We start from the raw sequence: 56,284 nt of genomic DNA on the forward strand, positions 1-56,284 counted from the left end.
GTCGACGACGAACTCTTCTACCAGGCCACGATCGCCAGCGCCCGGGCCAACGACCAGCTCGTCGCGACCGCACGCCAGGGCGTCGCCGTCCTCGGACCCCAGACCCCGGCCGCCGCCCGCCTGGAGAACATCGCCCGCTTCCTCGACTTCATCAGCGAAAGCATCACCCGCGCCGCCGAACAGGCCCGCGAAGTCCTCCACACCACACCCGAAACAACCTCCAACCACACCGCCCAACCAAGTCCGGACCACGGATAGACAGCCGTCTCGATCGTCACCGCCAGTGGTGCCCGCGCCGGAACCTTCCACCTGAGCCGACCCCATCGCGTGCCCACCAGGCGGCCTCGTTCATGCAGGGGTCAGTGAGGTCAGCAAGTCCTTCATCGCAGCTCCGTGGCTGATCGGGTGGCGGGCCGCCGGGGTACAGGGGCGGGGCACGGCCATGGCCGGCCCCAGGTCGAGCCGGGCGTCCATGTCCAGACGAAAGGTGGAAGCGCGGCCCGGGCCGGCTGCCGGCCCCGACCGCAAAGGCCTGCTCGAACTGAACGCAGTCGAGCCCGCGGAGGTCCTGACCGCCGTCGACCAATACCTTGACCGGCTGTTCATCGGGGACCGCCGCTAGGCTCGCCCGTACGAGTGAGAGGACGGGAGCCGGACCATGCCAGACGAGATCACGCTCCGCCCCGTGACCGCCGACGACCTCGACCTGTTCGAGCGCGAGTTCAGCGGGCAGCACGGGGCCGGCCCGCGGCGACCACGAGTTTGGTGTCGGCGTCGATGACGACTTGCACGTTTGCCGAAAACCGATAGTTGCGCCAGGAGACTCCGACCCTGCGGTCACGGACGGGGACCAGGGTGCCGTCCACGATCCACAGCCGTTCTATGGCGTCAGCGGGCGGTTGGGCAGGTTCGATGGCCAGGAGCGGCCGCAGCCGCTGGTCGCGGGTGGCGCCGAAGTGCTCCAGCACCCGGTCGAGGTTGTCGAGAGTCGTCCTCACCTGGAGTTCGAAGTCGCCCGCCCCGATGAAGGCCCCGGTGCTGTCGTGCGACAACTGCCCGGAAACGTAGAGCGTGTCGCCGGCCTGCACGGCCTGGCTGTACCCGTGAGGGATTCCCACGGCATACCGAAGGGGAATTCCCCGGACTAAACAGTCATGGTTCTCTCTCCGTAGTCGACTCAACCATCCCCCGCGCGGGCGGGGACGACAACTGAGACCAGCACAGCCGGGACGGTGTGACAGGACCGTCACGCGGGCAGGAACGACAGCCGCCGGCACCCCTGTCCCATGCGGCATCCACGACGGCCCGGAGCCGGCGGTGCACGATGTCCCTCACACGCCGTCCCCGACCGGCCGTCAGTAGGCGGAGCAGCGGTTCTCCTGCCGCCTCGGGGCGGACTTCATTACTGAGATTCCTGGCGTGATGTCGCCTGGAACAGCGCCGTGAACTGCGGCGACGGTTACCTTATGTGCGACATCCCGCCGAGATCATCAGTAGACGCCGTGTGCCGGGACGACCCCACACGGTTCATCCTCGAAGGCGGCCCCAACGCTCTGTAGGACCTCCTCGACCTGTGGCCGACCTCCGGCGTCGTAGGGTGTGTGTCGTGCTGCTGTACCACTACACGCGCCCTGCCGCCTGGCAGGACGTACTCGCCGAGGGGGAGATCCGGGCGTGCTGGCCCATCGATCCCAACGATATGCCCATACTGCCCCGTGTCGTCCACTTCACCAATGACCCGGACCTGGCCTCGCTCCCGGAATCGGTCCAGGACCGACCCATACGGATCACCGTTGACGTTCCCGACGAAGACGCACACGAGTGGAGCCTGTGGGCTCGGAACAACCTCCCGCCGGGCGCCTTCTCCGTCCTTGCGCCGACCCGCTTCGGCGGCAACCCAGGTGCTTGGTACATCACGGAGCGCCCCGTGTCGATGGTGGAGTGGCGAGAGGTGATTGACCTCGACACCGCGGCGCCGCTCTGGGCGCGCCCCTAGCGTTTCACCACACGTCGGGGCCGTCGCCGCGCCACTCGAACAGCCACGGGTTGCTGAGGTCGCGGGGGGTGGAGGACAGCCCGCCGCAGGAGCTCCAGGAGGTCGCGCAGGCTGTGCGCGACTTCGACGTCTCCCCCGTCGATGTGCACGTGTCGGCCGTCGCTCGCCAATGGCGGCATCACGATCACTCGGCACTCCAGGGGGCCCGGATGACCTGGGCCAGGTGGTGGCGTATCCGGGGAGGGCGGCCCCGTCCCCTGGAGACATTGCCCTCGGGGCGGGGGGCTCGGTCCCCCACGCCTCCGGCCCCCCGCCGTGCCACTCCACCTGTTGGGGTCAATAAGGGCACCCTGATCGCACTGGCCGGGTGTTTTCGCGTTCCTGGAGCTCCACGGGCGGATCGGGGCCGGATGTATCCCCACCGTCCCCACTGGCCTCATGTGTCACAGGTTGGGGGGTTCCCTGGTCGGTTGGTGCAGAGGCCGCATTCCGCGCATGTGCGGATGCGGCATTGCCCAAGAGGAGAAGCACCCCGTGCCGTACACGCCGAACGCCGGCCCCTATGACACCCTGACCCCGGAAAACGCGGTCGTTCTGCTCATCGACCACCAGATCGGGTTGATGCAGCTGATCGACGACATGCCCCCGGAGACAGCGAAGAACAACGTCATCGGCCTCGCCCGGGCCGCCAAGACCCTGGGCCTGCCCGTCATCCTCACCACCAGCCGCGACTGGGGTCCGAACGGGGCGCTGCTGCCCGAGTTGGCCTCGCTCTTCCCCGACGACGAGGTCATCCGCCGGCCCGGCGTCATCAATGCCTACCGCTGGCCTGCCTTCCGTGAGGCACTGGAGGCCACCGGCCGCAGGAAGGTCATCATCGCGGCCGTCACCGACGCGACCTGCCTGTCGTTCCCGTCCCTGGACATGGTCCTGGACGGCTACGAGGTGCACGCCGTCATCGACGCCTCCGGCGCCGAGGCCCCCGGTGAGATCGTCCGCGATGCAGTCGTGGCGAACCTTTCGCGGGCCGGTGTGAACATCAAGTCGTGGTTCGGCGTGGTGGCCGAGCTCATCGCCGACTGGCGCCGCGACGAGGCCCAGGGCTGGCCGCTCGCCGTCGGGGCGGTCCACGACCACCTGCCCAGCTGGGGCTACCTCCTGGACACCGACATGGCCTACGGGACCGGGCGGATGACCGCGCCCGAATGGTTTAAGGAGGGCCAGTCCGAGCCGACCCGCCGCACCCAGGCCATGGGTGCCTGAGGGCACAGTGGGTGACCCGTCCGGCGCCGACACGGAACCAGGCCACTGACGCAGGCCGTTACCGCGGTTCCCGCTGAATCGTGAGCCAATGCCCCCGTCGCCGAGCGAGTTCCGTTGCGAGGAGCAGGGCGAGACGCTCGGCCGGGGTTTGCCGGCAGAGCGTCTCGCCCTTGTGCGTCCGCTGAGTTCGGTGCGTCGTCGACTGCGGCCTCGGCACTGGGTTCCTCCCCTGCCCCGGCAGTCGTGCGGTTGCCCGGCACCTCCTTGCGCGGTTTGACGGTCGAGGGCCCCTGCCTCATGTCGCCGAAGCAGCACGGTCCGCAGCCACACGTCTTTGGACTCGGCGGGGTGGTGTCGCAGGCGTTACGGACCCCTGGCTCTACCGCGAGGCTTCGACGCAGGGACACGGGTCCCCTTACACGACCCCGTGGGTGACCAGCGACCTCGACGAGGGCCGGCCGTTGAAAGCTCGATGTGTGGTTCGACGTGTCTGGCAGACGCGACCGGACCTGGTCGGCCAGAGCACGAGCGAGCGCACGGCACCGACTGTGGTCGGCCGACGGAACATGGGAACGTCTGCTGCAGCAGGTCCAAGCCGCAGCCGACGCCGCGGGTGACATCGACTGGTCCATCGTGAGCGTGGACTTCACCGTGTGTAGAGCCCACCCACGTCGCCGGACTGCTTCGTCGACGTCGCCCACACCATCGAGATCTTCGGCACCTGCGGTGGCTGCGCCGCGCAGCCGCCGAGGAGTGGGCTCCGGGCCCGCTCAGAAGTGGTAGCAGGCGTAGTCGCCGTCGGGGCCCCGGGCGATCCGGTCCGAGCCCCAGCAGTGCAGCATCGGCCCGATGCGGTAGACGGCGGCGCCGCCGACCAGCAGCACGGCTGCGGCGAGCACCGCGGTCACGATCCGCATCACCTTCATCCGGCGTACGACCCACCACGCGCGGGCGACGGCCGGCACCCCCAGGATCAGGGCGATGGCCGAGACCGGCGCGTTGTTGTGCTGGAGCCCGGGGAAGGCATCTGGATCCACGGCCTTCTGGACGGCGGCGTAGGCGAAGAAGAGCAGCACCAGCCCGAGGAGCAGCAGCCCGACGGAGCCCGCTCCGCGCCTGACGTCCCGGCCCCGGCTCGGCGTCCTGTCGGCTTCCGGCGCCGCGGCGGCATCCGCGCGTACGAGGTGCCGACCGAAGATCGCCCGCAGCCGGTCCGCATCCTCCGGGTTGCTCAGACCCCGCTTGGGCAGGACGCCGACGCCGACGGCGGACTTGTCGGCGCTGAGCAGCACGAACAGCTCCGGGGTCTCGGCATAGCGCGGGTAGAGGTGCCACTCGAGGGTGGCCGAGCTGTGGGCGCTGGTGAGGCAGATCCCCGTGTCGTCGACGACGGCGCGGAAGTCGCCCTGCCGCTCGCTGAGCCGGTGGAACTGGCGGGCCTGCAGCCGCGGCCCGGCGGTCACGAAGGCGACGACGGCCACCAGCGCCAGGTACAGCTGCCACGGTGTGTCACGCCGGCCGTCGCCGAGCGTCGACAGAAGGACTCCGACGGCCGTGACCACCAGCGTGTAGATCAGCAGCCTACGCCGGAAACGGCCCGCTCTGGTGACCTTCGCCCGGGTGCGGATCGCTGCCCCAAGGTCGTCGACGGTGAGCCGGTAGGCCAGCTCCACCGGTCTCTCCGCGACGGCGTTCGTCGCTTCCCGGCCCTCGGCCATGTCCCCTCCCCGGTTCGGTGATCAACCGGATCGTAGCGCCGGGGAGGGAGGCGAGATGCTCGGGGTCGGGAGGCAGTTCTGAGAGCGTCGCCGCCCTGGCCGTGACCTGCTGGAACCGTGCTTACCGCTACAGTAGTCGCTGTTCCGTTGTTCCCCGAGGCCGAAGACATTCGGGACGCCAGTGGGCAGAAGCGCCGCTACCGAGTCGGCGACCGCCTCGCGGAGGGGTGGGTGGAATCCTCACCCCCGCGGAGCCCTCAACGAGCACCTACTATCTCTCCGGGTAACTCGTGTTGCGACGACCGGTTGAGTCCAAGCAGTACACCAGCCGCACGTTCGCCGACGCCTGCCGCGCGTCCGGCATCCGGCATCCGGCATCCGGCATCCGGCAGCCCATGAGCGCGATCGGCAGCTCGGCGGACAACGCGCTCGCTGAATCCTTCAACGCGACGTTCAAACGCGAGACGCTCCAGGGCCGCAAGCACTGGCCCCAGCGACCGTCGAGTCGGAAAGTGCTGGTAGAGCGTCGCGTTGGCGACACCGGTCCGTCGCCGCTTCCAACTTCCCCCGGCGGCTACCTCTGCTGGGCGAGAACGTCACGCAGAACACCCGCGATGGTGGTCTGAGACAACTCTTGCTGCATCTGCGATTCCAGGCCGCTGTAGACGCGCTGCAAGGCAGGCTGGATCCCGAAGCCCACGGAGCACTCCGAGTTCGGCGGCGTGCTGTGCATACCGAACAGCCCTCCACCTTCGACAGCCAGGTACACCTCGAGCAAGGTGATCTCCGCGGGTTCCCGCGCCAAGACCCAGCCAGCCCCCGCCCCCCTTCTGGACTCCACCAACCCAGCTCTACGAAGATCGCCCAAGCATCTACGGATCACCACGGGGTTTGTGTTGACGCTCCCTGCGATGCGCTCCGAGGTGGCCACCTCGTTGTTCTGCCGGTCTAGAGACATCCAGGTCAGCACGTGTACCGCGATGGTCATTCTGCTGTTCGCGCTCACCTTGTGGACCTCCTCGTCCGACGAGCCTCCCGCCCCGCTTCCACCTAGGCAATCGTAACGGATAAAGTTACATTCCCCGCTATCCAGTCGGCGACCCAGGCGGCACTGCCAGTACGGCCATATCAGGGCTTCGGGCTCTTGCCGCATCAACACGGCCACCGATCGGACGACACCACGCACCTTCCAAGGTCGAACAGGTCGTGTTGCATGGTGGCCCGCTTCAGGTCTGTATCAGGTGCACCCCGGCGCACACCAACGTGATCGACTGCACCGCCGATAAGGGATGCCGTCTGGTACGTCTACGAGATACCGCGGCCCATTTATGGACTATGCATCGCAAAACTATCCAAAAGACCCAAGGGGCACAGTGCGATAAACGCCGCCATAATAAAAATGTTAGGCGGGTGGTGACACTTGATCTTGGATTGGCGGTTCAACGCGCTGCGAGGCCCCGACGGACGCCGTCGAAATCGCTGCGATGCCGACCCGTGGTCGACAGAGTAGTGCAGTCACTGGGGGTCCGAGGCGGCCGCTGCGAACAGCGCACACCTGTGCCATTGGAGCCGCTCATCTGCATCCGCAGGCTGCCGGAGCAGGAAGCCTATGTGGGGCTGTCCATCTTCCGATGCGGTGCCTGTCCGCTCGCGCGGGATGTCGAGCGTTCACGGCTTCGCTCATACGTGCCAGGAGTCATGGTGATCGCTTATAGCTCCGTCAGTGACCACGGGGGGCCCAAGCACTGCCGTGATTGCCAGAGCGCGCAGGCCGCTGTTATAGAGGAACTCGCATACCTGGTGGACGGGGTGTCCCGCTACACGAATACCACACCAGAAGCGGTACTGGCAGGCATATCCGATGAATTGCTGTTTGGCTTCTTCCTAACGCGTGTGCGCCGCATGCTCAGAGGTGCAGGCCGGGCGGGCTGACGAGCTCTGGACACTGCACGTAGGATATTGACGGTCCATCTCCTCGACCGCGTGACAATTGTCATCGGGGCCACACGCGGCCTGGGCCTTGCACTCTCGGCCTCTGAAGTCCTACTCGAGGCCCTCAAGCAAGGTAACTACTCGGGGAACGGCCCGTACGGTCATCACTGTCGACGTGCTGGTGGATCTCGGTCGTGCGGATGGCACGGTCAGATGCCGGCGCCGGCAGCGCGGGCTGCTGCCCTGCCTATGCGGCGCAGCGTCCAGCTGCGCATCTCGTGCAGGTGGGCCGCATGGCGGAGTGTTGCGGCGCCGATCGCTATGCCGGCTGCTGCGGGCGCACCGCCGGCCCACCAGCCGCCCAGGGCGGTTGCTGCGTTCACGAGTTGGTGCGAATCGCCGGGACGCGGTGGGCGATCGAGGAGTGCTTCCAGGCCGCGAGGAACGAGTGCGGCCTGGATCAGTACGAAGTCCGTCGCTACGTGGGCTGGTACCGGCACATCACTTTGGCCATGCTCACGCAGCCTTCCTGGCCGACACGGCGCACCAGGTCGAGGGAAAGGGGGCGGCACCGGTGGGACACCGGGGCAATCGAGTTCACAGTGACGGAGGTTCGGCGACTCCTCGCATCGCTTGTCGAAGCTTGCGAGGAGCTACGGAGAGTCGGCTTCATGGAAAACAAGGGCCGGCCGAGCGGCTGTGCACGGCCCGCTTACGGCCAACTGATCTTGGCGCCCCACACAGCGCCTCCTGCGACAAGGAGCACGCAGGCAGCAAGCAGCCACATGCGGTAGCGCGGCCGACGGCGCGGGACCGCAGTCGGGGCAGCACAAGACGTTCGACCTGAGTCGTCATCCAGATGGTCCGTGATGTTCTGCCAGATCCGCTCTGGGGGCAGGGTGAGCGGTCCGGCAGACGTAGGTCGCCCGGCCCGCACGACGCGCCGCAGGGATTCAAGCTCTCTTAGGCACCTGCCGCACTGCCGCACATGAGCCCCGACCAGGCGTGTTTGCTCGGGCGTCGATTCGCCGAGCGCAAGGTCAGCAAGAGTGCCGGTATCAAGGTGCGTCATTGGTGCCTGCCCTCCGAGGCCAGCCAACCAGCGTGGAGCGGGCTGGGCATGGGCACCAGGCCTGAAAAGTCGGCAGTCCTGTCATGGATTACTACACAACCATCTTCTTCCTGTAGGCCCACTGCGGATGCACGGCAGGTACTCGTTACGACGAAAGGGAGTCATGCAGACTGCGGCCCGGGGCGGCTCCGGGCCCGCCGCGTCGCTGCTGAGGCAGCCCCTCGAGCCGCGTCCATCGTCCCCGCCGCCACAGGTGTGGCGTCACGACATCACTGATCAAGCGGGACGGCGTCGAGCTTGTGCCGCAAGCGGATCAGGCCGCGGCGGGCATGGCTCTTGACGGTGCCCAAGGCCAGACCGGTCCGCTCGGCGATCTGAATGTGGGTGAGGTCCTCATAGAAGGCCAGGCGGAGCACCTCGCGCTGCGAAGCGGGGAGCCTGGCCAGTTCGTGTTCGACGAGAACCTGGTCGATGATCTGATCGGCCAGGGCAGGGGGAGTGGGTACGGCCACGGCAGTGATCATGGCATCGGCCAGATAGCGCCTTCTCGTGCGGGCACTCAGCGCATCCGCGATCTTCTTCTTGGCGATGCCCACAAGCCAGGCGGGCAGTGCCGCGCGCTCGGCGCGGTAGGTGTGGCGTCCGCGCCATGCTCCGAGGAAGACCTGCTGAGTCACGTCCTCGGCTTCTGCCGGGTCTCCCAGAGCGCGGGTGGCGAGAGAGTAGATCAAGCTCCCCCAGCGGTGATAAGCAGCGGCAAGGCATTGCTCGTCGCCACGTACGATGCCGGCGGCCAATTCGTCGTCCGGCAACTGTTCGCCGGACAGGCCCGCAGTGGCCGGAACCCCGGCCGTGGGTGCCGCACTGGCACGGACGCTGATGCAGGTATCCGACAGAGCAGTCATGTGATCCCTCCGCAGGTGGGCCGGCTAAATCGCGCAGGTCTCTCATCACGATCCGGCAGTGACCATGGCAGTCCGAAAGCGCTCGGGACACAACTCGCATCGTTTGTGCGTCGTATTCTGGAGGGGTGGCTACAGACACGGGCGAAGGTCGGGAGACTACGGAAATCACGGAACACGGCGGGCTCAGCACGGGTGCCGTCGCGCGGCAGCTGGGCGTGGCCCCGACCACCATCCGATCTTGGGACCGTCGCTACGGCCTGGGGCCGGCATCACGCGAGGGCGGAAGGCATCGCCGCTGGTCAGCGGGCGACATCGCCGTTCTGGAGCGCATGTGCAGTCTTACGGCAACAGGAGTACCCCCGGGTGAAGCAGCCCGTCAGGCACTGGCCGAGGACCGCCATCGTCGTCCCCATGAGGCGGCGCCTGCGGAATCGTCTTCTCCAGTGATCAGACGGGGGGCACCAGGCGGCCACAGTTTGCCCTTGGGTACGGTGCGGGCAGAGTGCCGTGGCCTTGCCCGTGCAGCTGTGCGTCTGGACAGTCCTGAGGTGGAGCGACTCCTGACCGCAGCACTCACTGACCTTGATCTGGTCGAGGCATGGGATGAGATCATCATTCCTGCCTTGCGTGCCGTGGGCCGTAAGTGGGCCTCTTCCGGCGAACGCTACGTGGAGGTGGAACACCTGCTGTCTTGGCATGTCTCCAGCGCGCTGCGGCGAGTCACCGCCCAGGACAGGCCAAAACCGGGCGGCCGGCCGGTGCTGCTGGCCTGCGCACCCGGCGAGCAGCACACCCTGCCACTGGAAGCGGTGGCTGCCGGACTTTCGCAGCGCGGTATCCCGGTGCGCATGTTCGGAGCCGCCGTTCCTGCCGGAGCGTTGTTTGAGGCTGTCCGTCGGCTGGGACCGGTAGCCGTGGTGGTGTGGTCACAGGGCAGATCGACCGCCCAGCGTGAATTGGCAGCCGTGTTGTGCGCCAGTGAGTGGGGCGTCAGCGGAGCACGGACGGCTCCGGCGGTAGTACTCGCGGGACCGGGCTGGGCGACACATGCCAGACACCTCGGCGGCAGTCTCCGCCCCCACAGCCTGAAAGACGCACTCGATCTGCTGACGGGACTGGGTACGTCCTGATCCCCGCCGCAGAAGAGGCGGGCGCATCCATGCGGCGACTCCGCGGTGAACAGCCAAGGCACCCAGGAAACGCGCAGAACGGGTAAGAGAGCCGGAAGGCCGGCCTGCAAAGCCAGGATTCCCGGATTCCGGTGGCGGGAGCCATCGGCGTGATCGGCACTGTCCTTGCAGACGCCCTCTACAGTGCGGGAGCGCACCTGGCCATCGCAGGGCGCAGTGCTCCGCGGCTGGCGGACCGGGCATGCCGCTGGGGTGAATGTCCCGCCCTGAGCTTTGACGCCTACGACCTCGCAGCGTGCGCCGAGCTTCCGGCAAAGGCATCGCAGCGGCTGCAGGGCCTGGACGCTGTGGTCACGGTCTTCGGGCAGTGGCCTTCGGGCCGGTCCAAAGCGTCAGTGATGAGATCGTTGAGCATCTGACGATGGTGAACGCCCTGGCCCCAATGGCTGTCCTGCGTGGCGCTCTCCAGTATCTGGGGTCCGGTGGCGTGATGGAAGCGATCACCGCGACAGCCGTCGACCGCCCGCAGCCAGGGCTGGCCGGCCCGGAGACGGTTGTGTCGAGATCTTTGCATCCGGCATGCCTGAAGCGACGGAAGGACCAATGATCGCGGTCATCCCGCGTACCGCTCCGGAGGGACTGCCGTGCATCGATCCGACACCGCCGATGTCGTTATCGTGGGAGCAGGCGCCGCTGGTTTGTCCCTCGCACGTCGCCTGACACGACCGCCGGAGTCATCCGCCGCCACCCCCTCGTTGATCCTCGTGGAGCCACCAGCTGGATCGTCCGTGCGGTCTGCATCGCGTACTTGGTGCTTTTGGGACGACGACCCTGGTGAGTACGACGAACTGGTCACCGCCAGTTGGCGGCACATACGAATCACCGATCGCAATGGCGCGAGCACAACGGCATCGCTCCCCCGCGCCTACAAGATGATCCGCTCGGTGGACTTTGTCCACAACATCGGCTCAGCGCTGCGTGATCGGCCCGAGGTGCGGTGGGTGGAAGCGACGGTCACTGCGGTCCGCGACATCCAGGGGGGCGCCGAGGTCAGCGCGGTGGACGCTGCAGGACGGAGCGTGCGGCTAACCGGCCGCTGGGTCTTCGACTCCAGGCCGCCGCAGGAACTGCCGGCCGCCCGCACCGCGTTGCTGCAGCACTTCCGGGGCTGGTTCGTAACCACACAAGCGGAGCGATTCGATCCGGCTGTCGCCGATCTGATGGACTTCCGCACTGGGCAGCCCGACCAGGGCCTGTCCTTCGTCTACACGCTGCCGATCAGCACCCGTCAGGCGCTCGTGGAGTACACCGAGTTTTCCGGCGCGCCGCTTTCTGAGGCGGCTTACGATGCGGCACTCGACCACTACGCACGCCGCGTGCGCTCCCTCGGCCCTTTCACCGTCACAGCGGTGGAGCAAGGCGTCATCCCTATGACCGACGGCTCCTTTCCGCGCCAGGTGGGCAGCAGGGTGTTCCGTGTCGGCGTCGCTGGAGGAGCAACTCGTCCATCGACAGGCTATGCCTTCGCTGCGATCCAGCGGCAGTCGGCGGCTGCCGCGGATGCACTGCACGCCGGCCGTACTCCCCTGCCCCCGATGCCTCATACGGCCCGGCACCGGCTGATGGACGCCGTCATGCTGCGTGCCTTGGCAACCGGTCGGGTCGGAGGGGCAGCCTTCTTCGAGGAACTGTTCCGCCGTAATCCGGCCGAGCGGGTCGTGAGGTTCCTGGACGGTGCTTCGTCTTTGCGTGACGAGTGGGCCATCGGCTTGAGTACCCCGGTCCTACCCATGCTGCGCTCCCTTGCGGAACTACCCTTGCTTCCCCGTCGAAAGGCCACGACGTGTTCCTGACCCACCCGTACCGTCTGGCCCATCGTGGCCGGGACCGCCGAGCGGTGCTGTGGCCGGCCACCGACGGCATCGCCTGCGCGCCCGCACCGGGTCCCCGTGTAGCTGTCGTGGGCGGCGGCATCGCCGGCCTGGCCGCCGCCACCGCCCTGGCCGAACGAGGCGTTAGGGTCGACCTGCTGGAACAAGACAGCGCGCTCGGTGGCCGGGTTTCCGGGTGGCCGACGACACTGGCAGACGGTTCAACGGCCACTATGAGCCGAGGCTTCCACGCCTTCTTCCGTCAGTACTACAACCTGCGGCAACTGTTGCGCCGCATCGACCCGGACTTGAGCATGCTGCGTCCGCTGGCCGACTACCCCCTACAGCGCGGTAAAGCCCGTGACAGCTTCCGGCATGTGCCCAGGACACCCCCTTGGAGCGTTATGGGCTTCGTCGCGCTCAGCCCGAGCTTCACCTGGTCGGGACTGGCCGGGATGAATCCCCGCCAGGCGCTGGCCCTGCTGGACGTGCGCGTTCCCGACGTGTACGAACGGCTCGACCACGTCAGCGCGGCCGAATATCTGGACCGGGTCCGCTTCCCCGAGGACGCCCGGCACCTGGCATTCGAGGTTTTTTCGCGCAGCTTCTTCGCCGATCCCCACCAGTTGTCGGCGGCCGAACTGGTCTTGATGTTCCACGTCTATTTTCTCGGCTCCTCCGAAGGCCTGCTCTTCGATGTACCTCGCGAGCCCTATCCGCAGGCTCTGTGGGATCCGCTGGCCGCGTATCTGTGCCGGCTCGGCACCACCGTCGAAACCGGCACGCGGGTCGTGGCAGTACAGCCCGACGGGAGCGGCTTCCGCGTGACCCGTACCTGTGCGAACTCACCGGACTCACAACCTCGGGAGGAGCCGTACGACGGGGTCGTGCTCGCTCTCGACAGCCGGGGACTGCGGAGCGTGGTTGCTGCCTCACCGGATCTGGTGGATGCCCACTGGCGCGCTCGCGTCCAAAGGCTGCGCCAGGCACCGCCTTTCCTGGTCTCCCGATACTGGCTGGACCGCCCGGTCCGTGCCGACCGGCCAGGCTTCCTCGGCACCAGCGGGTACGGGCCCGTCGACAACATCAGCGTCCTCAACCGGTGGGAGGGCGAAGCAGCCCGTTGGGCCGAGGCCACCGGCGGCTCCGTGGTGGAACTTCATGCGTACGCCGTCGACCCCACGGCCGAGCGGGGCGCCGTGGAGGCCGCGATGATCCGAGAACTCGCCCGGGTCTACCCCGAGTGCGCTGACGCACGCGTAATCGACACGCGCCATGAGTGGCGGGATGACTGTCCGCTCTTCCCCGTCGGAGGCTACGCTGACCGGCCCGGCGTCCGCACCGGCCACCCGCGGCTGGTGCTCGCGGGTGACATGGTGCGTTCGAGGCTGCCAGTCGCGCTGATGGAACGAGCCGCTACCACCGGCTTCCAGGCAGCCAACGCGCTCTTGGAGAGCTGGGGCATCCTCGGGCACCCCTTGTGGTCGGTACCGATACAGGGACGGTACGCCGGCATGCGGGCGCTGGCCCGACTCGGCTGAGACCCGGGAACAGGCCCCAGGTTTTCCCCTACGAGCCGGGGCAATCCAGCTCACACGCGGAGAGTGACCAGGTACGTTGCCGCCACACTGCGGCGCAGGCCGGCTTGACGTGACCCATCCAGCGGGCCGGTGGGTGCCGAGGCTCCACGGAGGGCCATACGGTGCTGCACGTGCGGCTCGTCGTGGTTTACCCAGCCGACCATGACGGCATCCCCAGCGCGGCACGGTCCGGCATGCGCCAGACGGTCGGAGTCGCCATCGTGCCAATGGTCCACCCGTTATCGCGAAGGCTTCGGTCAGGAAGGCGACTGCCGCACCTCGCGGTAGCCGCGGTTGCGAACAACCGGAGGTCTGTGTTTTCCCATCATTCTGTCCATCACCAGGCGGTCTCGAAGTGGCCAGGGCGAGAGCCAGGCATGGAAGGCAGGACCGTGCAGGCAACACGTTGCATGAAAAAGTCGCTGCATCCGGCCTACGAGTCTACTCCGAAGACAGAAATGTCGGGTTCCCCATAACCAGCAGGTCTCTGTGTTGCCTGAGGTGGCAACGCGCGCAGATCTCACGCATCCGCGGCGCCGCTGGGCGGGGAAAGGCGGGCACAGGATGAATCTCGGGAGCTGCCCCATGACCGTCGCGATTGTGCTGTTCACGTCGGACCTTCGTTTGCACGACCACCCCCCGCTGAGCGCTGCTGTCATGTCGAACTCGTTCGTGGTGCCACTGTTTGTGCGCGACGAGGGCATCGCGGCAATCGGCTTCGATGCCCCCAACCGCCAGGCTTTCCTGGCCGACTGCCTGCGGGATCTCGATCAGGGGCTGCGGAAACGCGGTGGGCGGCTGATCCTGCGCTCGGGCGAGGTCGTGGAGCAGGTCTGCAAGGTCGTCGCCGATGCCGAAGCCGACGAAGTACACATGGCCGCAGGGACAAGCGCCTACGCCCGGGCGCGCGAGGAGCGGCTTCGCCGCGCTCTGGAGCGGGAGGGTACCCGCCTGTACGTACATGAGGCCGTGACGACTGCTCTTGCACCTGGCGCAGTGGTGCCTTCCGGTTCGGATCACTTTGCAGTGTTCACCGCATACTTCCGTCGCTGGTCGCAGCGTGACATCCGAACGACGCTGGGCGCGCCGCGCAGGGTGCAGGTTCCCAGGGAGATTCACTCCGAGAACCTTCCTGAGCGCAAAGGTGTCACTGGTGTGTCGCCGGGCCTTGCGTCGGGCGGCGAGGAGGAGGGGCGCCGGGGACTGGCGTTGTGGTTGAAGAACGGAATCGCGCAGTACGAGGAACGACACGATGATTTGGCGGCCGACGCGACCTCCCGGTTGTCCGCGCATCTGCACTTCGGAACGCTTTCTGCCGCAGAGCTCGTTCATCGTGCACGCTCGGCGGGCGGGGATGGTGCGGAGGCGTTCGTACGGCAGTTGTGCTGGCGGGACTTCCATCATCAGGTCCTGGCAGCACGGCCCCACGTGGCAGCGGCGGACTATCGGCCAAGGGGAGATCGCTGGCGTTCGGAGGGCGCGGCCGAGGAGGACCTTCAGGCGTGGAAGGAAGGGCGAACCGGTTATCCGCTGGTCGACGCCGCGATGCGGCAGTTGCGTCATGAGGGCTGGGTGCACAACCGTGGCCGGCTGATCACGGCGAGTTTCCTGACCAAGACGCTTTACATCGATTGGCGTGCAGGCGCCCGGTACTTCCTCGAGTGGCTCGTGGACGGTGACGTGGCGAACAATCAGCTCAATTGGCAGTGGATTGCGGGCACGGGTACGGACACCCGCCCCAACCGGGTGCTCAACCCGGTACGTCAGGGCATGCGGTACGACGCCGAGGGCACCTATGTCCGCAGGTGGGTGCCTGAGTTGGAGGGACTTGAGGGGTCTGAGGTGCACCAGCCGTGGAAGCTGCCCGAGGCACGGCGTGCTCTGTACGACTACCCGGATCCCGTCGTCGGCCTCGCTGAGGGGCTGGAGCGGTTCCGGCTTGGACGTGGGCTGGAGTGAGCGATCCTGGTCCGATGCGGTGGACTGTGGTGGATCTTCAGGGGTGCAGAGCCTGCTCCACTGCCTGCGGCATGGTGCGGGCGACCTCGTCTCCAAGCCTCTCGAACTCTCTCTTCAGCAAGGGGTCGGCAAGACGAGCCAGACCGTGGAAGGTGATCGTGGCGTCGTAGGTGACATGAGTTGCGTCCCCATCGGAGCGGAAGGCGAGATCGTCGACTGATTGGGCGGTCTTGTTGTTCCCGATGAACCGCAAACGGTCATCGGCTCGGTGCACGAGGCGATACGTGAGCTCAGTCCGGCGACCGCGAAACGCGCTGACGTTGCACCACTGGGCTCCCTCAGTGACGGGGCCGGCATCGATTCTGGTGCATCGGAGAGTTCCGGGATCCCACTGGACCGCGTTGCCAAAGTCGGCAAGGTAACTGATGACGTCAGGCATGGGTCGACGGATGACGAACGAACGTTGCACGTGAACCATGGCGCTCCCCCTTTCCCGAGGTACAACACCCCTACCCGGGAAAGCTGCTCACACACGATGGAAGCCCCCGCCCTGTCGTGGGTGGGGGCGTCGTTCCTTGGCGGTGGGGAGCACTCCTGTACGGCGCATCCGCGGGGATGGGTGGTGCGGAAGAAGGCGAAAGAGCCTGTCACACTTCCGGAGGATCGTGATGCGCCCAACCGGGGCAATCGAACGCGTGTCGGCCAGCGGGCGGACCGTCGTACCCGGCACCCCGTGCGAGGCAGTCGACGCCGACGTCGCCGGTAGCGTGGGCCATGAGCTCGCGGTGCTGCTCGACGAGCGGCTGACGTACTCCGCCTGCCTGGACGGTGTCTTCGCTCGGGATGTAGCACGCCCGATGGCGCAGTTCACCCTCGAAGGCGGTCGTCGCACGCGAGCGCGACTGCTCTGGTGGGCAATGCGGGCCTGCGGGGGCGGAAGCACGGAGACGGCTTCGGCGCTGCGCATGACCGCGGCAATCGAACTGATCCAGACGTGCGCGCTGATACAGGACGATGTCATGGATGGCTCACCGCAGCGGCGTGGGCGGGCGTCGTTTCATGCGCGGGTGGAGGAGGATTACCGGGATGTGATCGGAGGCGCTGGCCGCGCAGCGTCTTTCGCCGCCTCGGCAGCGATCCTGGCCGGTGATCTGGCACTGTCCTGGGCCGACGACATCGTGGCGGCTACCGACTTCCCCCGCGGGTCAGGGCGGGAAGTGCTCGAGATGTGGCGCCGCCTGCGCACCGAGATGGTTGCCGGCCAGTACCTGGACCTTCACGGCCAGGTGACGGGTTCGCGGTCCGTGATCCGTTCGCTGCAGGCTGCGCGGCTGAAGACCGCGTTGTACTCGGTTGAGCGTCCCTTGGCGTTCGGCGCAGTGATTGCGGGCGCGGACGCCGCGACGCTGCACGGGCTGCGGTGTGCTGGTCGTTACGCAGGCATAGCTTTCCAGCTCAAAGATGATCTCGACAGTGTCTTCGGTGACTCACTGCTGACCGGGAAAGAACCTGGGGAGGACATCAAAGCCGGCAAGCTCACCTACTTGATCGCGGTTGCCCGTGCCCGTGCGGAGTCGCAGCGGGACAACTACGTCATGTCCCTCTTGGACAGCGCCGTCGGCAACGCCTCACTTTCCCCATCGGATTTGCGGCAGGTTCAAGACGCCCTTGTCGCCTGTGGTGCCCGGCAGGCAGTGGAACAGCGCGTAGCGCGGCTCGGCCGGCTCGCTTCCCGGCACTTGAGGGCTCTTGACCTCGACCAGACCGCGGCGGAACGGCTGGCGGAGCTACTGGACGCCGTAATGGCTTTCGAGCCGACCGCACGAGGACTGCAGGAGGACCATGGCGCAGGTTCCGTGCTTATCGCGTCTGTGGCCCACGGAGGTGGCCGATGAGGACCGTCGGCGGCCGCACGGATCATGTCGTTGTCGTCGGTGCCGGTCTGGCCGGTCTGTCGGCGACTCTGCATCTGCTGGGTGCAGGCCGGCGTGTGACGGTCGTCGAGCGCGACCGACTGCCCGGGGGGCGGGCGGGCCGTATCGTGCAGGGCGGTTACCACTTCGACACGGGTCCGACCGTGCTGACCATGCCGGACCTCGTAGCTGATGCATTCGCCGCCGTGGGCGACACGCTCAGTGAGCGGCTGAAGCTGATCGCACTGCACCCGGCTTACCATGCCCGATTCTCCGATGGCAGTGCCCTTCAGGTGCACACCGACGCCAGGGCCATGGAAGCGGAGGTGGAACGGTTCGCCGGCGGTCGGGAGGCACTGGGGTACCGTCGGCTGCGGCGCTGGCTGCAAGAGCTGTACGGGGCCCAGATGAGACGTTTCATCGATACGAACTTCGACTCGCCGCTCGCCCTGCTGAACTCGGACCTTGCAAGGCTCGCAGCCCTCGGTGGCTTCGGCCGCCTGGACGCGAAAGTCGGGCGTTTCATCACCGACGAACGCCTGCAGCGAGTGTTTTCCTTCCAGTCCCTGTATGCCGGAGTGGCACCTTCACGTGCGTTGGCGGCATACGCGGTGATCGCATACATGGATACGGTGGCCGGGGTGTACTTTCCCGCCGGGGGGATGCATGCCCTTCCCCGTGCCATGGCCGAAGCCGCCGCGGATGCAGGTGCCGACTTCCGCTACGGACACCACGTCACCCGCCTGGAACGCGCCGGTGACAGGATTACCGCCGTCGTCACCGACCAGGCGCGCATTCCCTGTGACGCGGTCGTTCTCACCCCTGACTTGCATGCGACATACGGGCTGCTGGGCCGTAGCCCCAGGCGCCCTCTGGCCCTGCGCCACGCACCGTCTGCGGTCGTCCTGCACACCGGTGGTGGCAGCAGTTGGCCGGAGTTGGGACATCACACTCTCTCCTTCGGGACCTCGTGGAAACGCACCTTCCAGGAGTTGACCCGGACCGGCGACCTGATGAGCGACCCGTCCCTGCTGATCACCCGGCCTACGGCCAGCGACCCCAGCCTGGCTCCCGCCGGCAAGCATGTGCACTACGTGTTGGCGCCCTGCCCCAACACCGAGATCGGCCCCGGCCCCAGCCAGTGGGAAGAACTTGCACCGCGCTATCGCCAAAGCATCCTGACGGAACTTGAGCGCCGAGGGCTTTCCGGATTCTCCGCGGCAATCGAGGAAGAGTGCCTCGTCACGCCGGCGGATTGGTCGCGGCAAGGACACGGCGCAGGCACACCGTTCTCCGTCGCGCACACCTTTGCGCAGACTGGTCCGTTCCGGCCTCGCAATCTCGTGAATGGCACGGCCAACGCCGTCTTGGCCGGATGCGGGACCACTCCGGGTGTCGGCGTCCCCACGGTCCTGATCTCCGGCAAGCTCGCGGCCGCCCGCATCACCGGCGCCCACCTGCGGTCTCGGACCGCCGTCCGTCAGGTCCAGGAAGGCAGCACCACATGACACGCCGCGAACTGGATGCTGCAGCGATCACCGATCCCAGCCTGCGCGCCGCCTACGATCAGTGTCGTCGCCTCAACGCACGTCACGGCAAGACGTATTTCCTGGCAACGCGGCTCCTACCGGTTCAGCATCGGCCCGCTGTGCACGCCCTGTACGGATTCGCCCGCTGGGCCGACGACATCGTCGACGACCTGGCCGGCGATGTCGGCCCTGCCGGGCGAGCACGCCAGCTGCAGCTGCTGACGGACCGTCTGCACGACGGCCTGCGCACCGGCCGCAGCAGCGAACCCGTGGTGATGGCCTTGGCTGATACTGCCGCTCGTTACGCCATCGACCATCTTCATTTCACGGACTTCCTCGAGTCCATGCACAGTGACTTGAGCGTGACGGACTACGCCACACTCGATGATCTGAAGCGCTACATGCACGGCTCCGCGGCGGTCATCGGACTGCAAATGCTTCCAGTCCTGGGTACCGTGGTCCCCCGCGAGGAGGCAGCACCGTACGCGGCTTCCCTGGGCGTGGCATTCCAGCTGACCAATTTCCTCCGGGATGTGGGCGAGGACCTCGACCGGGGACGGGTCTACCTGCCCGCCGATCTCCTGGCCGCTCACGGCGCGAGCAGGGAACTACTGCAATGGAGCCGCAGCACCGGCAAGGACGACCCTCGGATCACTGCGGCACTGCGAGCAGCGGCGGACCTCACCCATGACGTGTATCGCCAGGCCGCGCCCGGTGTGGACATGCTGGATCCGGTCGCGCGGCCCTGTATCCGCGCGGCCTTCATCCTCTACCGCGACATCCTTGCGGCGATTGCCGACGATGGTTACGCGTCGGTCCACCGGCGTGCGATCGTCCCTGGGCGTCGTCGGGCCCGTGTGGCAATGGATGGTCTGGTCCGGGTGACTGCGGCTCGGCTCACCGCCCAGCGGCGCGGCAAGCAGTCCTGTCGTCTCGATGCTCACAGCCCCCGATGGGAGGGCGAAGCCGGATGATCTCTACCCCTCCCCCGCGCCGGCCACGGTCGCCGCTGCGCCTGCGGAAGAACGCCACCCCATGGGAGCGTCAGCAACCCACGTGGCGCGACGCCAAGCCCGCACTCATCGACGCCGCCCTGAAACGGGCGCTGGCCCGCCCGTCAGGCAACTGGTTCGTACTCGGCGACAGTCGTGACATCAGGCCTGACACCAGCTTCGGCCAGACCATCGCAGGGAACGAGCTGGTCGCCTGGCGCAACGAAAGGGGTGACTTGGTCGTGGGCCCGGGAGCTTGCCCTCACCTGGGTGCTCCCCTCCGAGACAGCCCGGTACGCTGCGGCACCCTCATCTGTCACTGGCACGGCCTGTCACTGGACGGACGGGCTTTCGGCGGCTGGGAGCCTTACCCCAGCTTCGACGACGGCCTGCTCGCCTGGGTGCGACTCGACGACATCGGCGGGGAACAACCCCTGGATCGTCCGGTGCTGCCGACCCGTCCTCCCCTGGCCGACGCCGTCGCCAGCGTCTATGCCGGCCACGGCGTCTGTGAGCCCGATGACATCGTGGCCAACCGGCTCGATCCCTGGCACGGCGCATGGTTCCACCCCTACTCCTTCGTGGACCTGACGGTTCGAGAACAGTCCCCCTCGGGGGGCGAACCCGGCTCCGCCATGAACGACGCGCTGATCGTCGATGTGTCCTTCAAGATCGCCGGGCGGCTGGTGGCTCCGGTCACGGCGGTGTTCACCGCACCCGAACCGCGCACCGTCGTCATGCACATCACGGAAGGGGAAGGCGCCGGCTCCGTGGTCGAAACCCACGCCACCCCTATCGGACCGGACCTGCACGGGCGCCCGCGCACCGCAGTCATCGAGGCCGTTGTCGCTACCTCCGGCCGCCGCGGCTTTGCTGCAGCGCGCGCCATCACCCCGGTGTTGCGGCCGCTGGTACGAGCGGCCGCCGGTCGCTTGTGGCGGGACGACCTTGCTTACGCCGAACGCCGCTGGCAGCTGCGGACCCGAGGCCGCTTGCCCGGCTGACCATTATCCCGTCACAGACTAAAGGAGTACGAGCATGACGCTCTTGCGTAATGCTGAACTCGCCTCGGCGTTCGACCACGCATCCTCCTCCTACGACTGGATGGTTTCGGCGAATCCTGGCTACCACGGTCACCTGCGGCGATCGGCACGACGGCTCGGGCTGCCCGGACGCGGTGAGGGTCTACGGATTCTCGATCTGGGTTGCGGAACGGGGGCCTCCACTGCTGCTCTGCTGTCCGTCGCGCCGCACGCGAAGATCACAGCGTTGGACGCTTCAGCCGGGATGCTCGCAGTGGCTCGGGCAAAGCGCTGGCCGTCGGGAGTTTCGTTCGTCCAGGCGCCGGCGGAAGAACTTGCCCAGGTTCAAGAGGCGGGACCGTTCCACGCTGTCTTCGCGGCCTATCTCTTCCGGAACGTGGCGCATCCGGACGAGATCCTGGCACAGGTGCGAGATGCCCTCATCCCAGGAGGTCATATCGCCGTCCATGAGTACACCCTCAGTGGCAGGCTTCTGGATCGTGCAGTGTGGCAGGCCGTGTCCCGCGGCCTGGTGCTGCCCATCGCCCGCAGGCTAGGCGACGGCGCTTTGTACGAACACCTGTGGCGCAGTGTCGTCGATTTCGACACCGCACCAGTATTCGCGGGCCGCATGGAGGACGCCGGATTCACCGACGTGCGCATCCTGCCGCTGCCTGGCTGGCAGGCCGGCATCACTCACACCCTGGTGGCGCGCACACCGCGTACTGGCTAGGTGAGGCAAGCGTGCCGAAGGGGCGAGAGCGGCGGTGCATGCTGCGGGCTGGCGGCTGAACCTTTGGTCGACGCATTCGTCTCGGCAACCGCAAGGTGGCTCCGACCCGGAAGGTGTCGGAGCCACCCGGCGACAGCAGCGATCGGCTGTCGCAATCCTCTGGTTCGGCGTGAAGCGCGCGGCGTTAGTCCCGCCCAGACCGTTGCCTCGTGTGACCGTTGCCAGGGCTCTTCCCATCCGGGGCGGAGGGACTGACTCCGTGAGAACCCCAGTTACCGAAGCCCTTCAAGGAGTGCGGCAGGAGTCGGACTCCGTCGCTTGGCCATTCATCCGGTTCTCGCCATTCGGTCACCCAGTGCCGCTCCCCGTCCTGGTGCCCGGGTCCATGGTCTGGTGGGCACGGTTGGCCATATTCCTGACGGGTGTGCCAAGCTCCGCAGCGCGGCTGGGGTTTTTGCTCAGGCGGAGGTTCCTTGCTGCGGGCCCACACCCCCAGTGACACGGCCCCGACCAGGATTCCGACGAGGAAGATGCCTACGACCAGCGGTGCGATGCCGACGATGTAGCCGTGAGGCACAGCCAGTTGCACCAGTTCGGTTGCTGCCATAGCAGACACACTCCTATGATGCCGACACTCAGAACAAAGACTAGATCATTCGCAAATGTCACAAATGATCTACAAGTGCCGATTGCGGACACCCATCATTCCGCCTGGGTGGGGCCAGCGGATGCGGCGCACCAGAATCACCCCGCCGCCCCACAAAGCCAGACCCCTGCACCCATACCCAGGGCCTTTCGTTCAGCGGGCGGACCACAGGAAGCCCGCGACGCGGCGGGCGCATCGGCCGGCCCGGCCAACGGTGAGAACGAACGCGAGGAGCCGGCAGCGACCATCGGCCGCAAGACGGATCTTCGTCGTCAGTCAGCTGCGGGACCGGCCGATGGCGTAGCCGGTGGCTCGCCGGCCGGGACCCCTTTTTGCGGGCCCCGGCCGTGTGCTGGTCAGCCACGCACGACGGCGGAGTCCACCGACATGGCACAGGCAGGCCCTCGTCGGCGTCGACTCGGGCCACCGGCGCGTTGAAGGCACCCCGCCGGTTGCCATACCTCTCCGGCAGGTGAACCCACTGCGTACTGGAATACAACTTGACGGCGATCGCTTCGATCACCTGACGGTGATCCCGCCAGCGACTACCGCGCTTCGCCATCCGATCCGGGAGCAGCGGCTCACTTCGCGCCCACTGCGCGTCTGCAATGGCACGCCTCAAATGCGGAGGAGGACCACAGGTCGGGTGGTTGGCGCAGTGGACCCGCCTGGGGGTTCGGTCGTTACACCGACTGCCTCGGCACCCTCGGGGGCCTGCGGCAGCAAGATCGATCCGGCTGAGCCGTCGGGATGGAGAAGGCCAGCGGAGGTCATGGTGCCGCCTACTGAATACCACAGCTGGTAGACCTGGTCACCGGACAGGTCCGGCAGGCGGTCGTAGAGAAGGGCAGCCTGATGTTGCCCGGGAGAGGTCACTATCGTTGCCGTGCCGCCGCCGGTGACCTTCGCGGAATGGAAGGCAGCCTGAGGGTCTGCCAACACAGCAGCAAGTGTCGCTGCTCGCTGCTCGGCCCGAGCAGCACGAGTTCGTTGTACGTCGATGCTTCGCTCGAGTGAGAGGACCCAGCCGCCCAGGACAACGGCGATGGCAAGGCAAGCAGCGGCTGCCAGATACGACATACTCCGCCGCCGATGCAGCGGGAATACGGAAGAGTTCCCTTCCCCGACAGGAGGGACCTGCCTGATCTGCGGCAGGGCGACCATAATGCGCCCACGCAAGGAAGCCGGTGGGACGACGGCAGCCGCCAGCGCCAAACGCGCCGCAGTCTCACGGAACTCCCGTACCTCTGTGGTGCACGTCTGACACTGTCGAAGGTGAGCGCGAAAGGCGCTTGCCTGCGGTTCGGGCAAAGCATCCAGTGCGTAAGCACCGCTGAGGGTGTGTACGTCGGGAGTGTTCATGCTGTCACCCCCAGGCAGTCGCGAAGGCGGATCAGGCCGTCTCTCAAACGGGTCTTGACCGTCCCAAGAGGGGCGCCCAGCAGGTCGGCGGTTTCCTGGTGGGTGTAGCCGCGGTAGTAGGCCAGGGTCAGCGACTCGCGCTGCAGATCGGTCAGTTGCTCAAGGCAACGTCGTACCTGCTGCCGTTCAAGGCGCCGCTCGACCTGATCACTGACCACGTCATAGGGCGTCTGATGGTCTTTGACTGCGGCCTTGTGCTCGCGCTCGGCAGCTCTTTGGACCGAGCGAATCCGGTCTACGGCGCGGCGGTGGGCCAGCATCATGATCCAGGCCATGGCGCTGCTCTTTCCAGGATCGAAGCGGGCCGCTGAGCGCCACACCTCGATGAGGACCTCCTGGGAAACTTCCTCGGACTGGGCCGTATCTCGCAGCAACTTGCGCGTCAGGCCGAAGACGGCGCCGGCCACAGCGGTGTAGAGCGTTTCGAAGGCTTCTTGATCACCGCGGCCGATACGACCTACTAGGGTCTCCAGGTACCCCTGGCGGGTCCCTGTGGAGGGGCCACCAGGTGCCGCGATGCTCATGAGGACCTCCAAAAGTGGTGAACCATCACGACTTCTTCGGGCGCGCCGGCGTATCCGGATGCATCTGATGCAGTCGATGGCCCCGGCTCGTTGGGTTCCTGCTCGGGTGGGGCGCAGCTCGGTGCGTCAGCAGTGGGATCGTGTTCGAGAGGCAGGAGCGGTGCTGGAATTCAGAAGGGAAAGCTGGAAGGGGCGCGCCCGGAGGAGGTGTGTGCGGGTAAGTGGACGCACACAGCCGTTGTCCTCCTCCGGGCTGCCCGGCTTCTCGCGGCGCGCTCCTGACTGGTCAGGTCAGGCCGCTGGCCCTGGTCGGATGGCGGCTACTGGGGCATCAGGACGGTGTCGACGATGTAGACGGTGGCATTGGCGGTGGAGACGTTGCCGCACACGACATGGGAGGTGTTGTTGATCGTGTAGTCCTCGCCGGCGCCGGAGGTGGTGATCTTGCTCTTCTCCAGTGTGTCGAAGGAGCCGCTCTCCAGTTGGGTGGGCGTGATCTTCTGCCCGACGACGTGGTAGGTGAGGATCTTGGTGAGGGTGGCCTTGTCGTTGAGGACCTTGTCGAGCTGGGCCTTGGGAATCTTCGCGAAGGCGTCGTTGGTGGGGGCGAATACAGTGATGCCCTGAGCGTTGTTCAGGGTGTCCACCAGGCCCGCCTTCTTCACCGCGGCCACGAGCGTGGAGAGAACCGGGTTGTTGGACGCGGCGGTCGCCACCGGGTCCTTGGCCATGCCGTCGAAGCTGCCGGCGCCGTCCTTGGGCACAGCGGAGCACGCGGCGCCGAAGGGCTTGTCCATGGCCATGGCGGCGCCGGGGTCCTGGCTCGGTGAGCTGTCTCCGGCGGGGTTGGACGGTGCCATGGTGGACGAGGTGTCGGTGGCGTTGTCCTTGCCGTCGTCGCCGCAGGCGGTGAGGGCGAACGGCAGGATGGCGGCAGTCGCCGCTGCGACGGCAGTGCGGCGGACGCGCAGGGTGTTCATTCGGGTTTCTCCTTGGTTGTTTTCTTGATTGGGTGCCGGCTCATGAGACGGCGGGTTCATGCGGGAGCTGTTGGTCGAGGGCTGCTGGTCAATCCACGGTGACCACCACCGAATGCCATCCGCTGGCCCCGTCGGGGATCGTGCAGGCGCGCTGGGCTGTCTGGCCAGCGCCGGTGCCATCGGTAGCTCTGACGGTCAAGGTGTGAGACCCAGTCATGGCAGGCCAGGACAAGGACCAAAGGCGCCAGGTGTCGGTCGTTGCCTGGGCCGCGAGGGCGGCCTCCTGCCAGGGACCGTCGTCGACCCTCACCTCGACGCGGTTGATGCCCCGGTGCTGGGCCCAGGCGACGCCGGCGACCATGACCGTTCCGGCTTTTGGACGGGCGAACGGCTTGGGCGTGTCGATGCGGGCTTGGGTCTTGATCGGGGCCTCGCGAGCCCAGTTTCGCTTCACCCAGTACGCGTCGTAAGCGTCGAACGTGGTCAGTTCGATGTCCTGGATCCACTTGCACGCCGAGACGTACCCGTACAGGCCGGGGACGACCATGCGGACGGGGAAGCCGTGCTCCAGCGGCAACGGTTCGCCGTTCATCCCGAGTGCGAGCATGGCGTCGCGACCGTCCATGACGTCCTCAACGGGCGTGCCCAGCGTCATCCCGTCCACCGACCGGGACAGCAACTGGTCCGCCGGACCACCCTGGGACGGGGGCCGCACACCAGCCTCACGCAGCAGGTCTGCGAGCCGGACCCCGATCCAGCGGGCATTGCCGACGTACGGTCCTCCCACTTCGTTGGAGACGCAGGTCAAGGTAATGTCCCGCTCGATCAGCTCACGCTCGAGCAGGTTTTGGAAGGTCAGTTCCAATGGCGTCGTTACGCCGAGCCCTTGGAGGCGCAGCCGCCACCGCGAGGCGTCGACCTTGGGCACCACCAGCGCCGTATCGACGCGGTAGAAGTCCTGGTTCGGCGTGACGAACGAGCTGATTCCGGGGATGCGCAGTGCGGCGCCGCGGGGCACAGGGTTTGCGGGTGAGGCAGGCGCGGGCATTGCGACAGCCGCGCGGGACGCCACCGCCTGCTTGCCGCTGGACGAGCTCAGTCTGCGCCCGAGCGCACCCGCGGCCGTCGAGGCTGCAGCCGCGCCGGCAGCAGCCGCCAGAAAACGCCGACGGTCGAAGTCCCGGCCGTGAGACGCATTCGTGCCGGAGCCGTGTCGAGTGTTCAACCCGATGAGGAAGTACAGCAGGAGACCCCCGGCAACTGTCCCAACGACAGAGGGCAGCGCGTCCAGTGCACCAGCCGCGTCCGGCCGGCTCAGCGCCGCCGACACTCCGACGACACCGAACACAAAGAAGCCCATCGCCCCCACGAGCCGGTGCCGCAGGCACACCAGTCCCAATGCGACCGCCAGCACACCCAGGACGACGAGGATGCCGACCTCTAGTACGAACTTGTCGTCGGTACCGAACACCCGGATCGCCCAGGTCTTCACGGCCGCAGGAGCGTGGTCGATGGCCGCACCGCCTACCGCGACCACCGGACCGGCTTGTGTCCGCACAGCCCCAGCGACCGCCTCTGCAACCGCCAAGGCGGCAAAGGCAGCGAGCAGACCAGAGACCGCGCCCAGTCCACCGCGCGTCATTCGCTGCTTGCTGAAGATCCTCACGTGAGTCATTCGGAGCCCTGGAGCACCTAGATGGGTGCACCACCCGAAAGAGTGAAGATCGCCTGGCGTGAAGCTGGTGAACAGCTAGAAAGCAGCGCGCTCCCACAGGTGTTGCTTGGCAGGCAGACCGATTAGGCGCCTCGCAGGGACTCCTCACCCGCAGACGCCGCAACTTCGAGCGCAAAAACCGGCTCAGAGCGGACTGACCAAACGCTGAGCCTGGCTGGACGCAGCAGCAGGGCATACTCCCGGTCGGCGTCCGCCTGCGAGGGTGCGTCGCCGACCAGGTTCGGCGGTGCCTGGATGCGGGCGGACGGGCCCAGGACAAGGCGGGCGACGGCGACGGCGGCGGCCAGTTCGGCGGACTCCGCGTCGGGCACGGCTCGCATGACGGTGTCGGGCTTGGCGCGGAAGTTCTGCACGATCACTTCTTGGGTGCCGTGGTACTGCCGGGAAACGCGGCGGATCGCGAAGAGGGCGTCGGCGTGCTCCTCGTACGTCTCGCCGATGCCGATCAGGACGCCGGTGGTGAAGGGGACGGCGCTGCGCCCGGCGTCCTCCAGGACGCGCAGCCGTACGGCGGGCTCCTTCAGACGGTGCGAGGGGGTGCAAGGCCGCGGCGGCCTTGGCGGGGACCCGACTTCGCATGGTGGCGGCCGCTGCGCAGACGCAGGCATCCATTACTGCAAAGCCGGGCGGCGAGGAGGCCAGCGCTGCCGTCCCGGTCCCGTTGCTCCCCGGCGGCTTCCGGTTTCCCGCGCCCTGCCCGGGGATGGTGAGGCCGCTCCCCCGACTCGGTTCATCCGACGGACGGGAGGGGGCGGAGACGGGTAAGCGCGCTGAGCAGTGCGAGCGCGGCACCGAAGGTGAAGCCGGCCTGGATGCCGTATCCGTCGACAACCAGGCCTCCGGTGAACGATCCGGCCGCGAGTGCGATCTGGCTGACGCTGACCAGGATGGCCATGCCGCTCTCGGGGTCTTCAGGGGTTGTGCGCAGGATCCATGTCTGCAGCGTCAGCGGTACCGCGCCGAACGCCACACCCCAGGCCACGACCAGCGCGACGACTGCGGGCGCCGAGCCCGTCAGGGGGTTGAGGAGGACGGCTGCTGCTGCGACCAGGACGGTCGCGGTGATGTACACCGCCCGCGGGCTGCGGCAGATGACCGCGCCAGCGGCGAAGTTGCCGGCCAGCCCGGCCACCCCGTAGGCCAGCAGAACCGCGGTCACCGCGGAGGAGCCGAAGTGCGCCTGCCCTTCCAGGTACGGGGTGAGGTAGGTGTAGGCGGCAAAATGCCCTAGGAAGATCAGTGCCGTGCCCAGCAGGGCGATCCGGGGCGCGGGCTTGCGCAGGGCGGCGATGAGCGCCGCCGGGCGGAGCGCTCGGGTGGGTGGCAGCGCGGGCAGCCTCAGCAGCAGGGCTGCCAGTGCGAGCAGCGCGGCGCCCGCAGCGACGACGAATGCGGTCCGCCATCCCGCGAAGTGGCCTACCAGTGCGCCGAGTGGCAGGCTGACGACGGTGCCCGCAGAGATCCCGGCCGTGATCACAGCGGTGGCCCGGTGGACCGCCGGGGCCGGCACCAGCCGGGCGGCGACACCGGCGCCCATCGTCCAGAATCCGCCCACGCCCACCCCGAGCAGGATTCGGGCCACCGCCATCACGGCCACGTTGGGAGCGCAGGCCGCCAGGGCATTGGAGGCGGTGGTCAGCAGAGCGAGGGTGATGAGCACCCTGCGCCGGTCCAGCCACCCCGAGGCGATAGTGAGCAGGGGAGCGGTGACCGCAGCCGTCAGGCCGGGTGCCACCACCACCAGGGCGACGGTGCCGATGGACACGTGAAGGCCGGAGGCGATCACGGGCAGCAGCCCGATCGGCAGGAACTCCGTCAGCACCAGTACGAAGCACATCAGCGAGACGGAGGCGACCGCCGGCCAGTCACCGCGCGGCGAGCGTTTGTTCTGCGCGGAGGCCCGCTGCAACTGCCGTACGGCCGGCGCCGCACTGGAAGGACCATTCATGCACTCTCCTGGGAGTGGAGTCGTCGGACCGTGCCGCGCCGTCGTGCGGAGCACGCTCTTGCCTGGGGGTCGAGGCAGGCCGCACCTGTGCGCCCGGAAAGCCTGCCGGGTGACCTTCGATCGGAAAGCGGAAGCGGTCTGATGTATGCGATTCCAAGGCGCCGGGAGGCTCTCGTAGTCGAGCTACCAAAGCATTTCGGCAACGCGGGAAGCGTGCCTGCCGGGGCGTGGGCGCTCGATCAGAAGTCACCCGACAGGCTCTGAGGCGACGCAGGCTCCGGGGCGGAACGTGCAGTGCGCGTCACGCCTCACATCTAATGTAACCATAAGCATTACATCGACACCACGGGCCGGAATGCCGCGGCCGCGAGAGGCCCTCCGACCACATGGCGCCGGAACCGCCGGGCGCCAACTTGACACATCGCCTTGGGCGTCATAGTTTTTTATCAATCACTAAAAAACACGCCGTCCCCACCTGGACGCCCACATTGCGGGCCCCGGAGGGTGCGGCATCCGCGCGCCGCACAACGTAACAAAGATTGTTACTTCACCCGGCGCGAACTCATCTCGATTCGGAGCACCACAGCATGGGACAGCTTGACGGCAAGACGACCATCGTCACCGGCGGTACCAGCGGCATCGGCCTGGCCACCGCGCAGCGGTTCGCCGCCGAGGGCGCGCACGTGTTCATCACCGGCCGCCGCAAGGACGCGCTGGAGGCCGCCGTCGCACAGATCGGTCCGCGCGCCACCGGCGTGCGCGGCGACGTGTCCGACCTGGCCGACCTCGACCGGCTCTACGACGCCGTCGCCCAGCAGGGGCGCCGCATCGACGTGCTGTTCGCCAACGCGGGCGGCGGCAGCTTCGCCTCCCTGGAGCAGGTCACCGAGCAGCACTTCGACGAGACCTTCGGCAGCAACGTCAAGGGCCTGCTCTTCACCGTCCAGAAGGCACTGCCGCTGCTGAACGACGGCGCATCGGTCATCCTCACCGGCTCGACCGCCGGGTCCGCCGGTGCTGAGGCATTCGGTGTCTACGGCGCCTCCAAGGCGGCGGTGCGATCCTTCGCCCGTACCTGGGCCAACGAGCTCAAGGGCCGCGCCATCCGGGTCAACACCATCAGTCCCGGCCCGATCGACACCCCCGGCATCGACGGCCTCCTCCCCGACGCCGAGCAGAGGGCACAGGTCAAGGGCTTCCTCGCCGGCCAGGTGGCGCTCGGCCGGATGGGCCGCCCGGACGAGGTCGCTTCCACAGCGGTCTTCCTCGCCTCGGACCAGAGCACCTTCGTCACCGGCGTCGAACTCTTCGTCGACGGCGGTCTTAACCAGATCTGACACGGCGCAAGGCCTTTCGGCCAGAGCGCGAAGGGTAAGGGGGCCGGTTCGGCAGGGATCGCTCGCTGCCGACCGGCCCCGGCACCGCGGCCGGTGTGAGGCCGACATACCGCATGATTACCAGTGAAAGGAGTTCTGCCATGAACGTGGGACGCGCAGGAATCTGGAGCATCGAGCTGCGGACCGCGGACCCTGGAGCGATCCAGGACGCCGCAGCCGAACTCGATGCCATGGGCTGGGGTGCCCTGTGGATCCCGGGCCTCGGGGGCGGCGACATCCTCGGCGACTCGGAACGGCTGCTGAGCGCCACACGCAACACCAAGGTCGCGATCGGTGTGCTGAGCATCTGGCGCCACCCGGCAGCCGAAATGGCAGCCGGACACGCACGACTTCGGCAGCGCTACGGCAGCCGGCTCCTGCTCGGCCTCGGCGTAAGCGATCCGGCCACCGCACGCGAAGCGGGACGCGACTACCGGCCGCTGTCGGATATGGGTGGCTACCTGGACGAACTCGACGGAGCCCCCGCGCCCGTACCGGCGGATCAGCGCCTCATGGCCGCGCTCGGACCGAAAATGGTTCAACTCGCCGGACGCCGCACAGCAGGTGTGCACCCCTTCCTGGTCACCCCCGAATACTCGGCGGCGACCCGCGAACTCATCGGACAAGGGCCGCTTCTGGCTCCGTACCAGGCCGTGGTCCTCGAACGTGACCCCGCCAAGGCCCGCGCCGCCGCCCGCGAATTCATCGGGATGTTCCTGTCCATGGACCACTACGCCCGCAACATGTTGCGCCAGGGCTTCACCGAGGAGGACCTGGCCGGCGGCGGCAGCGACCGACTCGTCGACAGCCTCGTGGCCTGGGGTGATGTCGAGACCATCGGCAACCGCGTCCGCGCCCACCACCAAGCCGGGGCCGACCACGTCTGCCTGCACGTCCTGGGAACGGACTCCGCCATGCCACTGCCCCAGTGGCGGGAACTCGCCGCCCTCACCCGCTGAGAACCCAACTCCGCCAACCGGGCCCCACAGACACAACGCCCCATTCCCTCACACACGGTCTGTGGATGTGACGACGCTGCCATGCCGGATCGGCACATCAAACCAACACAGCAACAAAGCAACACATCGCGAGCAACCCCCAAGTGGAGGCTTGTGAAGTCCCGCCCTGCCTCTTGCGGCAGCCGCTCCCGGGCCAACTCGTGGCGCCCGCGACACCAAGCGGCTTCATCCTGGCCTCAGACCTGGCGGTTCTCGGCACACATCGGAGCACAGAGCTGCGGTCCCGCCCGGCACCGCCGATGCCTTTCCAAGCCGCCAGAAGTCGGACTTCCCGGTGTCCTGCAGTAACCCATCTCCCGCGGTGCACCTGTGCTCCGCCCCCTTATACCGGCACCCAAAGCGAAAGGAACCATCGTGTTCGGCAAGATCGGAACCCCGGAAATCCTGCTCATCCTGGTCGTGGTAGTCGTGCTCTTCGGCGCCAAACGCATGCCCGACATGGCGCGATCGCTCGGGCAGTCCCTGCGCATCCTCAAGAGCGAAACCAAAGCCCTGCGCACCGACGATGCGAGCAATACCCCCCGGAACGAGGACGCTTCGCAGACGCACCGATCTCCCCTCACCCCCGAGCGGCCGGCGCGTGCCGGCGCCCTCCACAGCCAGAACGCCGCCCACGAAGCTTCCTGACGCTTCGTCAACCATCAGGTTGCGCCATGATCTTTCCACTGACCACGGCAGAACCGGACCCCGAAGGCCACATGCCCCTCGCGGACCACCTGCGCGAACTGCGTAGCCGCCTGACCAAGGCAGTGGGTGTGATCGTATTGGCGACCCTCGTGGCCGGGCTGTTCTACAAGCAGCTCATCGACGTCGTCATCGCACCCCTGCCAGGATGCGCGTCCCCTCCGGCCGGGACTGGAGAAAACTGCGGCCTCATCGCAGTGAACGGGCTGTTGAGCCCGTTCACCCTGGCCCTGAAAGTCTCCTTGACCATCGGCGTGCTGGCAGCGAGCCCTGTGTGGCTCTACCAGCTCTGGGCCTTCCTGGCACCGGGTCTGCACCGCCACGAGAAGAAGTACACCATCGCCTTCCTCGCCACAGGCATTCCGCTGTTCCTCATCGGCGCGGCATTCGCCTACGCCGTTCTGCCGACCACGGCACGGGTGCTGCTGTCCTTCACACCGGACAAGGCGACGAACATCCTGCCGGTCGACGACTTCCTCGACCTGGCGACCCGCATGGTGCTGGTGTTCGGAGCTTCCTTCGAACTGCCGCTGGTGCTGGTCATGCTCAATGCGACCGGCCTGCTCAGCGCGCGACGCATGATCGGCTGGTGGCGGCCGATGACCCTCGGCATCACCGCCTTCAGCGCCATCGCCACCCCCAGCACCGATCCGCTGAGCATGCTGCTGCTCGCGGGCCCCATCACCGTGCTGTACCTCCTCGCCTGCCTGGTGTCATGGTGCGCCGAACGCCGCCACCGCACCCGCGCAGACAACGAGAACCCTGACCCTGTCACGGCGCCTGACACCGCATCGGCCGTGGCATGCGGGCGCGGCCCCCGCTGATGCGGCCACCACGCTCGCTGTACGTACCGCGCGTACCACCGTCCGCATGATGCGCCCGGCACGCACCGGGCGGCCGTCCCCGCTCACAGGAGGCCACCGTGTTCCTTGGCATGGGCCCACTTGAACTACTCACCCTCGTCCTCCTCGGGATCGTCATCCTGGGCCCGGACAAACTCCCCCGACTTATCGCCGACGCAGCCCGGATCCTGCGCAGAATCCGGACCCTGGCCGACAGCGCCCAAGCCGACATCCGCACACAGCTCGGACCCGAATTCGCGCACCTGGAACTACAAGACCTCCACCCGCGCAGCATCGCCGGCAAAGCCTGGCGACACCCCTCGGCCGACTGGGAACTCCAGGAACTCGGCGACGTCGCCACGGACGTTCAAAAAGAGGTGACGTCGGCGCTCTCTCCGGATCCCCCAGATCCCTCTCCGGCCGGCCAGAGAACCGCCTTTCCGTCGCGTGCCGGCACGAAAGCGAACGGATCCCCCCAGCAACAGAACACGCGTGGACCGCTTGACAAAGGGCAGCGAGATCCCTAGTTTTTTATCGATCGATACAAAACTGTCGCTGCGTCCTGCCCTCTCGCAAGGACGCCACGAATGCCGCCCCACCGGCCGCACTCCACGCGCATCAGGCGCGCACCACACCCGCCATTGCCGCGCCACATGACACGTGCTTGCCGGCACGCTCAAGGAGCCACCACTCATGACCGATGAAACCCCCCGCAACAGCTCAGTCTCAAACGGCCGCCACCGCATGTCCCGCCGGAGCATCCTGCGGACCGCCGCGATCGCCGGCGCCGTAACCGCCACCCCCGCCGCCCTGCTGACCGCAAACAACGCGACGGCCGACACCGCACCGGCCGACCACCTCTGGGCCGGGCACCTCACCCTGCCGCCCGCCACCAAGGCCATCGAGCCCTTCCACCTGCACGTGCCCGAGAGCGCCCTCAAGGATCTCCGCCGCCGCCTGAAGCATGTACGCCTCCCCGAGAAGGAGACCGTGGCGGACAACTCGCAGGGTGCGCAGCGCGAGCCCGTTGCCGCACTGCTCGCGTACTGGCGCACCCGCTACGACTGGCGCCGCCTGGAGCGCCGCCTGAACTCCCTGGGCCAGTACCGCACCGAAATCGACGGCCTGGGCATCCACTTCCTGCACGTGCGCTCCCGCCACGCGAACGCGCGGCCGCTGCTGCTGTGCCACGGCTGGCCCGGCTCGGTCGTGGAGTTCCTCGATGCCATCGGCCCGCTGACCGACCCCACGGCTCACGGCGGCACAGCTGCCGACGCCTTCCACGTCGTGATCCCCTCGATGCCGGGCTACGGGTTCTCCGACAAGCCCACGACGACCGGCTGGAACACCGAGCGCATCGCTGCCGCCTGGGTCACGCTCATGGACCGCCTCGGCTACCACGACTACGTCGCTCAGGGCGGCGACTGGGGCGGCAGCGTCGCCACCCAGGTCGGCAAGCTCAAGCCCGCGGGCCTGGCCGGTGTCCACCTGAACCTGCCCGAGTTCATGCTGACCGGTGGCCTCCCCGTGGACAACCCCACCCCCGCCGAGCAGACGGCCATCGCGGAGCAGCAGCAGTTCAACCAGATCTACGCCGGGTACTTCACCGAGCAGGCCACCCGCCCGCAGACCATCGGCTACGCCCTGAACGACTCCCCCGCGGCACTGGCCGCCTGGATCTACGAGAAGTTCGTCGACTGGACCGGCACCAACCACCACCCGGAGCGGATCCTGACGCGCGACGAGATGCTCGACGACATCACGCTGTACTGGCTCACCGGGACCGGCACCTCCTCGGCACGGCTGTACTGGGAGTTCTACCGCAGCAACCACGAACTGACCAAGCTGGCCATGCCCGTCGGCGTCAGTGTCTTCCCTGGGGAACTGGTGCACACGCCGCGCGTTTGGGCTGAGCGCGCCTACAGCAACCTGGTCTACTTCAACGACCACATCTCTGCAGGCGGCCACTTCGCCGCCTTCGAACAGCCCACCCTGTTCGCCAAGGAACTCCGGGCTTTCGCCCGCGCCATAGCCTGACCCTGACCGGAAAAGCACCGGCCTACGGAGGGTCTGTAAGTCATTCGTCTTACAGACCCTCCGTTAAGCCGTACGCAGTGACGATTTCCAACCCAAGCGGTGCCACTAGCCAGCTCGGCGATTGGCTGGCGCCGAGAGCGGAGTGAGATTTAGCAGAAAAGTCTTTAACTATCGATCCATCCGGTGGCATCGAGCAGGCGCTTGGCCGGGATCTTCGCGTGGCGGCCGGGCTGCGGCGGATGGGGTCAGGCAGGGGCCGTTGATGTCCCCATGGGCTGCTCGGCCCAGACGGTCTTTCCTCCTGCTTGGTAGCGGGTGCCCCACTGGTTGGCGAGGTTGGTCGACCCCGAACTGCGCGTCCTCGGAGTGTCCGCCCTGCGAGTCGTAGATGCTTCCGTTTTCCCCAGCGTCCCTCGAGGCAATACCAACGCACCTACGATCATGGTCGCCGAGAGGGCGTCCGATCACATCAAGGCAAGCAGCTGATCTTGTGCTGATCAACCCGCGCAGCATCAGGAGGCCGCGTTGCCCGCGCCAACGTCGCCATGGGCAGGCCATCCCGCTGCGCGGGTTCCGAGCGCTTCAGTGAGAAGCGGCGGCTGAACGCATCCAGGGGAGCCGGCTCTCCGGAATCGGAGATGTGGACGAGTCCATGGGAGACGTCCTGACCGCGTCCCCCGGCGATGTCGTTGGCTCTGCACATCGAGGGCTGACATGGGAGCGTCGCGGCGCCGAACGGACGAACGTACGCGGCGGTCCCCCAACCTCAGCCCTCGGCGCCGCCCTCTGGTGGTGCGGGGAATCGCTTCCGGATCTCCCCTCTGGCACCTGGCCGAGGCTGGGTTTAGCGTTTGGAGAGATAATGTAATGTGGGGATTTTTCCCGTCGCTTCGCGTACTGCACGGGGAAGAATCCTGCTTCGATTTGCCGGCGTCTGGCCACGGGAACCTCAGACTCGGCTCCGAATCGGTGCTTTCTTCGGAGGGTCAGCATGCTCCCTACATACCATCGCACGGCGGAAATCGACGGGCAGCGAATCTTCTACCGTGAGGCAGGGCCGGCCGATTCTCCGGTCATCCTGCTCCTGCATGGGTTTCCGAGCAGCTCCCACATGTTCCGTCACCTCATACCTGAGCTCGCCGATCGGTATCACGTGATCGCGCCGGACCACATAGGCTACGGCCAGTCCTCCATGCCCACGGTCGCCGAGTTCGACTACACCTTCGACAATCTCACCAAAATCACTGCGGGACTGCTCGACGACCTGGGGATCAGGCGCTTCTCAATCTACGTACACGACTACGGTGCACCGATTGGGTGGCGACTGGCTCTCGATCCCTCGTACGAGGTGACCGCGATCATCTCCCAGAGCGGCAACGCCTACATGGAAGGGTTTGCCAAGCCATTCTGGGACGACCTGTTCGCCTATGCCACGAACCCCGGTGCAGATACAGAGCCTGGCGCCCGGGCCAAGTTCAGCAGTGAGACAACGCGTTGGCAGTACGAGAACGGCGCTCCCGACACGAGTCTCGTCAGCCCGGACAACTGGCTGCACGACCAGACTCTGCTGGACCGACCCGGTAACGATGAGGTTCAGCTGGCGCTCTTCCGAAATTACCCGACCAACATCGACGGCTACCCCAAGCTGCAAGAGTATTTCCGCACCAGCCAGGTGCCACTACTTGCGGTCTGGGGTGAGAAAGACGAAATTTTCGGCCCGGACGGTGCGAGGGCGTTCACCCGAGACCTACCGGACGCCGAAGTCCACCTGCTGCCCGCTGGGCACTTTGCTCTGGAAACGCATCTGGATGCCATCAGCGGCTACATCCACGGATTCCTCGGCCGTGTCCTCACGTGAGGTATGGCCGAGGTCAGGCATCGCAAAGGGAGGTCGACAGTGGTGGCGACCTTGATCGCCGTCAATGTCGGGATGACCCAGGACGTCCATTGGCGTAACAGAACCGTGTACACGGTACCTACAAGCAGACCATGGCCGGGCCTCTGATGGTGCGGCGGCTGAACATCGACGGGGATGGCCAAGGCGATATCGCTGGACACGGTGGTGAGCAGCGGGCTGCCAGACTCTCGCGCGTGTGCTCGGCGGTGTGACGGCGCCCAGGACATCGCCCCATATGGGACCGGGTTGGCGCGAAAGCGACGCCGTGGCCGCTGGCAGACCACCCGCTGGTCGTGCGGCTTCGGCGCTCCTCCCGCGCCGCCGGCCGGAGGCGGCGTGGGCGCCAGCAAGCGCCCGGCAGAGTGAGGGCCCGATGCCTCGGGACTTTCGCGTGGCATATGGAAAGAATGAGCGAAGAATTTGTGGCTGGGCAGGAGCCACTTGACGCCGGGCATCGGCGTCCACCGGGAATGAGTGACCTGACGGTCCGGGCACTGGGATCTTTGTCCAAGGCTCTGGAGACCACCGAGCGGGCCCGCGGGCACCTGTATGCCTTTCACCAGCTGACGGGTACGGCCGACCTCGAGCTCGACCGTGCTGTGCGCTTGCTGCGCGAGGCCGGTCACACGGAGGAGGCCGACGCGGTGGAGCGGGAGGTCCTGGGACGCAATGTGATTCCCGGGCACTGGACCTTCCAGGTCGTCGAGGCATATAACCGCACTTACTACCGGCCTTTCGCGGACCTGGAGCGGAGTCTGGTCGGTGAACTGGCTCAGGGACGGGACCATCTGTACGAGGCGGAGATGAAGGAAGCCCGCCGTACCCGCGATCACCCGGACCACACTGCCCGGCCTCCTCACTGAGCGGCGCGGCTTCCGTGGGCACCCGCCGTTGGTTGGTGTCTCCTGCTCCGCGAAGGCGACGGCCGCTCATCAGCCTGTTCACCGGTAGGGACCTGATGCGAGAGGTGAATGGGTGTGCTGGGGCGCCAGGAGCGCGGGAGGACGCCGTGAGCCGGCTGGTCTGTGCGGGTGGCCTCCCACCTGCCCCCATCGACGTTGCACGGCCCCTTTCAGGCCTGTGGATAGTCCGAACCCAGGTGCTTGGCGGTCTCCTCGACTGTGTGCATGTGCTGGTGCCCGGTCTCGCCCAGCGCTGTGAGGACGCCGGCGACGACCGTCTCGATCACCGCGAGGGTGGGAACCAGGCTGTCGTACGGCGAGGGCGCCGCGACCTGGCTGGGGAGCACGACCTCGGCACATGAGGTGACCGGTGAGAGCCAGGTGTCGGTGAACAGCACCGTCTTGCCACCCTTGTCGCGCACCAGGTCTGCGATGACCACCTTGTCCCGTTCGTAGCGGCGGTAGTCGAAGACGACGAAGACATCACGGCGTTTGACAGCGGCCAGCGCTGCACTGCGCTCCACGTCGCGGTCGGGCAGGAAATGCACGTCGTCGCGCAATTGCATCAGGTGCAGCCCGAGGTACTGCGCCAGCAGGTTAGTGAAGCGGCCGCCGACCAGGGTGATCCGGCGCTTGTGGTCCGCCAGCAGCTGCACGGCCCGCTCCACGTCGTGCGGTGGCAGTTCGGCGAGGGTACGGCCGACCGCCTCGGTGAAGACGGCGCTGCCGTGGCGCAGCAGACCGTGCGAACCGCTGGCGGCCTGGTCGCTGCCGGTGGGCCGGCCGTAGTCGGCGGAGTCGTACAGCGACAGCGGCGAGGCGTTGCGCTCGTCGAGTTCGCGGCGCAACGCGGCCTGGAAGTCGGGGAAGCCGCGATATCCCAGTCGGTTGACGAAGCGGAGGACGGTGGGCGCGCTTACTGCGGCACGCTCGGCCAGGGTGGCGATGGTCTCGAATCCTGTGGCGGGCCAGCCGGCCAGCAGAACGCGGCCCACTTTTCGCTCGGCGGGGGTGCACTCCCCCAGTCTTTGGCGAATCACTTCGGCGAGCGCGCCCGTGGCCATGGACGGTCCTTTCCGGCGGGAGGGGGGTTGACGGTGTGGGGGTTGGCGGGGCTGGGCAGCAAGTGCAGCAGGGCGGGTGGGCCACTACGCGCACGGTCCGGCTCGCGGGTGCGGGCCGGACCGTGCGATCGTCTCCGGATTTCGGGGACGACCTGGTGGTGCAAGGTTACGCGGGAGCGATGGCGATGCGCAGGTCCGTGAGCGACGCGGTGGTACGGCCGTCGGTGGTCCAGGCGTGGGTCTGCCTGGTGCGGGCGAAATGAACGCGGAAGGTCGGGTTGGACTCGAAGGTGGTGGCGGTGGTGGTGCGCTGGGCGGCGGTGGCTGTCAGCTCGCGTGCGGTTCCGGAGAACGAGTAGGGGTGGCCGTTGTCGTTGGCATAGGAGGAGAACACGTCACTGTTGGGCGCCACGGGGGTGTCGCCGGACGGCCTGAGCGATTGCTTGCCTCGGGCGGGCCGGGTGTGCCAGGTCCGGGGATCGTAGCGGTCGCCGTTGGTGAGATAACTGTAGTGGACGCCGGAGATGGACCAGCCGGCGGTGTCGTGGTGCACCATGGCCTGGCGCAGGTCCAGGATGCTGATGCCGTGGGTGCCCAGCACTCGTAGTTGCTCGTTGTCGGTGCCCGCGTGCTCGACTTCGATGGCGGTGTTGTCGTCCATGGCAAATACGCGGTCCTGGCTGGTGTCGGCGGCCAGGCGGATCGCCCGGCCCTCGCGGCCGTAGGTGCCGGTGTGGGTGTCCAGCAGACCGGAGGCAAAGAAGCCGAAGCCCCTTCGGGCAGGTAGCCGAGCTTGGAGGCGTCGTCGAAGTAGCCTGGCTCGCTGCCGTCCCGCAGCGCCTGGTAGCTGTCGCCGCCGGTGACCATGTCCGGGCCGGAGGCGATCTGGGCACCTGCGCTGGAGCCGGCGACGACCGCGCCGGCGGCCAGTTTCGCGCGGATGGCGGCCAGCACTTTGGTGTCGGTGTGGGCGGCGCCGCGCAGCAGGCTGGTGACATAGCGGTACTGGTCGCCGCCGCCGAAGAAGAATCCGGTCATCGAGTTGACCTGGGCGACTACGGCGTCGGAGTCGGCCGCCTGGATGTGCTCGATGTCGATCGGGATCCATTCGGCGTGCGCGCCGTAGCGCTTGAGCAGGTCGGCATAGTAGGCGCCGTTGCATACAGAGTTGGAGCAGTTCACCGGGTCGTTGGCGTCGGGGTCCTGGCTCGGCGGGACCGAGGCGGCGGTGAGCACGCCGATCCGGGCCTGGCCCGCGCCGCCGGCCTTGGTGACGATCTCGTTGTAGATCTCGGCGTTGGAGTCCTTTAGTCCTCCGCCGACCAGGATGAGGGTGCCGCCGTGGTGCCGGCCGTGGGTTTGCTGGAGACCGGCCGCCAGGGCCCCAGGGGACGTGGCAGCGAGCAAAATCGCCGCGGCCAGTGCCGCGGTGGAGCCTGCGCGCAGTGCTCGTTTCATGCAAGTCCTCCGTGGAAGGGAGTGTGAAGGTGCTGCTTGGGTGCGTCGAAGACGCCGTCCTGCCGAGGTGGGCTGCGCCCCCGGCGGGCGTTCGTACCCTTGGGGCGAATCCCGCTGGTGGGAGGCCTGCGCGGCCCCGGCCGTGGGGCCGGAGCCGCAGGATGGTGCGGCGATACGGAGGGTGGGCCCGCCGAGGTGGTGCCGGAGACCCTGTCGGGTGCTAGGTGGCTGCGTCGGCGGCGAGGCCGGCACCGAGGCATGCGGTGAGGGCGGCCAGTACGGCGACGCGACCGGGGACGCTGTCGGTGTCCAGCCATTCCTCCAAGCTGTGGTCCGCACCACCGACCGGGCCGAGCCCATCGAGGGTGGGGACACCGGTGCCGGCAAGTAGGTTGGCGTCGCCGACGCCGCCGGTGGAGGCGGCGCCCAGGTCCAGTCCCAGTTCCGCGGCCGCCTCGCGGGCGATGCCGTACACCGCGCGGGAGGCCGGTGTGTCCTCCATCGGCGGACACAGGTCGAGCTGTTCGACGTGCGCGGTGGTGCCCTCGACGGCGGGGTGGGATGCGAGGGCGGCGATGGCCTCGGTGGCCCGCCGCAGTCCGGCGGTGGTGGTGGAGCGGACCTCCACGCGCAACTCCGCCTCGGGGCAGACGATGTTGCTGCGGGTGCCGGCCCGAACTACGCCAACGTTGACCGTCGTGCCTGGGTCGGTGCCGTTGAGTGCCTGGAGTGCGACGATCAGGTGGGCGGCGGCCAGCGCGGCGTTGGCGCCGCGCTCGGGCTCGATGCCCGAGTGGGCGGCGCGGCCGGTTACCGTGATGATGACGTCGCAGACGCCCTTGCGTTCCAGCACGACGTCGCCGTTCTCCCGGGCGCACTCCAGGACCAGGGCGTAGTCGGCGCCGGTGGCCACCAGCTCGGTGAGCGGACGGCTGGCCGGCGAGCCGATCTCCTCATCGGGGACGGCCAGGAAGACCAGCTCTGCGTAGTCCTCCGCACCGGCCTCGACGAGCACCTGGAGCGCGGTCAGCCCGGCCAGCAGGCCGCCCTTGTCGTCGCTGACGCCTGGCCCGTAGGCCAGGGTCCCGTCGAGAGCAAACGGGCGGGCAGCGGCGGTGCCGTCCTCGAAGACGGTGTCCATGTGGGCAATCAGCAGGACCCGGCGGCCTCCGGCGGTGGCCGGGCGGGACCCGCAACGGCGTGCCACGACGGCGTCACCGACCTCGTGCTCGGCGGTGGCCACCGGGACTCGCTCGGCAGCGAAGCCGAGCTTCGTCAGCCGCGTCAGCACCCAGTCGGCGACCCGGTTGACCCCCTGGGGGCTGTAGGACCCCGAGTCGATCGCCACGAGTTCGGCGAGGTCTGACAGGAAGTGGGGATGGCGTGCCGTCGCCAGCGGCAGCAGCCGGGCGGCCAGGGCCGCCGGACTGCCGTTGGCGGCGAGGGTGGGGGCCGCCGTCTCGGAGGCGCTCACAGGACCTTCGACAAGAACGAGCGGGTCCGGTCCTGACGGGGGTTGACGAGGACCTCGCGCGGGTCACCGGCCTCGACCACCACACCGCCGTCCATGAACACGGCCATGTCGCCAACCTCGCGGGCGAAGCCGATTTCGTGGGTGACCACGACCATGGTCATGCCGTCGGCGGCCAGGTCGCGCATGACGTCGAGGACATCCCCGACAAGTTCGGGGTCGAGCGCCGAGGTGGGCTCGTCGAAGAGCATCAGCTTGGGTTTCATCGCCAGTGCGCGGGCGATGGCAACGCGCTGCTGCTGGCCGCCGGAGAGCTGGGCGGGGTAGTGGTCCCCGCGGTCGCCGAGACCCACCCGGTCCAGCAGCGACATCGCGTCAGCGCGGGCATCGGTGCGGTTGATGCCGGCCACCTTCACCGGCGCTTCGACGATGTTCTCCAGCGCGGTCATGTGCGGGAAGAGGTTGAACCGCTGGAAAACCATGCCGATGTCACGGCGGCGCGCGGCGACCTCCTTCTCACGCAACTCGTAGAGCCTGTTGCCGCGCTGGCGGTAGCCGACCAGGTCGCCGTCGACGGTCAGTCGGCCGCCGTCGACCTTCTCCAGGTGGTTGATGCACCGCAGGAAGGTGGATTTGCCGGAGCCGGACGGGCCGAGCAGGCAGCACACCTGGCCGCGCTCGACGGTCAGGTCGATGCCCTTGAGGACTTCGAGCTTGCCGTAGCTCTTGCACACACCGCCGGCGTGCACCATGGGCTGTGACATCGGGTCAGTTCCCCCGATCGACGGATAGGCGGCTGGTCGCGCCGACGAACATCCGGCGCAGCGGCGAGACCTGCTGGGCGCGGGAGGAGCCGCGGCCGTAACGGCGCTCCAGCCATGCCTGCGGGACGCTGAGCACGGTGGTGAGGGCCAGGTACCACAGGGCAGCGACCATCAGCATCGGGATGACCTGGTAGTTCTGCGCGTACACGTCCTGGATGTTGGACATCAGGTCGTGGGCGGCGATCACCGAGACGTACGCGGTGGTCTTGAGCATGTTGATGGTCTCGTTGCCCATGGGCGGGATGATGACCTTCATGGCTTGTGGCAGGACGATGCGGCGCATGGTCTGCAGCGGAGTCATGCCCAGGGAGTGGGCGGCCTCGGCCTGACCCTCGTCCACCGACTGAATGCCGGCGCGGACAATCTCCGAGGCGTAGGCGGCCTCGTTCAGGCCCAGCGCGAAGAGCGCGGCCATGGCCGGAATGAGCAGCGTGTTGGTATCGAACCGGACGAAGGTGATCGTGGTGAACGGAACGCCGATCATGACGTGCTTGTACAGCGCGGCGGCGTAGCCCCAGAAGATGATCTGGACGAGTAGCGGGGTGCCGCGAAAGACCCAGACGAACAGCCCGGAGAGCACCTTCAGCACCGGGTTCTGCGACAGGCGCATCACTGCGATGACGGTGCCGAGCACCACGCCGACAGCCATGGAGGCGGCGGTCAGCCACACGGTGGTGACCAGGCCACGGAAGATGAGGCCGGCCGCCAGGTAGTGGCCGATGACGTCCCAGTGCAGGTTGGGGTTCTTGGCGAGCGAGCCGACCATGCCTATCAGGGCGAGCGCGCAGACCACGGCGGCAGTCCAGCGCCCCCAGTGGCGCACCGGCACGGCACGGATTTCGGCGGCGCCGGAGCCAGCAACGGCTGGTTGCCCGGTAGAGGAGAGGGCGTCTGCCATGTCAGCTGTCCGCGCTGTTCTTGGTGGCGGACTTGACCGCAATGGAGGCAACGCCGTACTTGTCGTAGATCTTCGCGAGCGAGCCGTCGTCGATGAGCGACTGCAGAGCCTTTTGGATGGCGTCGGTGAGCTCGGGAAGGCTCTTGGAGACCGCGATGCCGTTCGGGGAGGACTCGTAGCCTCCCAGGGCCGCCGGGTCGTCGACCAGTTCGAAGGCGTTGCCGCCGTCGGCGGTGCGGGCGGTCCAGCCGGCGGCCGGCTTGGTCAGTACATCTGCGTCGACCTTGCCCGAGCGCAGCGCGAGCTGCGCGTCGGAATCCTTGGGGAAGGTCTGGATTTCGATGTTCGGCTTGCCAGCGGCCTTGCAGGCGTCCTGGTGCTTGTTCAGCAGCTCCTGTTGGTGGGTGCCGCTCTGCACAGCGGCCTTGCGGCCACACAGGTCGTCAAGGGTGCCGATCTTGGCGGGGTTGCCCTTGGCGACCATCAGGCCGGTTCCGGAGGCGGAGTAGACGACGAAGTCAACGACCTTCTCGCGCTCCTTGTTGTCGGTGATCGCCGAGATCGCGGCGTCGTACTTGCCAGCCTGGATGGCTGGGACGATGCCATCGAACTTCTGGGCGTGGAAGGCGAATGTGACGCCGAGCTTGGCGCCGAGGGCCTGGCCGAGGTCGTAGTCGAGGCCGGTCATCTGGGTGCTGCCCTCGGAGACGTACATCTCGAAAGGCGGGTACGGGACGTCGGTGGCGACGCGGACCTTCCTGGCGGACTTGATGGATGCGGGCAGCGCGTCGTGCAGGGCGCGGTCCTGCTTGATCTCGAGGCCGCTCACCATGACGGCCTGGGGCGCGGCGGAGGGGGCGTGCTCGCCCTTGGCGGCACTGCCACCGCAGGCGGTCAAGGCCAAGGTTGCGCCTACTGCGGCGGCGAAGGCAGTTGCGGTTCTGTGCAGGGAAGCGTTCGTCATGAGGGACCTTCTCTCGTGGGGAGGCCGCGGGGAGGAAACGGTGGCTCAGGTCGCTCTCAGAAGTTACACAACGAAGATTTTAAGCGCTAGATGTAATGCAAGTTACATAACGGTAACGGGCCGTTCCGGCGGCTCCGGAACGCTGGACGAAGATCAGTAAGGAACTTCCGTGCGTTACATCTTCACAGCCGTAACCGTCTTCTGTAGTTTCCGGTTCGCGGCACAACCCTCTCCCTGCAGCGGGCCCGTTCTGCCGGCACGCCTCCCACCGCGGCCAGACACCGTCCCCCCTTCGGAGTCACAGATGCTCCCTACTTCGCCCTCCGTACGCCTGCCCGGACGCGCCCTCGCCTTCTGCGCGGCTGCCGCCGTACTGTGCGCCGCCAACCTCTTGCCCACCGGTCCGGCGGCCGCTGCCACGAGCACACGTGGCAGCCTGGTCCTCGCCGGTGGTGCGGTCACCCCGACCAACGCTTCGATCTACAACACCTTCCTGAACCTGGCAGGCGGCGCCCCGCAGGCCCGGATCGGCGTCATCACCGCCGCCTCCGTTGTGCCCGCCGACGACCCCTACGCCGCGGACCCGGCCACCTGCAGCAACTCCGTCTGCAACGGCGACTACTACGCCGACCTGCTGAAGAACACCTACGGCGCAGCCGACGCCCAGTGGATCCCGATCGACCTGGACCACATCTCCAACAACGCCAGCCAGGCCGTGATCGACCAGATCAACACGCTCAACGGCTTCTTCTTCGGCGGCGGCGACCAGAGCCGGCTCGTCACCACCTTGCTCAAGAGCGACAACACCGACTCGCCCGCGCTCGCCGCGATCCGTGCCCGGTTCGCCACCGGCGCCGTCATCATGGGCACCAGCGCCGGAACCGCCATCGCAGGCAGCCGGGACATGGTCACCGGCGGAGAAAGCTGGGACGCCCTGCGCTACGGCTCGCACCCATCGGTCAACAGCACCTACCCCGACGACCTGAGCTACCGGCCAGAAGGCGGCTTCGACTTCTTCACCACGGGCCTGATCGACACCCATTTCGCCGCCCGGGGCCGCCAGGGCCGCATCGTCCGCCTTGCCTCCGACACCGGACACAATCGCGCCTTCGGCGTGGACGAGGACACCGCCTTGGTGGTGACCGACCCGGGTACGGCCAACGAGGTCGACAAGGTGGTCGGCAGCCACGGCGTGTCCGTCTTCGACCTGCGCTCGGCCGTCACCGGCACCAACCGGGGCTACTGGGCGATCGACCAGGTGAGGTGGAGCTACCTCACCAGCGGCGACACCTACAATCCCGCAACCTGGACAGTGAGCTCCTCCAAGCCGCCGTACACCCCTTCCAGTGGCACCGTCGGGTCGCACTGGAGCAACGTGTTCTCCTCACCCAACTCCCCCACCTCGCAGCCGTACCGCATGGTCAACATGGCAACCGAGCTGGTCAACGCAGGCCGCAGCGCCTACCGGTACGGGATCAGCTACGAGAGCAGTCCGAATTTCGAGGCGGACCTGACCAAGTCCGCCGGCTACAAGGCGTGGAAGAGCGCCGGCACCGTCTCCTTCGCCAACCTCAACACCCACCTGTACGTCTACTAAAAGATCCCAAGCACTCAAGGCCATAGGCACCCCTGAAGTCCCGCGTCGCTGATCAAGCGCTGCAGTCCACCGCTGCATCGCGTCCGGTACGTGGGATGCACCAGGCCGATGTCCCGCCCGTGCTTGCAGCCCCTCCCCCTCAATGCCTGCTCCGTAACGCCGATCGCAGCGTCCACCGCCCTACGCGCCATGATGATCCCGCTGAGGAACGTAGGCCGGAAGCCGCGACCGCGATGACATCATGGTCACGCACCACGCACTTGGCGCATTCGCGGGCCGTGTCCCATGGGCACTGCTGACGCCCCTGGCCTTGTGGACGGATGTCCAGGTCGAAGCCGAGCTGCTGGACTTCGACCTGGACGAGCAACGCACCAAAATCCCCGAAGGCCGATGTCTGCCTTGAGAGGCAGGCAGCGTAGAGGCGCCTGCAGCGCAGCCGGCCCGCGAGGGGTCCGTTGCAGAAGAGGACGGCCACACATGCTGCCGTAACCTGTCCCGGCGTGCGCAGTTCACCAGCCTGGCGCCCCGCGGCGACAAGTCATGCACCACAAACCGCGCATCATCAACCCCTTCATCCTGGACCACCAGCAGCGACAGGTGCGCACCTGCAGGCCGTCCCCCTGCAGCAGCCGTAGGTGTAACTCACCGCCGCAGGCCGGCCCGCCAGCGCCTCCACAGCACATCGAGCCCTGCCGCCTTCCGGCCGCGGTCCCCGTGCTGTCCGAAGACTGAGGGGTGGTCCCTCAGCTTGCACGTCCTCTCAGGCTGATACGTAGATGCACATCCTGGCGGCGGGACAGGACTGCGTGCCCTCGGCGTTCATCGGCGGCTATTGTCATCACTGATCTCCCTCCCAGGGATCACGCGGCGTTCGGGCCTTTCCAGGGGAGTCCAGGGCGCGGCACTTGTGTGCGGGGTCGTACTGGTGTCATATCGCGGCCTGCCGCAACGCGGCATGTCATGGGTTACTGAGCGCAGGCATCCTGCCCGCTCGCGCTGTCGGTCCGCCCCGTTGCCATCGTGCACCGCTGCTCACCCCAGCGAGAGTGGCCGGCGGGGCGGGGCATCCGTGGGGGTACGGCCGCGCCGCGACCGTACAACCGCACCCTGGAACCGCAGGTGAGCCGGGCGGGTGACCTGGACGAGGCCGGACGCCGAGATCAGTAGTGGACGGTTATCACGCGGGCCGGACCGTCGACGCGGACCAGGCCCCCGTAGGGAATCACCAGCTGAGGGTCGGTGTGGCCGAGGTCGACGTCGAAGACGGCCATGGTGCCGGGGGCGTAGCCGGTGAGGGCGCGCAGGACGGCCTCGCGTTGCTCGGCGCGGTAGCGCGCACGGTCCTCGGCTTCGTACGGACGGTCGAAGGACCAGGCCTTGGCACGGCCCATCAGCACGGCGGGAAAGCGGTGCAGCAGTCGCGCTCGCCCATGGCGCGCAGGATGCGGTAGACGTCCTCGGCGCTCGGCATCTGCTCGGAGGTCTCCAGGAAGAGCACCCGGCCCTCGTACTCGGCGGCGGGGCGTATCTCCCGGTCGGCCATGAGCAGTTGGGCCAGCACTTCGACGCAGCCGCCCCAGGCGGGGCCTTCGACGACCTGGTCGGGCTGGTGCCAGTGCCGTCCCCCGGCGGGCTCCATGACAGGTGCCGAGGCGAAAGCGGCCGGGTCGTTCCACGGGCGGTCGACGTCGTTGGTGTCCGGGGAGGGCGTCAACTCGTATGCCCCGGTGGTGAACAGCGCGGCACGGACGGATGCCTCGGTGAGCGAGTGCATGGCGCCGGGCCGGCCGAACTGCGTCATCACGCTCGCGCCGTGGTAGGCGACGAGGCCGAGGTTGGCGAGGTACATGAGCAGGTTGGTGTTGTCGCTGAACCCGAAGAAGGGCTTCGGGTTGGCACGGATCAGTTCGCCGTCCAGGTGCGGGAGGACGGTGATCTGGTCGCTGCCGCCGATGCTGGTGGTGATCGCCTTGATGTCCGGGTCGGTGAAGGCGGCGTGCAGGTCGGCCGCCCGGTCCTCGGCGCTGGAGCCGAGCCGACGGGTCGTCGGGTACTCGACCGGGTCGAGACCGTAGTGCGCGACCAGTCTGCGCAGGCCCAGTTCGTAGGGCAGCGGCAGCACCTGGGGAAGGCCCGAGCGGGCGAGAGGACGGCCACTCGGTCACCGGGGGCGGGCTTGGGTGCGACGATGCGTGGGGCGGCGGTCATGCCCGGGAGCCCGACCGCCGCCGCCGGGTGGTCCGGGACCACCCCAGTGCCCGGTGGTGCAGCCTTCCGGGCTTGCTGCCAACGATCGTTGGTGGCAAGCCCGGCCCGTGCGGGCGCTGCCGGGGCAGGGGCCGGAACGGGTGGCCCTTCGGTGTGCGGTGCCGCGAGGCGGCACGGTGATCAGGATTCCAGGTACCCCTGTCCCGCAGGGCGGTCCCGGGCGGGCGGGCCGGGCCCGCGCACGCGAACCGGACGGCAGACGGAACGACACCATCACCGTGCCGCACGCCGCGCAAGCAGCGCCACACCGTCACGCGGATCTTCCACCGGCTGGTCGAGGAGCACAGCGCTGATGTCTCCTACGGCATGGTCCACCACTACGTCGCGGCCCCGAAGCCCGAGATCGCGGTCGAGTCGGGCAAGGTCCCGCTGGAGGCGTTCGTCCCCCAGACCCACCAGCCCGGTCATGAGGCGGAGGTCGACTTCGGTGACGTGACGGTCCGTCTCGCCGGCGAACTGGTGACCTGCTACCTGTTTTCCTTCCGCCTGTCGTATTCGGGCAAGGCCGTCCACCGCGTGCTCGCTTCCTGCGGCCAGGAAGCCTTCTTCGAAGGTCACGTCCACGCGCTGCGGACGCTGGGCGGAGTCCCCCGGAGCAAGGTCCGCTACGACAACCTCAAGGCGGCCGTCCCCCGGGTGCTGGGGCTGAGCCCGGCGAGGGTGGAAGCGGATCGGTGGATCGCGTTCAAGTCGCACTACGGCATCAAGAGTTTCCACTGCCGCCCGGGTGTCGAGGGCGCCCACGAGAAGGGCGGCGTCGAGGGTCAGATCGGCACCGACTCCTACCGCCTCGCCAGCACCCGAGCCCGAGCCGAGAAGCCGGTCAAGGCTGGCTGACTTGTCACCGAATGACTGCCCCGCAAACTCGGTGGATCGGGCGAGAACACACCGCCTGCGTTCTGCGAGCTCTACCATCGTCCACGTTGCTGCGACGGTCGGCAGGGGGCTTGATGAGGCAGAAACTCGTGGAGCACATGCGAGCCTGGACCACACAGCGAAAGATCTCGGTCTATCTGATCGCGCAGGCGATTCTGCTCAGCCTGATCATCACGGCCGTCCGAGCTTGGAACGTCGATGTCCCTTCTCTCGCCTACCTCGGTCCATGGCTCGGCACAGTCACCGGCGGGCTGATCGGCATCCTCCTCGGATCGAAGAGGTCATCCCCGTGACCGCTCAGTCGCACTGATCTCACCAGGCGAGCCACGCAGCCATCGATGAACCAGAACGCGCCTCGATGACCAGCCTCCCGCGTTCGCAACTCTTCCGCGTCCGCGGACACCATCGGTGCCGTCACTTCTCATCGACGTCCACGAGTCTGATGATCAGCAACTGACTCCCGAACGCTTCGGCAGTCGCTGTCCCGGACAATGGCCCGAGCCGCGCGATAGGCCTGTCCACCGGTGTGGGCGGGGTCAGGCACGTGCCTGGTTCCTGCGCCGTTTCCACCAGGTCAGGCCTACGCCGGAGCCCAGGAGAAGCAGGGCGAGCCCGGCGGCGAGCCCGGCCTCGGTCCCAGTGCGGGCCAGGTCACCGTCGGTGGAGCCGCCCGGCGGGTCCACAGGAGCCGGGGTCGTGGTCGCCGAGCCCGTTGCCGATGGCCGCGAGGTCGGGGAGTGGGTGGGCCCGGCTGTGGCGGTGGGTGTGTGTGTGGGCTTTGGTGTGCCGCCGCCGGTGCCGACCTTCACCGGCAGCGTGTGTTCCGCGCCGCTGATGTAGTAGTCGTGGGGGGCCGAGAAAATCACGAATTCCCGGTCATGCGACCTGATCTTGGCGCTTACGGTGAAGTTGCCCTGGCCGTCCGTGGTCGTCTGGGCGTTGTACTGGTTCTCGTAATAGGTGCGCAGAAACACCCGGGTGCCGGCGACCGGCCCGTGTCCGGCCGGCCAGCTCACCTTGCCTGTGACCGTGAGGGTGTCGCCGGTGTGCACCTGGGTCTTGTTGACCTTGTAGGTCAGCGTACTGGCGACGGGCGAGGTGCTGACCGTGGCGTCGGCGTAGACCACGTCGTGGTCCGAGGGGTCCTCCGCCGAGTTGTAGGTGGAGTAGAACTCAACCTGGTTGAGCGGCGACAGCAGGACACTGTCCCTGTCCAGCCAGCGGTCGGCCGCAACGTCGTCGAGGGTGAACCGTCCGCTCTCATCCGTGCGCAGGGTGCCGAGGCTGCGACCCTCGCTTTCGACAGGGTTGATGGGGTCACCCCACGGGTTCCACGTCGCGTACATCACGCCCTGCCCGACGGAAATCGATGCATCCACCACAGGCGTGCCGTCGGACCGCGTCAGGGTGCCGGAGAGATCGACCTTGCGGTGGCCGAAGTCCGTGTGGTCGGGCGTGGCGGACAGGGTGAGCCGGTAGGAGGCCGCGGCCGGCTCGGTGGTGGACGAGTGCGTGTTGGTGGGCGCCGTGGTGGGCGAGGAGGATGTGGCGGGCGCGGTCGGTGCCGCGTGGGCGGGCGCCGTGGCGCCGGCTATGAGAAGGGCGAACAGGGCCGTCGCGGTCGAGCGGCCCGCCGCCGGGCGTGAGCGCACGTGAACTCCAAGGAATCAGGGTCGGGTCGTCCGACGAGAGGTGCCGTGCTACCGGTCGTCCCGGTGCAGGTTGGACCCTTGAAGTACTGCTCGTGGTTGTACCCGATGGCGGTAAAGCCAATTGCACATGCTCTGTTCGACAAGAAGACTCTTATGCGTCGGCTGGAGTACACGGCCGCGGAGCCCTGTGGCCCGCGGAGCTTTGCGCGGCCGGTGTGCGAACGGGTGCCCGGCCGAGGCCTCTTCACCAGGTTCCTCCGAGGATGCCCCGGCCTTCAGGCTTTGTTGGTGGATTCGGTGCGGTCAGGCAGCCGGTTCGAGTCCGATGCGGGCGAGTCAGCTCATCCGGGTGGTGCCGATGGGAGTTTCGGTCCACCAGGCGTCGAGGCGTTGCAGGTTGAATCCGGCGGCGATCAGGATGTGACCGAGGTGGGTCTTGCACAGGCCCCGGTAGGGCATGGTTCGTGTCCCTGTCACCGGACGGCCCGGGAGTGAGCTTGTTCCGCCAGAATTCGTACAGCCGGGCTTTGCTCCTCTGGTCTGGGAATCCCGTGTTGCTGCACGACAACGTTCGTCGCGACCGCCCGGATATCCCGAGCGGAGGCCGCCCAGCAGCCGCGTGGCGGCCATGCAGGCGTGAAGGTCTCCGGGCCAGGTGCGCCACGGAAGTGCAGTCGTGGGGGGTGACGCCCCTTGCGCGCGCCCTATCACCCTTCGGGCGGCTCAAGGCTCATTTGCGGCGCGGGAGCAACTCCCCGGCGACATGCGCGGCACCGGGCTGCCGGTCGAATCGCGGATCGATGACTGCGGGCACTGGCAGGTGGTCCGCCTCCTCCCGAAGGCGGTGGTGCCGCTGCCCAGACTGCCCGAGCGGCCGGTAATCGACTGGTCGGAACTGCCGGCAGACGGTTCGCTGCGGCACAGGCCGAGCGAGTACCGGGACATCCCCGCGGGCGTGGCCCTCGCCCACGTGGTGGCGGCCGCCGGCGGCCAGCCGATCCAGGCGGCACACGGTACGGTCGCACCACCGCTGCAACACCCGACGCCGCACGTCATCCTGCCGCCCGTGACCCACTCCCCTCACCGTCCCTGCGGCAAGGGAGGACACTCGGGGCAGGCGAACAAGGAGCGGGGCGATGGGTGCGTTCGGGTACGTGTGCGTGACGTTCCTCTGCTGGGCCGGGGCCGGGATCTCGGTCCGGTCCGCATGGCTGGCATGGCACGACAGCCCGCGCTTCCACGTCGTACCGGGGAGCCGGTTCCACCCCTTCGACCCGTCCCGGGTCCGCGGGCACAAGCGCGGCCTGGTCCCCTGGGCCGGGATCTCCCTAGGGGCAGGGCTCTGCCTCACCGGCGGCTTCCTGATCGGCTGGTTCGAAGGCGTCACGGTGGCCGCGGGAAGCATCCTCACGGCCCTCGGGGTCCTGATGTCCGCCCTCGGCTTCGGCCTCCACCTCACGATCCTCTGGTTCAACCGGCCGCGGTTCCTGGTACCCCCACACCTGCGAGACGATCCAGGCACAATGATCGAATGGCGGCGCCACCGCAAGGAACTACGCGCATCCCTGCGAGAGGCGGCAAGGCGCCCGTGAGCCGGGACGGCGGACCGTCCCAGTCGACGCCGCCTCGCGGCGAGCGACGCCCGCGGAACACTCCTCGCTCTCCGGGCTGAGCCGCACGAGTGCGGGCACCGCCGCTGGGTCCGCGGGAGTTTCATGAGCGGGCCGCGTCCTCCTCGTCAAAGCCCGCCTCCACCCGAACGAGTCAGCAACCCATAACACCGTCCTGCCGCCCGGCCCTGAAGGACGCGAGAACCATGCTCGGCGCTGAGGACCGGCGGCAGACCGTGCCGGGTGACTCCCCGGATCCGGCTTCATCCGATCTGCCAGGCCACCACGGGAGTGACGGACGAGCGTGCAGCCGACAGCCGACGCGACCGTTTCAGACGTCAGACATCACAGCCTCGCTCCCCGGGCCCGGGGACGACAACCTCGAGGAAGCTTGCGTCCCGGAAGGCCCTCAGCGCCTTCCCCCGGGTACCGCCGAGCTTCTCCAGAACCTCGTCCTTCGTCAGGCCCGTGCCGCGAAGCCGAGCAGACTGCCGGGCCAGTGCCAGCCGCTCCGGATGGTCTTCCGGGGCTTCGTGGAAGACCGCGTCCTGCAGCAGGTCCTTGACGGACTCGAGGGACCGTCCCATCTCCGCCCTCGCCAGGCCCGCTCTTCTGTGGCCCAGAGCCTCCGCCGCCGCAAGGCGCCGCTCCTTGTGCAGGTCCTCATTACGTCGGAGCGTATTCCCGCGGCCTTCCGGACACGGTAGAGCAGACTCTCGACCTGCTGAGGAGACAGGCCGAGCCGCGCTGCGATGTCACGATTCGCCACACCCTCCCCGTGCAGCCGCAGCGCCTGCTCCTCGCGGTCCTGACGAAACAGCCGTTCCTGCTCCCGCTCCTGCTTCCTGCGTCGCCCGATCTCGGCCTTGAACGCACGCCGCAGGGAGGCTTTCACCGATCGGGCCCAGCGGAGTTGGTTGTTCGCACTCCTCCCGCATCTGCTCCCGGACGAAATAGCCGTACCAGAACGGCATCCGCTCGCCCAGACCGCCGTCGGCACTCCCGCCCCACCGGAACATGGGGTACTGCTCGCGCCTTCTCCGCAACACCTTCAGGACCGACTCGTCCGGGGTGTAGCCGCGGTCCCGCCGCATCAGGAGCCGCTGCTTGTCGGTGAGTCACTCCATGACACTGGTCCAGGCCCTCAGGGTCTCACCAGCAGGCCGGACCCGGCGTCGGCGACCACGTACCCGGTGGGAGCCGGTCGCTCAGGGAAGCAGCGGTCGGTCGTTCTCGCGCGCGGGTGTTCACGGGGTGCCTTCGGCGCCGAGCGGGCGGCGGTGAGCTGGTGTGGAGCAGCAGCGGCTCTGACGTCGTCAGGGCGCGAGCTTCGAGCCCCGGCCGGCCAGGCGTGTCGGCAGCGGGAACCGGCGATCGCGATCACGGGGAGGTCCGATCGGAAAGAGGAGACGGGAACGTGTTGTTATGCTGGTGGCTGTCACAGGACGGGCAATGAGGAGTCACAGACGTGGTGGGTGACGACGACATCTCCGGGTGAGATCCGGATCTGACGGCCACCGGCCGGCGCTCAGGAGCGCTGCCGAGGTGGTCCGTTTCGTCGTACCCCCTCCTCCCACGTCTGCCCAGGGCAGAGGTCTACGCTCTGCCCTCGTACCTCCGAGGTCATTTCCATGTCCGACGTCGCTGTCGTCTGCTCGAACGTCTCCTTCGCCTGGCCCGACGACACCCCCGTCTTCCACGACCTGTCCTTTTCCGTGACCCCCGGCCGTACGGGCCTGGTAGCGCCCAACGGCTCCGGCAAGAGCACCCTGCTCAAGCTGATCGCCGGTGAGCTGAAGCCCGCCACGGGCTCGGTGTCGGTGAACGGAACGCTCGGCTACCTCCCGCAGACCCTGCCCCTGACCAGCGACCTCACCGTCGCCGAGGTGCTCGGCGTCGCCGCGGTGATCCGCGCCCTGGACGCTGTGGAGTCCGGGGACGTCGACGAGAAGCACTTCGCCGCCATCGGTGACGACTGGGACATCGAGGAGCGCACCCGCGTCCAGCTCGACCGTCTGGGTCTGGCCGACCTCACCTTGGACCGCACCCTGAGCACGCTCAGCGGAGGCCAGGTGGTCTCCCTCGGGCTCGCCGCCCAGTTGCTCAAGCGTCCCGACGTCCTCCTTCTCGACGAGCCGACCAACAACCTCGACCTCCAGGCCCGGCACAAGCTCTACGACGTGCTGTCGGACTTCAACGGCTGTCTGCTCCTGGTCAGCCACGACCGCGCGCTGCTGGACCGCATGGAGCGCATCGCCGAACTCGGCAGCAACGAACTGCGCCTGTACGGCGGTGCTTTCACCGAGTACGAGGAGGCCGTCCGCGCCGAGCAGGAGGTCGCCGAGAAGAACGTCCGCAACGCCGAGCAGGAACTGAAGCGGGAGAAGCGGGAACTGCAGCAGGCCCGCGAGCGCGCCGAGCGCCGGGCGAGCAGCGCCGCCAAGAACCTGAAGAACGCCGGGCTGCCCAAGATCTTCGCCGGCAACATGAAGCGCGGCGCGCAGGAGGCCGCGGGCAAGTCCGGCACGATGCACGCCTCCCGGGTCAGCGATGCCAAGGCCCGCCTCGACGAGGCCGGGCGGGCCCTGCGCGAGCAGCAGCGGCTCACGCTGGAGCTGCCCGGCACCCACGTGCCCGCCGGACGCAACCTGTTCCTCGGCGAGGGCATGCAGGTCCGCCTCGGCGGCAAGGACGTGTTCGCGGCGGGCGGCGTCGACCTGAGCGTCCGGGGTCCCGAGCGCATCGCACTGACCGGGCCCAACGGCGCCGGCAAGACCACCTTGATGCGGCTGGTCACCGGGGTTCTCGCCCCGGAGAGCGGGGAGATCAAGCGCAACGACGGGAGGATCGCCTACCTGTCGCAACGCCTGGACCTGCTGGACCTGGACCGCACTGTGGCGGAGAACTTCGCCGCGTTCGCGCCCGAGCGGCCCGAGGCTGAGCGGATGAACCTGCTCGCCCGGTTCCTCTTCCGGGGCGCGCGGGCCCATCTGCCGGTGGGTGTCCTCTCCGGCGGCGAGCGGCTGCGCGCCACCCTGGCCTGCGTGCTGTGCGCGGAGCCGGCCCCGCACCTGCTGCTGCTCGACGAGCCCACCAACAACCTCGACCTGGTCAGCGCGGGCCAGCTGGAGAGCGCGCTCAACTCCTACCAGGGTGCCTTCATGGTGGTCAGCCATGACGAGCGGTTCCTCGCCGAGATCGGGATCAGCCGCTGGCTGCGGCTGGCCGACGGGGTGCTGAAGGAGACGGGGGCACCGGCGGTGTGAGCCGCCGACGTGTGACGTGGTCCGCGTCCGAGGCCGTGCGCCCGGCGGGCCGAGAACCGATCACGCCAGGACGGTGCCCCGTGCCCCAGCCCGCTCTGCTCGCCCACGACCTCGTCCGGACTCTGGGTGGACGTCGCGTCCTCGACGGTGTCCGCCTCACCGCCTCCCCCGGTCACCGCATCGGCCTGATCGGGGAGAACGGCGTCGGCAAGTCCACCCCGCTGCGGCTGCTCGCCGGCGTGGACGAACCCAATGGGGGAAGCGTCTCCCGCCCCCGCGACGTCGGTTTCCTCCAGCAGGAGATGCCGTTCGACGCGGACTTCACCCTCGGCGCCGTACTGGACGAGGCGCTGCGCGAGGCCCGTGAAGACCTCGCCGAACTCGACCGGCTAGGCAAGGAGCTGGCGCGCGTCCCCGAGGACGACCCCGGCCACCGGGAACTCCTCGACACCTACGGCAGACGTCTCGAACAGGCCCAGAACCGGGAGTCCTGGGACGCCGACCGCCGCGCCGCGCTGGTCCTGGACGGCCTCGGCCTGGGCGCCCTCGGTCACGACCGGAGCCTTCGCTCGCTCTCCGGTGGGCAGCGCGGCCGGCTCGCACTGGCCGCGCTGCTGGTCCGGCGGCCCTTCGGCCCTCCGCGCTGCTCCTGGACGAGCCGACCAACCACCTCGACGACGACGCCGCCGCTTTCCTCGAGGCACAGGTC

At 67.7% G+C, this 56,284-nt stretch carries 48 protein-coding genes and 9 pseudogenes (1 of these 57 cut by a window edge); 31 read left to right on the forward strand and 26 right to left on the reverse strand.

Annotated features, from left to right (window positions below; all coding sequences use genetic code 11):
• Positions 1–258 (forward strand): annotated as a pseudogene (locus ACWDAS_RS23000) (MarR family transcriptional regulator); the annotation flags it as partial.
• 214 nt (positions 259–472) lie between these two features.
• On the forward strand, positions 473–622 hold the full coding sequence (locus tag ACWDAS_RS23005) for a hypothetical protein (RefSeq protein WP_450393907.1): 150 nt from the start codon (positions 473–475) through the stop codon (positions 620–622).
• A 115-nt stretch (positions 623–737) separates the two neighbouring features.
• Here the strand turns inward: ACWDAS_RS23005 and ACWDAS_RS23010 are convergent.
• Positions 738–938: pseudogene (locus ACWDAS_RS23010) on the reverse strand (IS5/IS1182 family transposase); the annotation flags it as partial.
• A gap of 60 nt (positions 939–998) precedes the next feature.
• A pseudogene (locus ACWDAS_RS23015) lies at positions 999–1,295 on the reverse strand (RidA family protein); the annotation flags it as partial.
• A 311-nt stretch (positions 1,296–1,606) separates the two neighbouring features.
• Here ACWDAS_RS23015 and ACWDAS_RS23020 point away from each other — a divergent pair.
• From ACWDAS_RS23020 to ACWDAS_RS23030, 3 genes and pseudogenes are all read left to right on the forward strand, one after another.
• A complete protein-coding gene (locus ACWDAS_RS23020) occupies positions 1,607–1,996 on the forward strand; it encodes a hypothetical protein (protein ID WP_450393910.1) in 390 nt (129 codons plus the stop codon).
• 534 nt (positions 1,997–2,530) lie between these two features.
• Positions 2,531–3,259, forward strand: coding sequence for an isochorismatase family protein (locus ACWDAS_RS23025; protein ID WP_450393912.1), 729 nt, complete (start codon positions 2,531–2,533; stop codon positions 3,257–3,259).
• A 537-nt stretch (positions 3,260–3,796) separates the two neighbouring features.
• Positions 3,797–3,938: pseudogene (locus ACWDAS_RS23030) on the forward strand (IS5/IS1182 family transposase); the annotation flags it as partial.
• 91 nt (positions 3,939–4,029) lie between these two features.
• Here the strand turns inward: ACWDAS_RS23030 and ACWDAS_RS23035 are convergent.
• The 3 genes from ACWDAS_RS23035 to ACWDAS_RS23045 all read right to left on the reverse strand — a co-directional run bounded on the left by ACWDAS_RS23035 (position 4,030) and on the right by ACWDAS_RS23045 (position 7,292).
• Complete coding sequence (locus tag ACWDAS_RS23035; protein ID WP_450393914.1) at positions 4,030–4,977, reverse strand: YcxB family protein; 948 nt, start codon at positions 4,975–4,977, stop codon at positions 4,030–4,032.
• A 574-nt stretch (positions 4,978–5,551) separates the two neighbouring features.
• A complete protein-coding gene (locus ACWDAS_RS23040) occupies positions 5,552–5,983 on the reverse strand; it encodes an Rrf2 family transcriptional regulator (protein ID WP_450393915.1) in 432 nt (143 codons plus the stop codon).
• 1,135 nt (positions 5,984–7,118) lie between these two features.
• Complete coding sequence (locus ACWDAS_RS23045; protein WP_450394285.1) at positions 7,119–7,292, reverse strand: hypothetical protein; 174 nt, start codon at positions 7,290–7,292, stop codon at positions 7,119–7,121.
• Here ACWDAS_RS23045 and ACWDAS_RS23050 point away from each other — a divergent pair.
• Positions 7,293–7,427, forward strand: a pseudogene (locus ACWDAS_RS23050) (IS701 family transposase); the annotation flags it as partial. It abuts the gene before it with no gap.
• Positions 7,428–8,250: 823 nt separating this feature from the next.
• On the opposite strand, the gene ACWDAS_RS23055 reads toward ACWDAS_RS23050, so the two are convergent.
• The gene (locus ACWDAS_RS23055) at positions 8,251–8,886 is read right to left on the reverse strand and encodes an RNA polymerase sigma factor (RefSeq protein WP_450393918.1); all 636 of its coding nucleotides are present in this window, start codon (positions 8,884–8,886) and stop codon (positions 8,251–8,253) included.
• 125 nt (positions 8,887–9,011) lie between these two features.
• Here ACWDAS_RS23055 and ACWDAS_RS23060 point away from each other — a divergent pair, with 125 nt between their 5' ends.
• From ACWDAS_RS23060 to ACWDAS_RS23075, 4 genes are all read left to right on the forward strand, one after another.
• Positions 9,012–10,016 carry a MerR family transcriptional regulator gene (locus tag ACWDAS_RS23060; RefSeq protein ID WP_450393920.1) on the forward strand — a complete coding sequence of 335 codons (1,005 nt, stop codon included), beginning with the start codon at positions 9,012–9,014 and terminating at the stop codon, positions 10,014–10,016.
• Positions 10,017–10,714: 698 nt separating this feature from the next.
• Positions 10,715–11,869 (forward strand): lycopene cyclase family protein, encoded by a 1,155-nt coding sequence (locus ACWDAS_RS23065; protein WP_450394267.1) that lies wholly within the window; start codon positions 10,715–10,717, stop codon positions 11,867–11,869.
• Complete coding sequence (locus ACWDAS_RS23070) at positions 11,860–13,428, forward strand: FAD-dependent oxidoreductase (RefSeq protein WP_450393923.1); 1,569 nt, start codon at positions 11,860–11,862, stop codon at positions 13,426–13,428. Before ACWDAS_RS23065 ends, ACWDAS_RS23070 begins: the two co-directional genes overlap by 10 nt.
• A gap of 624 nt (positions 13,429–14,052) precedes the next feature.
• The gene (locus ACWDAS_RS23075) at positions 14,053–15,426 is read left to right on the forward strand and encodes a cryptochrome/photolyase family protein (protein WP_450393926.1); all 1,374 of its coding nucleotides are present in this window, start codon (positions 14,053–14,055) and stop codon (positions 15,424–15,426) included.
• A 37-nt stretch (positions 15,427–15,463) separates the two neighbouring features.
• Here the strand turns inward: ACWDAS_RS23075 and ACWDAS_RS23080 are convergent, their stop codons facing one another.
• On the reverse strand, positions 15,464–15,904 hold the full coding sequence (locus tag ACWDAS_RS23080) for an SRPBCC family protein (RefSeq protein ID WP_450393928.1): 441 nt from the start codon (positions 15,902–15,904) through the stop codon (positions 15,464–15,466).
• 307 nt (positions 15,905–16,211) lie between these two features.
• On the opposite strand from ACWDAS_RS23080, the gene ACWDAS_RS23085 reads away from it, so the two are divergent.
• From ACWDAS_RS23085 to ACWDAS_RS23105, 5 genes are read left to right on the forward strand one after another with little or no spacing between them, the layout of a single operon-like run.
• Complete coding sequence (locus ACWDAS_RS23085) at positions 16,212–17,321, forward strand: polyprenyl synthetase family protein (RefSeq protein WP_450393931.1); 1,110 nt, start codon at positions 16,212–16,214, stop codon at positions 17,319–17,321.
• Positions 17,318–18,847, forward strand: a complete 1,530-nt coding sequence (gene crtI, locus ACWDAS_RS23090; protein WP_450393932.1) for a phytoene desaturase family protein — start codon at positions 17,318–17,320, stop codon at positions 18,845–18,847. The genes ACWDAS_RS23085 and crtI overlap by 4 nt, the downstream gene beginning before the upstream one ends.
• Positions 18,844–19,842: a phytoene/squalene synthase family protein gene (locus ACWDAS_RS23095; protein WP_450393935.1), complete on the forward strand. Its 999-nt coding sequence runs from the start codon at positions 18,844–18,846 to the stop codon at positions 19,840–19,842. The genes crtI and ACWDAS_RS23095 overlap by 4 nt, the downstream gene beginning before the upstream one ends.
• Positions 19,839–20,864, forward strand: a complete 1,026-nt coding sequence (locus tag ACWDAS_RS23100; protein ID WP_450393937.1) for a DUF5914 domain-containing protein — start codon at positions 19,839–19,841, stop codon at positions 20,862–20,864. The genes ACWDAS_RS23095 and ACWDAS_RS23100 overlap by 4 nt, the downstream gene beginning before the upstream one ends.
• A 34-nt stretch (positions 20,865–20,898) precedes the next feature.
• Entirely contained in the window at positions 20,899–21,615 is a 717-nt protein-coding gene (locus ACWDAS_RS23105; RefSeq protein WP_450393940.1) for a class I SAM-dependent methyltransferase, read from the forward strand.
• Between the two features lie 184 nt (positions 21,616–21,799).
• Here the strand turns inward: ACWDAS_RS23105 and ACWDAS_RS23110 are convergent, their stop codons facing one another.
• From ACWDAS_RS23110 to ACWDAS_RS23145, 8 genes and pseudogenes are all read right to left on the reverse strand, one after another.
• Positions 21,800–22,222, reverse strand: a complete 423-nt coding sequence (locus ACWDAS_RS23110) for a DUF6479 family protein (protein ID WP_450393943.1) — start codon at positions 22,220–22,222, stop codon at positions 21,800–21,802.
• Between the two features lie 58 nt (positions 22,223–22,280).
• Complete coding sequence (locus tag ACWDAS_RS23115) at positions 22,281–22,883, reverse strand: transposase (protein ID WP_450393946.1); 603 nt, start codon at positions 22,881–22,883, stop codon at positions 22,281–22,283.
• Positions 22,880–23,623 carry an anti-sigma factor gene (locus ACWDAS_RS23120; RefSeq protein WP_450393948.1) on the reverse strand — a complete coding sequence of 248 codons (744 nt, stop codon included), beginning with the start codon at positions 23,621–23,623 and terminating at the stop codon, positions 22,880–22,882. Before ACWDAS_RS23120 ends, ACWDAS_RS23115 begins: the two co-directional genes overlap by 4 nt.
• A complete protein-coding gene (sigK, locus tag ACWDAS_RS23125) occupies positions 23,620–24,207 on the reverse strand; it encodes an ECF RNA polymerase sigma factor SigK (RefSeq protein WP_450393950.1) in 588 nt (195 codons plus the stop codon). Before sigK ends, ACWDAS_RS23120 begins: the two co-directional genes overlap by 4 nt.
• Positions 24,208–24,527: 320 nt before the next feature.
• Entirely contained in the window at positions 24,528–25,187 is a 660-nt protein-coding gene (locus ACWDAS_RS23130; protein WP_450393952.1) for a fasciclin domain-containing protein, read from the reverse strand.
• A gap of 88 nt (positions 25,188–25,275) precedes the next feature.
• Positions 25,276–26,862: a molybdopterin-dependent oxidoreductase gene (locus ACWDAS_RS23135; protein ID WP_450393954.1), complete on the reverse strand. Its 1,587-nt coding sequence runs from the start codon at positions 26,860–26,862 to the stop codon at positions 25,276–25,278.
• Between the two features lie 221 nt (positions 26,863–27,083).
• Positions 27,084–27,488 (reverse strand): annotated as a pseudogene (gene fbiC, locus ACWDAS_RS23140) (7,8-didemethyl-8-hydroxy-5-deazariboflavin synthase); the annotation flags it as partial.
• 164 nt (positions 27,489–27,652) lie between these two features.
• Complete coding sequence (locus ACWDAS_RS23145) at positions 27,653–28,870, reverse strand: MFS transporter (protein ID WP_450393957.1); 1,218 nt, start codon at positions 28,868–28,870, stop codon at positions 27,653–27,655.
• Positions 28,871–29,457: 587 nt separating this feature from the next.
• On the opposite strand from ACWDAS_RS23145, the gene ACWDAS_RS23150 reads away from it, so the two are divergent.
• The 9 genes from ACWDAS_RS23150 to ACWDAS_RS23190 all read left to right on the forward strand — a co-directional run bounded on the left by ACWDAS_RS23150 (position 29,458) and on the right by ACWDAS_RS23190 (position 37,588).
• Positions 29,458–30,207, forward strand: coding sequence for an SDR family oxidoreductase (locus tag ACWDAS_RS23150; protein ID WP_450393959.1), 750 nt, complete (start codon positions 29,458–29,460; stop codon positions 30,205–30,207).
• A gap of 140 nt (positions 30,208–30,347) precedes the next feature.
• Positions 30,348–31,205, forward strand: a complete 858-nt coding sequence (locus ACWDAS_RS23155) for a TIGR03620 family F420-dependent LLM class oxidoreductase (protein WP_450393962.1) — start codon at positions 30,348–30,350, stop codon at positions 31,203–31,205.
• A gap of 414 nt (positions 31,206–31,619) precedes the next feature.
• Positions 31,620–31,892 (forward strand): Sec-independent protein translocase subunit TatA, encoded by a 273-nt coding sequence (tatA, locus tag ACWDAS_RS23160; RefSeq protein ID WP_450393964.1) that lies wholly within the window; start codon positions 31,620–31,622, stop codon positions 31,890–31,892.
• Positions 31,893–31,918: 26 nt separating this feature from the next.
• Entirely contained in the window at positions 31,919–32,773 is an 855-nt protein-coding gene (gene tatC, locus ACWDAS_RS23165; RefSeq protein ID WP_450393967.1) for a twin-arginine translocase subunit TatC, read from the forward strand.
• Positions 32,774–32,871: 98 nt separating this feature from the next.
• A complete protein-coding gene (locus tag ACWDAS_RS23170) occupies positions 32,872–33,318 on the forward strand; it encodes a sec-independent translocase (protein ID WP_450393970.1) in 447 nt (148 codons plus the stop codon).
• 166 nt (positions 33,319–33,484) lie between these two features.
• A complete protein-coding gene (locus ACWDAS_RS23175) occupies positions 33,485–34,828 on the forward strand; it encodes an epoxide hydrolase family protein (protein ID WP_450393972.1) in 1,344 nt (447 codons plus the stop codon).
• Between the two features lie 315 nt (positions 34,829–35,143).
• The gene (locus tag ACWDAS_RS23180) at positions 35,144–35,314 is read left to right on the forward strand and encodes a GMC oxidoreductase (protein WP_450393975.1); all 171 of its coding nucleotides are present in this window, start codon (positions 35,144–35,146) and stop codon (positions 35,312–35,314) included.
• Positions 35,315–35,819: 505 nt separating this feature from the next.
• Positions 35,820–36,686 (forward strand): alpha/beta fold hydrolase, encoded by an 867-nt coding sequence (locus ACWDAS_RS23185; protein ID WP_450393977.1) that lies wholly within the window; start codon positions 35,820–35,822, stop codon positions 36,684–36,686.
• A gap of 509 nt (positions 36,687–37,195) precedes the next feature.
• A complete protein-coding gene (locus tag ACWDAS_RS23190; RefSeq protein ID WP_450393980.1) occupies positions 37,196–37,588 on the forward strand; it encodes a hypothetical protein in 393 nt (130 codons plus the stop codon).
• A 209-nt stretch (positions 37,589–37,797) separates the two neighbouring features.
• On the opposite strand, the gene ACWDAS_RS23195 is transcribed toward ACWDAS_RS23190, so the two are convergent.
• From ACWDAS_RS23195 to ACWDAS_RS23225, 7 genes and pseudogenes are all read right to left on the reverse strand, one after another.
• Positions 37,798–38,691 carry a MurR/RpiR family transcriptional regulator gene (locus tag ACWDAS_RS23195; protein ID WP_450393982.1) on the reverse strand — a complete coding sequence of 298 codons (894 nt, stop codon included), beginning with the start codon at positions 38,689–38,691 and terminating at the stop codon, positions 37,798–37,800.
• Positions 38,692–38,857: 166 nt separating this feature from the next.
• Positions 38,858–39,352, reverse strand: a complete 495-nt coding sequence (locus ACWDAS_RS23200) for a hypothetical protein (protein ID WP_450394287.1) — start codon at positions 39,350–39,352, stop codon at positions 38,858–38,860.
• Between the two features lie 275 nt (positions 39,353–39,627).
• Positions 39,628–40,149: pseudogene (locus ACWDAS_RS23205) on the reverse strand (hypothetical protein); the annotation flags it as partial.
• Between the two features lie 220 nt (positions 40,150–40,369).
• Positions 40,370–41,623, reverse strand: coding sequence for a M20 family metallopeptidase (locus ACWDAS_RS23210; protein ID WP_450393984.1), 1,254 nt, complete (start codon positions 41,621–41,623; stop codon positions 40,370–40,372).
• Positions 41,620–42,372: an amino acid ABC transporter ATP-binding protein gene (locus ACWDAS_RS23215; protein WP_450394270.1), complete on the reverse strand. Its 753-nt coding sequence runs from the start codon at positions 42,370–42,372 to the stop codon at positions 41,620–41,622. Before ACWDAS_RS23215 ends, ACWDAS_RS23210 begins: the two co-directional genes overlap by 4 nt.
• 16 nt (positions 42,373–42,388) lie before the next feature.
• Positions 42,389–43,273 carry an amino acid ABC transporter permease gene (locus ACWDAS_RS23220; protein ID WP_450393986.1) on the reverse strand — a complete coding sequence of 295 codons (885 nt, stop codon included), beginning with the start codon at positions 43,271–43,273 and terminating at the stop codon, positions 42,389–42,391.
• Positions 43,274–43,343: 70 nt separating this feature from the next.
• Positions 43,344–44,246, reverse strand: a complete 903-nt coding sequence (locus tag ACWDAS_RS23225) for an ABC transporter substrate-binding protein (protein ID WP_450393988.1) — start codon at positions 44,244–44,246, stop codon at positions 43,344–43,346.
• 364 nt (positions 44,247–44,610) lie between these two features.
• Between ACWDAS_RS23225 and ACWDAS_RS23230 the strand changes: the two genes are divergently transcribed.
• Both ACWDAS_RS23230 and ACWDAS_RS23235 read left to right on the forward strand, forming a co-directional pair.
• Positions 44,611–45,903 (forward strand): cyanophycinase, encoded by a 1,293-nt coding sequence (locus tag ACWDAS_RS23230; protein ID WP_450393991.1) that lies wholly within the window; start codon positions 44,611–44,613, stop codon positions 45,901–45,903.
• 241 nt (positions 45,904–46,144) lie between these two features.
• Positions 46,145–46,306: a hypothetical protein gene (locus ACWDAS_RS23235; RefSeq protein ID WP_450393993.1), complete on the forward strand. Its 162-nt coding sequence runs from the start codon at positions 46,145–46,147 to the stop codon at positions 46,304–46,306.
• A gap of 757 nt (positions 46,307–47,063) precedes the next feature.
• Here the strand turns inward: ACWDAS_RS23235 and ACWDAS_RS23240 are convergent.
• A pseudogene (locus ACWDAS_RS23240) lies at positions 47,064–48,111 on the reverse strand (S66 family peptidase).
• A gap of 366 nt (positions 48,112–48,477) precedes the next feature.
• Between ACWDAS_RS23240 and ACWDAS_RS23245 the strand changes: the two are divergent.
• Entirely contained in the window at positions 48,478–49,008 is a 531-nt protein-coding gene (locus ACWDAS_RS23245) for a hypothetical protein (RefSeq protein ID WP_450393994.1), read from the forward strand.
• Between the two features lie 113 nt (positions 49,009–49,121).
• Complete coding sequence (locus tag ACWDAS_RS23250; protein WP_450393997.1) at positions 49,122–49,340, forward strand: hypothetical protein; 219 nt, start codon at positions 49,122–49,124, stop codon at positions 49,338–49,340.
• Positions 49,341–49,583: 243 nt separating this feature from the next.
• Here ACWDAS_RS23250 and ACWDAS_RS23255 read toward each other — a convergent pair whose 3' ends face one another.
• Both ACWDAS_RS23255 and ACWDAS_RS23260 read right to left on the reverse strand, forming a co-directional pair.
• Positions 49,584–50,699: an acyl carrier protein gene (locus tag ACWDAS_RS23255; protein WP_450393999.1), complete on the reverse strand. Its 1,116-nt coding sequence runs from the start codon at positions 50,697–50,699 to the stop codon at positions 49,584–49,586.
• A gap of 336 nt (positions 50,700–51,035) precedes the next feature.
• On the reverse strand, positions 51,036–51,158 hold the full coding sequence (locus tag ACWDAS_RS23260; protein WP_450394001.1) for a hypothetical protein: 123 nt from the start codon (positions 51,156–51,158) through the stop codon (positions 51,036–51,038).
• 677 nt (positions 51,159–51,835) lie between these two features.
• Between ACWDAS_RS23260 and ACWDAS_RS23265 the strand changes: the two genes are divergently transcribed.
• Positions 51,836–52,291 (forward strand): hypothetical protein, encoded by a 456-nt coding sequence (locus tag ACWDAS_RS23265; protein ID WP_450394004.1) that lies wholly within the window; start codon positions 51,836–51,838, stop codon positions 52,289–52,291.
• A gap of 356 nt (positions 52,292–52,647) precedes the next feature.
• Here the strand turns inward: ACWDAS_RS23265 and ACWDAS_RS23270 are convergent, their stop codons facing one another.
• A complete protein-coding gene (locus tag ACWDAS_RS23270; protein ID WP_450394006.1) occupies positions 52,648–52,896 on the reverse strand; it encodes a hypothetical protein in 249 nt (82 codons plus the stop codon).
• Between the two features lie 1,044 nt (positions 52,897–53,940).
• Between ACWDAS_RS23270 and abc-f the strand changes: the two genes are divergently transcribed.
• Together abc-f and ACWDAS_RS23280 are read left to right on the forward strand one after the other, a co-directional pair.
• Positions 53,941–55,575 (forward strand): ribosomal protection-like ABC-F family protein, encoded by a 1,635-nt coding sequence (gene abc-f / locus ACWDAS_RS23275; protein WP_450394009.1) that lies wholly within the window; start codon positions 53,941–53,943, stop codon positions 55,573–55,575.
• A gap of 80 nt (positions 55,576–55,655) precedes the next feature.
• Positions 55,656–56,284: pseudogene (locus ACWDAS_RS23280) on the forward strand (ATP-binding cassette domain-containing protein); its annotated part runs 168 nt beyond the window's last position; the annotation flags it as partial.

This window comes from Streptomyces sp. NPDC001070 (assembly GCF_053598835.1).

What these genes read in the sequence shown, in the direction of transcription:
- ACWDAS_RS23005 (WP_450393907.1), top strand. Translation starts at nt 473, where the DNA reads ATGTCCAGACGAAAGGTGGAAGCGCGGCCCGGGCCGGCTGCCGGCCCC.
- ACWDAS_RS23035 (WP_450393914.1), bottom strand. Translation starts at nt 4,977, where the DNA reads ATGGCCGAGGGCCGGGAAGCGACGAACGCCGTCGCGGAGAGACCGGTG.
- ACWDAS_RS23055 (WP_450393918.1), bottom strand. Translation starts at nt 8,886, where the DNA reads ATGACTGCTCTGTCGGATACCTGCATCAGCGTCCGTGCCAGTGCGGCA.
- ACWDAS_RS23075 (WP_450393926.1), top strand. Translation starts at nt 14,053, where the DNA reads ATGACCGTCGCGATTGTGCTGTTCACGTCGGACCTTCGTTTGCACGAC.
- ACWDAS_RS23080 (WP_450393928.1), bottom strand. Translation starts at nt 15,904, where the DNA reads ATGGTTCACGTGCAACGTTCGTTCGTCATCCGTCGACCCATGCCTGAC.
- crtI (WP_450393932.1), top strand. Translation starts at nt 17,318, where the DNA reads ATGAGGACCGTCGGCGGCCGCACGGATCATGTCGTTGTCGTCGGTGCC.
- ACWDAS_RS23095 (WP_450393935.1), top strand. Translation starts at nt 18,844, where the DNA reads ATGACACGCCGCGAACTGGATGCTGCAGCGATCACCGATCCCAGCCTG.
- ACWDAS_RS23100 (WP_450393937.1), top strand. Translation starts at nt 19,839, where the DNA reads ATGATCTCTACCCCTCCCCCGCGCCGGCCACGGTCGCCGCTGCGCCTG.
- ACWDAS_RS23105 (WP_450393940.1), top strand. Translation starts at nt 20,899, where the DNA reads ATGACGCTCTTGCGTAATGCTGAACTCGCCTCGGCGTTCGACCACGCA.
- ACWDAS_RS23110 (WP_450393943.1), bottom strand. Translation starts at nt 22,222, where the DNA reads ATGGCAGCAACCGAACTGGTGCAACTGGCTGTGCCTCACGGCTACATC.
- ACWDAS_RS23120 (WP_450393948.1), bottom strand. Translation starts at nt 23,623, where the DNA reads ATGAACACTCCCGACGTACACACCCTCAGCGGTGCTTACGCACTGGAT.
- sigK (WP_450393950.1), bottom strand. Translation starts at nt 24,207, where the DNA reads ATGAGCATCGCGGCACCTGGTGGCCCCTCCACAGGGACCCGCCAGGGG.
- ACWDAS_RS23130 (WP_450393952.1), bottom strand. Translation starts at nt 25,187, where the DNA reads ATGAACACCCTGCGCGTCCGCCGCACTGCCGTCGCAGCGGCGACTGCC.
- ACWDAS_RS23135 (WP_450393954.1), bottom strand. Translation starts at nt 26,862, where the DNA reads ATGACTCACGTGAGGATCTTCAGCAAGCAGCGAATGACGCGCGGTGGA.
- ACWDAS_RS23145 (WP_450393957.1), bottom strand. Translation starts at nt 28,870, where the DNA reads ATGAATGGTCCTTCCAGTGCGGCGCCGGCCGTACGGCAGTTGCAGCGG.
- ACWDAS_RS23150 (WP_450393959.1), top strand. Translation starts at nt 29,458, where the DNA reads ATGGGACAGCTTGACGGCAAGACGACCATCGTCACCGGCGGTACCAGC.
- ACWDAS_RS23155 (WP_450393962.1), top strand. Translation starts at nt 30,348, where the DNA reads ATGAACGTGGGACGCGCAGGAATCTGGAGCATCGAGCTGCGGACCGCG.
- tatC (WP_450393967.1), top strand. Translation starts at nt 31,919, where the DNA reads ATGATCTTTCCACTGACCACGGCAGAACCGGACCCCGAAGGCCACATG.
- ACWDAS_RS23175 (WP_450393972.1), top strand. Translation starts at nt 33,485, where the DNA reads ATGACCGATGAAACCCCCCGCAACAGCTCAGTCTCAAACGGCCGCCAC.
- ACWDAS_RS23185 (WP_450393977.1), top strand. Translation starts at nt 35,820, where the DNA reads ATGCTCCCTACATACCATCGCACGGCGGAAATCGACGGGCAGCGAATC.
- ACWDAS_RS23190 (WP_450393980.1), top strand. Translation starts at nt 37,196, where the DNA reads ATGAGTGACCTGACGGTCCGGGCACTGGGATCTTTGTCCAAGGCTCTG.
- ACWDAS_RS23195 (WP_450393982.1), bottom strand. Translation starts at nt 38,691, where the DNA reads ATGGCCACGGGCGCGCTCGCCGAAGTGATTCGCCAAAGACTGGGGGAG.
- ACWDAS_RS23200 (WP_450394287.1), bottom strand. Translation starts at nt 39,352, where the DNA reads ATGGACGACAACACCGCCATCGAAGTCGAGCACGCGGGCACCGACAAC.
- ACWDAS_RS23215 (WP_450394270.1), bottom strand. Translation starts at nt 42,372, where the DNA reads ATGGTGCACGCCGGCGGTGTGTGCAAGAGCTACGGCAAGCTCGAAGTC.
- ACWDAS_RS23230 (WP_450393991.1), top strand. Translation starts at nt 44,611, where the DNA reads ATGCTCCCTACTTCGCCCTCCGTACGCCTGCCCGGACGCGCCCTCGCC.
- ACWDAS_RS23235 (WP_450393993.1), top strand. Translation starts at nt 46,145, where the DNA reads ATGGTCACGCACCACGCACTTGGCGCATTCGCGGGCCGTGTCCCATGG.
- ACWDAS_RS23245 (WP_450393994.1), top strand. Translation starts at nt 48,478, where the DNA reads ATGGTCCACCACTACGTCGCGGCCCCGAAGCCCGAGATCGCGGTCGAG.
- ACWDAS_RS23250 (WP_450393997.1), top strand. Translation starts at nt 49,122, where the DNA reads ATGAGGCAGAAACTCGTGGAGCACATGCGAGCCTGGACCACACAGCGA.
- ACWDAS_RS23260 (WP_450394001.1), bottom strand. Translation starts at nt 51,158, where the DNA reads ATGCCCTACCGGGGCCTGTGCAAGACCCACCTCGGTCACATCCTGATC.
- ACWDAS_RS23265 (WP_450394004.1), top strand. Translation starts at nt 51,836, where the DNA reads ATGGGTGCGTTCGGGTACGTGTGCGTGACGTTCCTCTGCTGGGCCGGG.
- ACWDAS_RS23270 (WP_450394006.1), bottom strand. Translation starts at nt 52,896, where the DNA reads ATGGGACGGTCCCTCGAGTCCGTCAAGGACCTGCTGCAGGACGCGGTC.
- abc-f (WP_450394009.1), top strand. Translation starts at nt 53,941, where the DNA reads ATGTCCGACGTCGCTGTCGTCTGCTCGAACGTCTCCTTCGCCTGGCCC.